Below are 57,671 nucleotides of genomic sequence, written 5' to 3'. Positions count from 1 at the left end.
TTTCTCGAGCTGTGTCGCTGCTCCAAACTCTGGAGTCATAACATATAAAGATACGTTTGAGTGTTCTATAATTTCGGTATCTGATTGTCCGATTCCTGAAGTTTCTAATATGATAAGGTCAAATTCTGCAGCTTTTAAAACTTCAACTGCTTCATTTACATATTTTGATAATGCTAAGTTAGATTGACGTGTTGCCAAACTACGCATATATACTCTAGAATTATTGATAGCATTCATTCTAATACGATCACCTAAAAGCGCACCACCTGTTTTTCGTTTTGATGGATCTACGGAAACGATACCGACTGTTTTTTCAGGAAAGTCAATTAAAAATCGACGAACTAATTCATCTACCAAACTAGATTTCCCAGAACCTCCAGTTCCTGTAATTCCTAGAACTGGTGTTTTAGAGTCTTTATTTTTGTTATGTATTTTTTCTAAAGTTGCTTTGGCTACTTCTGGGAAATTTTCCGCAGAAGATATCACACGTGCTATTGCTTTTGGATTTTTCTTCGGAAGGTTATCAATTTCACCATTTAAGGTTTCACCAATTGCAAAATCTGATTTTTCTACCAAGTCATTAATCATTCCTTGGAGTCCCATTTCTCTTCCGTCGTCTGGCGAATAAATTCTGGCAATGCCATAATCCATAAGTTCTTTGATTTCCGAAGGTAAAATGACACCTCCTCCTCCACCGAAGATTTTAATGTGATCTGCACCTTTTTCTTTGAGCAAATCGTACATGTATTTAAAATACTCGTTGTGACCACCTTGGTAAGACGTTAAGCAAATAGCATTAACATCTTCTTGAATTGCTGTATTTACAACTTCCTCAACACTACGATCATGTCCTAAATGAATCACCTCAACACCAGTGGCTTGGATGATACGACGCATGATATTTATGGATGCATCGTGACCATCAAAAAGGGATGCTGCTGTTACTATTCTAACTTTATACTTTGGCTTATATGGTGCGACTTGCTTCATTCGTAAAATTATGAGATTATATCGATACAAATTTACGGATTATTCAAAAAAAATAAGGGTTTACATTAAAATATCTAAAAGTTAAATTTTAAAAGGTGTCGTGTTGTATTTAGGTTAACTTGCTCAACACAATTTGAATTATTGATATGAAACGAGCGTGTTCATAATTTTATCACCTAAGGGAATTATTAATAGCGAACAGCATGTGACCATTGAAAAACGATAACTATAAACACATGAAAAAAATCATCATACAAATCCATTGCAAAGATCAATCTGGTATTATTGCAGCTGTCACAAATTTTATTTCTGATAATAAAGGAAACATTGTTTATATAGATCAACATGTTGATAGAGAACAAGATATTTTTTTCATGCGTATAGAAAGTGAGTTTACTACTTTTGAGATGGATGCGTTTACATCAAATTTCAAAACTGTTTTAGTAGATAAATTTCAAATGAAATGGCGAATTTATAACGCTGAGGATAAGCCAAAAATGGCCATATTTGTGTCTAAGTACGATCATTGTTTGTATGATATTTTAGGTCGATATAGATCTGGGGAATTACATTGTGATTTACCTTTTATTATAAGTAACCATCTAGACTTAAAGCCAATTGCTGATAATTTTAATGTTCCTTTTTATCATATACCTGTAACAAAAGACACAAAAGCAGATGCAGAACAACAACAACTTCAGCTTTTAAAGGACCATAATATCGATTTTATTGTTTTGGCAAGATACATGCAGATTGTTTCTGGTAAGTTGATTGATCTCTACAATAACAAGATTATAAATATTCATCATTCATTTTTACCAGCTTTCATTGGAGCAAAACCTTATCATTCTGCTTTAAAAAGAGGTGTTAAGATTATTGGCGCAACGAGTCATTATATTACTGAAGAATTAGATGCAGGACCAATTATTGAACAAGATGTTGCTCGAGTATCACATACCTACTCTATTAAAGATCTTATTACTAAAGGTCGAGATTTAGAGAAAATTGTTTTGGCTACAGCAATTAAGCATCATATTAATCGTAAAGTGATGGTCTATAACAATAAGACTGTTATATTTTATTAATACATATTCTTTATCTTATATATAAGGTAGACAGATTATTAAATTCCACATTCTAGCTAGATACTTTTGCTGAAAAAATTAAGATTTTCTTAACATTGTGTTAAAATTTTTATTAAATTTATAATCCGCACAAATTCCTCAACTTCCCAAACAGCTAAATTTCAATTACTTAGAAAATTTATTTATAAGTCTGTGACTTATCAATAAATGCTGTGTCTAATAAATTACTGCTACATGAGTAACAGTTTTAAATATTTATCTATAACCATTTAATTACCCTTTTATGAAAAAACAACTATTATTATTCTTATGCTTAATGATTGCAAGCGTAAGTTACGTTCAGGCTCAAGGATTGCCAGAAAATCCTGCACCAGGAAAATGTTATGTAAAATGTATTACTAAAGATGAGTTTACTCAAGTAGAAGAAACTTTACAAGTATATCCTTCTTACACAACTTTACAAGTAGTTCCTGCAACTTACAAAACTGTAGAAGAAACTGTTTTAGTAAAAGAAGCTACTGAGAAGTACACTTATACTCCTGCTACTTACGAAACTGTTGAAGTTTCTTATTTAAGTAAAGAAGCTGGAAATAGCTTACAAGTTGTTCCTGCTTCATTTGGAAGAGATTCTAGAACTTTTGAAACGTATCCTGCAACTCAAGGTTGGGAGTACAAAGTATTAGATGATTGTCCTTCTGTAAACAAGGAAGACTGTGTGGCTGCTTGTTTTGTTGAGTATCCTGCAACATCTAGAGATGTAGCTATTACTACTTTAGCATCTGATGCAAGTACAACTAGCTCACCAACTCCAGAGAGAAATTCGACTTACAAGAAGAGAGTTATAAAAACTCCTGCTCGTATGGATAAAATTGAAATTCCTGCTGAGTACAAAACTATTACACGTCAAGTTGTTGATCAACCAGCTACAACAAGAAGTAACTCTATTGCTGCTCGTTCTGAAACAGTAACTAGAACTATTTTAGCTAAAAAAGGTGGTATCACTTCATGGGAAGAAGTAGAATGTGAATTATTAAATCCTAACGTAATTCCAATTTTTTACGAAACTGCTAGTGCTCGTTTAACTGCAGCATCTAAAAGAACTATTGATGAAACGTTATTACCTATCTTAAATGATAAGCCTGTAAGTATTGAGATTATGGCTCATACAGATGCAAGAGGAAATGATGATTACAACATGTCTTTATCACAACAACGTGCTAACTCTGTAGTAAACTACTTAGTTTCTAAAGGAATTTCTAGAAGTAGATTATCTGCTAAAGGATACGGAGAAACTAGATTAAAAAACAGATGTGCTAATGGTGTTGATTGTTCAGATGGAGAACACAGAACTAACAGACGTACAGAATTTAGAGTTCTAAATAACTAATATTTTATATCAAATAAAAGTTATATTTAAATAAAAAAAAGACACCTTATTAAGGTGTCTTTTTGCATTTTATATCATTTTAAAATACGACTTTAAGTACTTATTATTAAGTTTAATTAAATCTTATAAAGAGACTGTCAATTTATACTAAACCATTTACTAATAGACTTAATTATACTTATATCTATGTCTTACGATTATTTCTACATTAATAGAGAGGGAGATTTGACACTAGAAATATTTAAAAATACTTGGTACTTATTATTTTATATAGAGCATCACATTAGAATGTCATAACAACTCCATTAAGGTGTCTTTTTTCGTATTGTGTATATTTTAAAACTACCAGGTTCTTTGGTTGCATTAATACCATAGGTATCTAACATATTTGATTGCATCAAATTATAAAACCTATGATGAATTTGCCAATCATGTAATTCTTCATCTGGCTCACCACCTTTGGTAACTACAGGAAGGTTTAAAACCGAAGCCAATTGATACATCACATCTTTAAAAGCTACATTATCTGCTTGTATTTGAGAATCGTCAATTAGATACTCAGCAGTATTTATTCCCCAATCAATTTGATTGGTATCCCAATAATTAATATTAGAAATATCAATCATAAGTACATCGCCTTTACTTTGTGTATGAAATAAATCTAATTTTAATTCATCTAAAATTTGGAACGTTGCATTAGTCCCTTTTTTAATATAGACTTCATAAGTTTTATTAAGATTAGATTCTAATTTCACTTGACTTAACAAAATATTATATTCTCTAGCAATAATATTTTTTAGAAACCCTTTATAATGAATATATCCATTAATACTATTTCTAACTAAAGTTTCATAAGTTTCACCCTTGAGCTGTTTCATTTCAAAATCTGCAGACGGAATATAATCTGCCTCAAAAACTTCCTGTTTTATTTTTTGAACCTTAAACACCTTATTTACGTCTTTAGTTCTTGTGTTCTGCTTTAAGTATTTAACTAAGTCAGCTTTTTTAAAATCGGTTGGACTCCCTTTCCATAAAACCGTACCATTGGCGTTGATTAAAAGCCCATAAGGAAGAACTCTAGTATTATTAGCTCTAAATGTTTCTCCTTTATAATCAATGGATACTGCCAAATCTGTAGGATTCTTTTTAAGAAACTTTTTGACGATATCTGGATTTTCTTCGGAAAGCGAAATGACATAAAAATTGTCTGGATATTGTTTTTGCAGCACACCTAAATATTCTGAAGCATAAACACAAGGTCCACACCAAGTAGCCCAAAAATCAACAAAAAATAATGAAGCTTCAGTATCTGTTGCTGTTTTTGAAGTTTGTATTGTTTCAGAAAATCTAATTTGTGAGCTTCCAACAAATGGAAAACTAACACAAAGTAAAATTATGAGGGATGCTTTTATGTTCATTCTTTACAAGGTATATTATTCTACTTATTAACAACTATTGTGCTAAAATAGTATTTTATACTAATTATTTACTAAAATGTCATATTTCAATATAAGAAAGTTATAATTTTACACCATTAACCATATTTATTTTTTTTAAAAGAACACTTATTATGTACAAGAAATTATTAGTATTATTTACAATTTTTAGTTTAACTGCCTGTGCAGAATTACAAGATGTCGTTAACAGCCTACCACAAGGAAGTGCTGGAGGCGTATTAAGCAACGCAGATATTGCTTCTGGTTTACGTGAAGCATTAGAATTAGGTATTGACAAACAAGTGACTAAACTCACTCAAACAGATGGGTTCTTTAAAAATGATTTGGTAAAAATATTATTACCAGAAGAATTGCAAAAAGTAGATAAAGGATTAAGAGATATAGGATTAAGTAACTTAGCAGATGAAGGCCTAAAAGTACTTAATAGAGCAGCAGAAGATGCTGTTGGAGAAGCAACACCAATCTTTGTTAATGCTGTAAAAGATATAACTTTTGATGATGCAAAAAACATATTATTAGGAAACAATGATGCAGCAACACAATATCTTACAACTAAAACACAAACTGAATTGTACAATAAATTTCAACCAGTAATTAGTAATTCATTTGCAAAAGTTGGTGCAGATCAAATTTGGGAAAACCTCATCAACAAGTATAATGCAATCCCATTTACTAATAATGTAAACCCAAATCTTACAGATTATGTAACTGGAGAAGCGCTAAAAGGAGTTTATACAATGATTGCAGTTGAAGAAAACGAAATTAGAAGTAAAGTGTCTTCTAGGTCCACAGATCTATTAAAAAAAGTATTTGCATTACAAGATTAAGTAAGCCTTAATAATATGCTAATACTTACATAACATATAATGTGTAAAAACTACTGATATTTGCATAGTTAGTTTAAAATACACTTCATTTTTCACAATGAATTAGTTAGTTAAAAATCGACTTAAATCTTAAGTCGATTTTTTTTATGAACTTTTTTAAAAATTATAGTGCTGAATTACAATAAATTATATAAATTTAATAGCTTAGAAATTACATCTAATGAAATCCACGGAAAAAGTTATTGAAAACCAAAACTTGCTTTTTAAGCGATATAAAATGTTGGTTGAACAAGCTTATAATTTTCGTCAAACAGATTCAGCACTTAGTGATATTTCAGAATATAAAGCTATCAAATTACTTCACAAACTCAATAAACTCAAATACCTTAATAGAGACTTGAGTATGATACAGCAAAATTAATTTTACAATTATTTAACCTTTAACGCACGTCTAAAAGCATATTTCACACGTATATATACTTTAAAGACAAGTCGTTATGAATTCACATTTTTGCAAAGTTGGGAAGGTTAGACCAAACCCAAGTAAAATAACCAATTTAAAAGATCTAGAACACAAGTATTCAAATTTTATTGAAGAAGCTTATAATGTTGAACAAACTGATAGAAGTTTAAGTGACACCTTATTTCATGAAGCTAAAAAAATAAAACAACACATATTAAATATGAAAAAATACAGTTCTACAGAGTTTGATGCAGCGTTTTAAAATAACCAAATGCATCTTTTAATCTAGATCCATACCAAGAGAAGTATTCTCCATCTACCAAAATCACTTTGCAACTAGGAAATCTTAACTTTAATGACGCTATATGCTCTTCTTTAAAGGGGAAAGGCTCACTAGATAATAATATCACTTCTACATTTTCATCTATTGCTTCTAATTCAATTTCTGGATATCGTTTTAAACTTTTGAAGTGATTTTCAAAATTATTAAGCGCTAACATTTCATTAATAAATGTTTTATTAGCTGCAACCATCCAAGGATTTTTCCAAATAAAATAAACAACTTTGAGTTTTGGTTGGTCATTGATATAGTATTGGAAATCTAAAAGTTCGTTTCTTATATTCTTTATGAGATCTTCCGCTTTTTTTTCTACGGAAAACAATTCCCCATATAACCCAATAAGTTCTAAAGCATCATCCACATTATAAATATCACTAATATGAACTGGAGCAATTTTCTCTAATTCATAAACCATTTCCTTTGTGTTTTCCTCTTTATTACAAAGAATAATATCAGGATTCAAAGCTTTAATCTTATCGAAACTCACTTGTTTTGTTCCTCCAACCACAGTTTTATATTTCCGAAGAAAAGAAGGATGCACACAAAATTTAGTAATACCAACTATTGAAGATTCTAAACCCAAATCGACGAGCAATTCTGTTTGGGAAGGGACTAAGGTGATGATTCTCGTTGGAGTGTTTTCTATTTTTAAAACTCGTTTGAGTTGGTCTTGGTGCGTCATAATTGAGATTGCCACGTCATTCTTCCTCGCAATGACAATTAAGAATTAAGTATACTTTCCATCTGTTCTTGAAGCTCTCTAGCTTTTTGAGCTGCAGCTTCAGCAAAATCGTCATTTTGAGATGCATAAATAATCCCTCTCGATGAATTAATTAATAAACCTACCGAGTCATTCATTCCATATTTACAGACCTCTTGAAGATTTCCACCTTGTGCTCCTACTCCTGGTACTAATAAAAAACTATCAGGTATAATAGTTCTAATTTCTGCTAAATATTCTGCTTTTGTTGCTCCAACAACATACATTAGGTTTTCAGAATTTTTCCAAGACTTAGATGTTTCTAATACTTGTTTGTACAATTCTTTTCCTTCTACAGTTTTCGTCTGAAAATCAAAAGCACCTTCATTAGAAGTCAATGCTAACATAATAGTATGTTTATTCTCAAAAGCTAAAAAAGGCTCTATTGAATCTTTTCCCATATAAGGTGCAACTGTTACACTATCAAAAGCTAAATCTTCAAAAAAAGCTTTAGCGTACATGGTACTTGTATTACCAATATCTCCTCTTTTGGCATCTGCAATAGTAAATTGTTCAGGATACTTTTTATTGAGATACAATATCGTTTTGCTTAACGCTTTCCAGCCTTTAAGACCATAGGCTTCATAAAAAGCAGTATTGGGTTTATAGGCAACACACAAATGATGTGTTGCATCAATGATTGCTTTATTAAATTCAAAGATTGGATCTTCTTCTTTTAATAAATGCTTCGGAATTTTATTTAAATCAACATCCAATCCTATACATAGAAAGGAATTCTTTTTTTTGATTTGTTGTATTAGTTGTTGTGTTGTCATTAACAATATTTTGTAATTCTGCTATACTACGCTGAATATTTTTATTATTAGTGGATTTCGCATCTATATGCGTAATGACAAATAGTTTTATTTGTCTAAAAAAAGCCTCAAAAAGAGGCTCTAAATATTATAAATGTTCGTCACTAGCTTTCAACTTCTCCGTATTTTCTGCTAGCATCAGTTCGTCAAGGATTTTTTGAATATCACCATTCATGATGTTTTGTAAATCATAAAGTGTTAATCCAATTCTATGATCTGTAACTCGTCCTTGAGAATAGTTATAAGTTCTAATTTTAGCACTTCTATCTCCAGAACTTACCATAGAACCACGTTTTTCGGCATCTTCAGCATTCTTTTTTGCTAATTCCATCTCATATAAACGAGAACGTAATACTTTAAAGGCTTTCTCTTTATTTTTATGTTGCGATTTTTGATCTTGACATTGTGCTACTAAACCAGTTGGCTCATGTGTTAAACGAACTGCAGAATACGTTGTATTTACAGATTGTCCTCCAGGACCAGACGAACAGAAAAAATCAACTCGTACTTCTTTTGGATCAATTTCTATATCAAATTCTTCGGCTTCTGGAAACACCATACATGTGGCTGCACTGGTATGAACACGACCTTGAGTTTCGGTTTGTGGCACACGTTGCACACGATGTACTCCTGCTTCAAATTTTAAAGTTCCATATACATCATCACCAGATACTTCAAATTGGATTTCTTTAAATCCGCCATTTGTACCTTCACTGTAATCTACAGTATCCACTTTCCAGCCTCGACCTTCACAATACTTGGTGTACATTCTAAACAAATCTCCAGCAAAAATACTAGCTTCGTCTCCACCTGTTCCTGCACGCAATTCTACAACTGCATTTTTAGAATCTTCCGGATCTTTAGGGATTAACAAAACTCTAATTTCGTCATCTAATTTAGGAATCCCTTCTTTAGCCTCATCATATTGCATCTTAGCCATTTCTAGCATTTCAGGATCACTACTATTTGAAATAATCTCTTCGGCTTCCTTCAAATTTTCTGTAAGCTCTATATATTGTTCACGTTTATCCATTAATAAGCGTAAATCTTTATACTCTTTATTAAGGGCAACGTAGCGCTTTTGGTCTGTTATAATATCTGGCTGAATGATTAAATCACTCACCTCATCAAAGCGTTGTTTTACTATTTGTAATTTCTCTAACATCTATCTTCTAAAAATTGTGATTCAAAAATACGATAATTTATGGATTTTAAGTAGCGAATAATTTCTTACTATCTCGAAAAATATAATCTAATACTTTGACGTTAATGTCTTATGCGAAAGCAAGTCTTATCCATACTAAACTATTATAAATCTATGGCGTTTTGGTCATTTATTGTTACGCTTACGATAACAGTAATCAATCCAGAACTAATTGTCATGCTCTCTACAAAACTATTTTTAATCTTTGTTTTATGGTTTATGATAAGTGATAGAAAGGTAAGACAGCGCTTGCGTTTTTATAAAATACGTGGTGTTTCTAATATTAAATTCTTTACAGTAATTTTTTTAATAGATTGTACCATTACAAGTGCCTTTTTAATTTTAATAAAAGGATTTATTTAAATTAAAAATCTACAATAACACCAACACCTAAAAGTTGTTTCCATTGTACTTTTGCTCCGCGTTCTTCAAATTCATCATCGACATTTGTTGCTACCAAGGTTTTGATATTGTCATCATATCTTAAATGAGATCCTAAAGTTGCTTTTACATATTGATTTACAGTAAAATCAAAAACAATTTCCCAATCCACATCTACATTTCCAAATTGATGAAGATAATCTGTGTAAAGACTCAAGCGCTGTCTTACATTGATATTCTCATAAACGACTGTTTCATAAGTATTAGTAAATAAAATCCCCATTTCTGTGCGCACACGCTCACCACTTTTAATCATATTTCCTTCGTCATCAAAAACAGCAGGTTCCACTCCAAATGATCCTGCATTAGAAAGCTCTTCATCTAATACAAATGTGGCTTTAAAGGTTAAAGGTGAAAAATAAACTGAAAACTTATTTAAGTTTTTACCATACTCTACTCCTCCTCCTAAAAACGTATAACCTGGAGCCATAAATCTTGAAATAGGATTATCTCTATTGGGATAATTATAACCGTTAGATAATTGCGTTTTAAAATTATAACGTCCAGAAAAATACCAATTTGTGACTGTATCTTGTCTAAATCCTATAGTAGAAATGAGTTCTAGCTCATCTTCAGTTTTTCTAAGTTTTTGATTTTCTTGCTTATTGATACCATAACGTAAACGAGCAGAATTTTTCCATTTATAATAGAGATCATTATAATTATATTCTGATAATACATTTAATAAAGCCGAAATGGAGTTACTACCTCCAGCATTCCAATTCACAAAAGTGACTTCACTTATATCAAGTCCTGCCTTATTGCTTTGATGCCATTTGTAAAAAGGTTTTACAGTCGAAACAGAATCTGTTTGAGCGGTTAAAAATTGAATTGAAAGCACAAGTAGGATGCAAGCAGTTCTTTTCATCTAAAAATTTTTTATTATAAATTGGTAAGAAATTAATATTCAAATACTCCAAATTCACTTTTAATGGTCAACTTCTTTTCTTCGGAAGGATTGACATGACCAATAATTTTGGCATCTACATTAAACGATTTTGAAATCTCGATAATATCATCCGCAATTTCTGGTGACACGTATAATTCCATACGATGCCCACAATTAAATACTTGATACATTTCTTTCCAATCGGTTTTTGATTGCTCTTGAATTAGTTTGAATAACGGTGGAATATCAAACATATTATCTTTAACAATATGTAAGTGATCTATAAAATGAAGAATCTTAGTTTGTGCTCCTCCAGAACAATGTACCATGCCATGTAAATTTTCCGAAGAAAACCGAGAGAGTATTGCTTTTATTATTGGTGCATACGTTCTTGTTGGTGACAATACGAGTTTGCCAGCATTAATTGGAGAATTAGCAACAGCATCTGTTAATTTGGTTTGCCCAGAATAGACTAAGTCTTCGGGAACTGAGGCATCAAAACTTTCAGGATATTTTTCAGCTAAATAGTTATGAAACACATCATGACGTGCTGATGTTAATCCGTTACTTCCCATTCCGCCATTATACTCAGTTTCATAAGTGGCTTGACCAAAACTCTCCAATCCAACAATAACATCTCCAGCTTTTATATTAGCATTATCAATAACATCGCTACGTTTCATACGAGCTGTTACTGTTGAATCTACTATAATAGTACGTACTAAATCACCAACATCTGCAGTTTCTCCTCCTGTGGAATGAATGGTAACTCCAAAGGATTTTAAATCTTGGATTAATTCTTCTGTTCCGTTTATAATTGCTGAAAGTACATCTCCTGTAATTAGATTTTTGTTACGACCAATTGTAGATGATAACATGATATTATCTGTTGCTCCAACACATAATAAATCGTCAATATTCATGATGAGTGCATCTTGTGCAATCCCTTTCCAAACTGAAATATCTCCAGTTTCTTTCCAATACATATATGCTAATGAGCTTTTTGTACCTGCTCCATCTGCATGCATGATTAAGCAATACTCCTCATCATTTGTTAAATAATCTGGAACAATTTTACAGAATGCTTTAGGGAATAATCCTTTGTCTATGTTTTTTATAGCATTATGCACATCTTCTTTAGAAGCAGAAACACCTCTTTGTGCATAGCGTTTACTAATATCTTGGCTCATAGGTTTGTGTTGAGCCACAAAAATAAGAATAGTTAAAACAATTTAAGTCTATTTTCATCATCAGTTATTGAATTTGTTTCAATCTCTGTTGCATGCGCTTCTACACGTTTTGCTTTAACGTCTGCTCCTCCAAAATAAAAATTAACTCCAAACGCTAATCTAAAATAGGTATCATCAGATGCTCCAGCTTCTAATCCATCTAACGTATCACTTGATACATAGTTATAATCTGTATAAAGTTTTAATGCAAATTGATTAGTAACAATACATTCTAAACCTACTCCTCCTTGAATTTTAGGAGCAGTATCTTTAAAATGATTTGAAGCGTTATAACCAGCTCCAATAAATACAATTGGTGAAAATCTTTGGTGTGGTAATAATAGTAACTCAACATTTAAATCAAAAGACATAAAGCCTTCATTATATTGATCAATATATGCTAGATTAAATTTATGATATCCAAAGTCTAAGGCTAAATGCGGAGTTAAGTGTCTCTTATATCCAAAATGACTATAAATTTCAAATTGAGGATCCGCAAAATCACCATTAATAACAGAAGTCCCTAAGGCTACATCAAAAGCATTGGTTCCTCTTAAATCGTAAAATTCTGTTTTAAATTCAGGAATATCAATTTGTTCTTGCGCAATGGATTGAAATCCTATTAAATTAATCACAATGATTAGTAAACTAAAACATCTATGTTGTGCTATCATCAAATTTTGTTTTGGTTAAATTATATCAATAACAAAATAGATTTATGTTTAAGAGATTAGGGCTATGTCTATATTAAAATAAGCATTAAAGGGCTGGCAATATAAAAAATTAATTACCAATGGATTATCTTTTCTATAAAATTAATGTTTTAAAATAAAAAAAAGACAAACAAGTTTTTAAAAACTTATTTGTCTTTTGTTGACATTGATTACAATGTCAAACGTGTTCGTTTAACCTTGTAGAATCAATTAAGATTCAGCATGAAATCTCGCTTCGGTTTTAACGATATTTTCTTGTGTTAAATCATCTTTAACATCGTTAGAGTCGTCTTGAGAAAACAATAAGGTTGCAAACATTAGTGCAGCAACACTTAATAGTAACTTCTTCATTTTATTACAAAAATTGATTAATAGCAAGACAAAGTTAATCAATAATTGTAGTGTCTACGTACCTTTAACTATATTTTCGTTTAGTTGATATAATAATTCGGTGAAATACATTCGAAGGTAAAATAGCTACGTAGAAGTACGTATTTACAAACATTATAGTTACGTTTAAATAACATTTAAATGGGATGAACGGTATAATACGCTTAGGTAGTGATTCAATTATTAACTATTTGATTCTACCAATCCAGTTAGAATCGATAATGGAAGATTGTTGCTTTTTAGTCATTTCCTTTTCTTTCTTCTTCTTTTTAGAAACTCGTGTTGAATTAGTTCCATTTCCGAAGTAAAATTGAAGACCTACAGTCGCATTATAATACAACCCATCTGCCTCTTGAAGTAATTGTGAACCATTTTGCTCGTCGTATATATAATTAGCTTCTAGAGTTGCTACAATACCAAACCAATTGTTAATTAAGAAATCTAGACCAAGACCTCCTTGTGCTTTATAGTTTTTATCTTCAAAATCGTTTGAGATTAATATACCAGGTCCTGCGAATAAATATGGTGTGAATTTATTATTTGGAAAAAGATACCATTCTATATTTAGATCTCCAGAGAGAAATCCAATCTCATCAAAATCATAATTCTCAACATCAAACTTTTTTAGATTACCACTTATAACAAATTTTGGAGTTATAAATCGCTTGAGTTGAAACTCTAGAAAATTTTCAAAATCTGGTGTATTGAAATCACCATTTAAAAGCGCACTTCCAGCTCCAAATGAGATCGCATTTTTAGATCGTAATGAAGTCGTTAATAATGAGTCTGAAGCAGGTTTCTCTCCAATATCTAGTAATTCTTGAGCAGATAATTTTACTGTAAACAGTAGAATTAAGACATAGATAAAGTAGTTAATATGTGTAGTTTTAATCATATTCACATTGTTTAGCTTAAATACTTATGCATTTAAACATTAATTAGGGGCTATCAATACAATGGACTATTAATCAAACACTAACCTTGATAAAGTATAAAAATCATACTTTATCAAGACTAATGTCTAACAAATAACTATAAAAAATTAACAAAAAATGTATATTATCGACTACGCGTTGAGAATACTTGTTAAACTGTATGGGAGAGATTATTTTGTAAATAAAAGCTCTCTGTATTTGGTGAGTGGCCATAACTCATCATCCACTAACAATTCTAGTTTATCACAATGGTATCGTATATCTTCAAAAAGTGGTTTTACTTCATTACAATATACATCTGCTTTCTTTTCTAAGTTTTCAATACTATTGGCTTTTTTACGCACATCTGTCATTTTAGTTACATTAGAATTTATACCTTCTATATGACTAGAAATTTGTTCAATAAGATTGAGTTGTTCTTTTGCTAATTTTTTAAACGAAGCTCCATAAATTTCTTTAAGCCCTTTAACATTTTCAATAAGTATATTTTGATATCTAACTGCTGTTGGAACAACATGATTTCTAGCGATATCTCCTAAAACTCGTCCTTCTATTTGTATTCTTAAGGTATACTCTTCTACCTCAATTTCATAACGTGCTTCAGACTCTACTTTATTCATTACACCTAACTCTTCAAAAAGAGCAATTGCCTTTTTAGACACTTTTGCTTTTAAAGCCTCAGGTGTTGTTTTATTATTACTCAAACCTCGTTTCTTAGCTTCTTTTTCCCAAGCTTCTCCATATCCATTTCCTTCAAATAGAATATGTTTAGATGCTTTAATATATTCTCTTAGTACATTAAAAATAGCATCATCTTTTTTCATTGATTTTTTATCAATAAGACCTTCAACCTCTTCTCTAAAATCAATAAGTTGTTTAGCTACTATGGTATTTAAAACAGTCATAGGATTAGCACAATTAGCTGTAGAACCCACTGCTCTAAATTCAAATTTATTTCCTGTAAATGCAAAAGGAGATGTACGGTTTCTATCTGTATTATCTAATAGCACATCTGGAATTTTACCAACCACATTAAGTTTTAAATCTGTTTTCTCTTGAGGTGACAACTTACCATTTGTCACATTCTCTAACTCATTTAACACTTTGGTTAATTGTGCACCAATAAATACTGAAATAATTGCAGGAGGTGCTTCATTAGCTCCTAAACGATGATCATTACTTGCAGATGCTATTGCTGCTCTCAATAGCTCCTCATTCTCATGTACCGCTTTTATAGTATTGATAAAAAATGTCAAAAACTGAAGATTACTCATTGGAGTTTTTCCTGGACTTAACAAATTAATACCAGTATTAGTACTTAAACTCCAGTTGTTATGTTTTCCAGACCCATTGACACCTGCAAATGGTTTTTCGTGAAATAACACTTTAAAATTATGACGTGCAGCAATTTTATCCATAACATCCATTAATAAAGAGTTATGGTCTACAGCTAAATTAGCTTCTTCATAAATTGGTGCTAGTTCAAATTGGTTTGGTGCTACTTCATTATGTCTTGTTTTAACTGGTATACCAAGTAACATACATTCAGTTTCTAGATCTCTCATATAGGCCATTGCACGATTAGGAATCGTACCAAAATAATGATCATCTAATTGCTGACCTTTAGCTGGTGAGTGACCTAAAAGTGTGCGACCAGTCAATACGATATCTGGTCTTGACATTGCCAAACCATTATCTATTAAAAAGTATTCTTGTTCCCAACCGAGTGAAGCATTTACCTTTTTAACATTCTTGTCAAAATATTTACAAACTGCAACTGCTGCAGAATCTACCGCTTGAAGCGCTCTTAATAAAGGTGTTTTGTAATCTAAAGCTTCTCCAGTATACGACACAAATACGGTTGGTATGCATAACGTTGTACCGTAGATAAAAGCAGGAGATGTTGGATCCCAAGCCGTATATCCACGAGCTTCAAAAGTGTTTCTAATTCCGCCATTTGGAAAACTAGACGCATCAGGCTCTTGTTGAACAAGTTGTCCGCCTCCAAATTTCTCAATAGCCAAACCATTACCTATAGTTTCAAAAAAGGCATCATGCTTTTCGGCAGTTGCACCTGTTAAAGGTTGAAACCAATGTGTATAATGTGTTGCTCCTTTTGAAATTGCCCATTCTTTCATTCCTGTAGAAATATGATCGGCTACAGTTCTATCTATTTTAGAACCTTTTTCGACTGCATCCATCACACTTACAAAAGCTTCTTTGGTTAAGTATTGACGCATCGTTGATTCATTAAAAACGTTGGCTCCAAATATTTCTGATCGTCTTACTTTTTCTTCTATATGTAAAGGTTTGTGTAAATGCACTTGTTTAAGTGCGTGAAATCTTAGTGTTGACATATTGATTATGATTTTATCATTATATTAGGGCGAATTTAATGAATATTTAATTTTTATACACATTTGCCCTAAAAAAAATAGGGTGTTGACAATTATTTACAACTCAACAACTAAAACACCCCTTTTTATTTTGACATAAACTTAAAAAATTCAATATTTGTACTTTAAAATTTAAAAAAATACACAGCATGAGCAAATCAAAGTTAGAGTATATCTGGTTAGATGGTTACAAACCAACTCAAAACATGAGAAGTAAAACTAAAGTTGAAAATGACTTTAGTGGAAAATTAGAAGATTGTCCAATTTGGTCTTTTGATGGTTCTTCAACAAGACAAGCCTCTGGTGGATCTTCTGATTGCTTATTGAAGCCAGTTGCTATTTATCCAGATCCTGCAAGAAAAAACGGTTACTTAGTAATGACAGAAGTTTTAAATGCAGATGGTACGCCTCACGTATCTAACGGTAGAGCAACTATTGATGATGATGATAACGATTTCTGGTTTGGTTTTGAGCAAGAATACTTTATAATGGATACAAAAACACAATTACCTTTGGGTTTCCCTATTGGTGGTTATCCTGCTCCACAAGGAATGTATTACTGTTCTGTTGGTGGATTACATACACATGGTAGAGATTTAGTTGAAGAACATGCAGACCTTTGTATTGCTGCTGGTTTAAACTTTGAAGGTATTAACCAAGAGGTTGCTTCTGGACAATGGGAATATCAATTATTTGCAAAAGGTGCTAAAATTGCTGGAGACGAAATTTGGGTGTCTAGATACTTATTAGATCGTTTAACAGAGCAATATGGTTACTATATTGAATATCATCCAAAGCCATTAGGAAAAGATATGGACTGGAATGGTTCTGGGATGCACGCTAATTTCTCTAACACTGTTTTAAGAACATGTGGCTCTAAAGAAACTTATGAGAAAATATGTGAAGCGTTTAGACCAGTTGTAAAAGAACACATCGCTGTTTATGGTGAGTTTAATGATCAACGTTTAACAGGTGAGCACGAAACAGCATCTATTCATGACTTTAGTTATGGAGTTTCAGATAGAGGCGCTTCTATTCGTATTCCAATTATTACTGTTGAGAAAGGTTGGAAAGGATGGTTAGAAGATCGTCGTCCAGCATCAAATGGTGATCCATATAAAATTGCAGGTCGTATTATTAAAACTGTAAAATCTGCTAATATTAGCTAGATTACTACATATAATTTTGTTCATAAAAGCACCTTCTTATTCATTTAAGTGGGTGTTTTTTTTATTCGGAAATATTAAAACTAGCACATTTCCGTAGGAAAAATAAAATGTCAATTAAGATTTGAAAGCAAGAAAAATGAATGCTCCATAAGCAACTACCAAAAGCAATCCTTTGTATCTTGAGATGTTAAATTTCTTCGGAATAAGTATCAAAGGAATAAGCACAGCTGCAAAAGCCAACATCCAAAAGATATCCTTATCTAAAATGGCAGCATCTGTTACTGGTATTGTTTTGATCATTGATGTTAATCCAAGAACAGAAGCAATATTAAAAATATTTGAGCCTATTAAATTACCAAGTGATAACGCCTTCTCCTTTTTAACTGCTGCAATTACAGATGCTGCTAATTCTGGCACACTGGTACCTATAGCAATAACTGTTGCTGCAATTACCGCATCACTTACACCTAACTTTACAGCTAATTCTTTTGCACCATCTACCAACCAAACCGATCCAAAATAAAGCGCTAATGCACCTATTAGTAACCACATTATAATTTTAAAATTTGATACGACAGCCAGACTTTCATCAACGTCTTCAACTTCAACATCCTTTTTTGCAGACCTAATTAAAACCACTAAAAAGACAATTAGACCAAGAAATAAAATACCACCTTCAATGGCTGTTAACTGATTGTCATTCCATAGAAAATAATAGAGCGCTAACGAAAACAGCATCATCACTGGCCAATTTAAACTATAAAACGATTTATCTACAGCAATAGAACTTACCAATGCAGTAATCCCTAAAACCAAACCAATATTAGCAATGTTAGAACCAATTACATTATTAATTGCTATGGCTGGAGAACCTGTGAGCGCAGCATTTAAACTTACCAATAACTCAGGAGCAGATGTAGCAAAACTCACTACAGTCATACCAATGACCATTTTAGAGATATTTAATTTAAAAGATAAAGCTACAGATGAACGTACTAAAAACTCACCTCCTACTACCAATAATAACAAACCTAAAATGATCCAAACTAAACTCATAAGTTTTAAATTATTTGCGCTTTTATGTTAAAGCATAATTATTTTAATCCTGCGAAGATACTATAAATTAGATTTTATTAATCAATAAAATTCACGTCTGTAAAAAATCTGAAAACTTAATTTTTAGTTAAATAACTAGACAAGCAGTTGTATAACTATAAAAATAGTTATAGGTTTGTATTGTCAAATGGTTTCCCATTTTCATAGGAACGAAAATATATTTTCGATGCAAAAACTCACAAATAAAGAAGAAGAAATTATGCACATTTTATGGAAGCTAGAAAAAGCTTTTGTTAAAGATGTACTTGCAGAAATCCAGGAAGACAAACCACATTACAATACCCTTTCTACCATCATAAGAAATTTAGAAGAAAAAGGCTTTGTTAGTTACAATGCCTATGGTAAAACACATCAATACTTCCCTATTGTAGATAAAGAAGCATATAAAGAGCGATTTATGAACACAGCAATTGAAAACTATTTCAACAACTCTTACAAAAACGTTGTTTCTTTCTTCGCAAAAGAAGAAAAAATTAGTGTTGATGAGTTAAAAGAAATTATTGCTTTAATCGAACAAAAAAAATAATTATGGACTATATTTTAAAAGCTTCTGCTGTTCTCTTTATATTTTATGTTTGCTATCAATTATTATTACAAAAAGAGACATTTTTTCAAGCCAATCGCTGGTTTTTGCTAACAGGTTTGGTTGTTGCCTGCATTATTCCGTTGGTTGTTATTCCGGTTTATATAGAGTACACTGTTACAAATACCAACAACTTTGTTATCAATTATGACAGCCTTGCTCCTTCTCAAATTATTGCAGAAGAGCCATTTGATTACACACAACTAATTATCTGGATTTATCTTGCAGGAATTTTATTTTTCTTCGGAAAGTTGATTGTTGATTTTCTTTCGCTTCGGAAAGTGTTAAACTCAAGTATAAGCAAACCGTTAGGCTATTATAAACTATTAGAAACGAACAGAAATATCACACCTTTTTCATTTTTTAATCGCATTGTTTACAACCCGAAACAATTTAAAAAAGAAGAACTCCAACATATTATCAATCACGAAAAAGTGCACACACAACAATGGCATTCTATAGATACAATTATGTCGCAATTGGCTTGTATTTTATTTTGGTTTAATCCAATTGTATGGTTGTATAAAAATGCATTACAGCAAAATTTAGAATTTATAGCAGATCAAAAAGCACAGCATGTTTCGCTTTGCGAGAAAAGTTATCAAACCGTATTATTAAAAACAAGCGTTAAAAATCATCAATTAGCAATCACTAATAATTTTTACACATCATTAATCAAAAAACGAATCGTTATGTTACACAAATCAAAATCGAGTAAAATGAATCAATTAAAAATGGTCTTCGTAATTCCGCTTTTAGCCTTCTTCATGATGAGTTTTAATACTAAAGACGTCTATATTGAAATTCCATTAGAAGAAACTCCAACAATGGAAGTTTATCAAACCGAAGATATTGAGCAAATATTCACTAAAGATATGAGTGATGATGACTTAGTTCTAATCAAAAAGAAATTAGAAAATCAAGGCGTGACCTTTAACTATTCTGGAGTAAAACGTGATAAAAAAGGAGACATTACAGCCATTAAAACCGAATTTGAGTATAATGGAAATAGTGGTACATACAACGTTAACTCAGACAAAGCTATGGAACCATTTATCTTTAGAAGTAATGATGGTACATTTGGTGTTGGCACTTTCACAGACAAAAATCCTAAAATATATACCACACATAACGGTCAAACCAAAATTCAATCAACTGGGAATTCACACCAATACGTTATTGAAGATTTAGAAAATGACACCATTATCATAAAGAAAAATAGTAATCGTTTAATAAAAGATAGAGATACCATTTTTATCAACAAAAATTCTAAAAAACAATCTTGGATAAGTAAAGATGGTAAAAAAACAAACATCAATGCTTCGGAAAATGGTAATACTTTTATTTTCACTTCAACATCTGACGAACCGTTATTTGTAGTTAATGGCAAAGTCGTTGAAAAATCATTATTTGAAGATGTAGATTCAGATAAAATAGAATCTGTTAATGTTCTTAAAGGTGATGTAGCAATTGAAAGATTTGGAAAACGTGGTAAAAACGGAGTTGTTTTATTAAGAACAAAAGGGTCTCCTCTATGGGTAGTTAGAGACACTAAAGTAGAAACTTATGAAATTAAAGAACTCAACGACTCAATTACTACTCATAACTTTAGTGAGAGAGGTCGCATTAACAATGATAATATCACCTATGAGTTTAATTCAACCAATAAAGATAATCCTCTTTATATCGTAAACGGAAAAGAATTTTCTCCAAAAGATTTCAAAAATCTTAATGTTAATAGTTTTGAATCCATGCATATTTTAAAAGACGATAACGCTATTGAACTTTATGGTGAAAAGGGTAAGAATGGTGTTATTATTATTAAAACCAAAACATATGCTTTCGTAAATGGAAGTGATAAAGCTGTTGTAGTAGAAGTTGAAGATAATAATCCTTGGAAAATAAAAACAGCAGTAAGCACTGTTTTTTATGACCAAAGTGACATATCAACTATTGAGTTTATAATTTCAAAAAACTCAACAGATGCTTTTTTAGAAAAACAAAAAAGAGAGTTATTAAAACATGGAATCGAAGCAAAGTTCTCAAAAGTAAAACGTAACAAAGCTGGAGAAATCACAAGTATTAAAATTTCTTTAGATGACAATGATGGTAGAAAGTCTAGTGCATCATGGAAAGAAAAGGATCAAGCAATACCAGATATTGTAATGGGAAAATCTAAATCTGCACTTTTTGTGAGAGCGATAGGTAATTAATTCTTCGGAAATTTTCTATAAAAACAAACCCTTCAGAATATTAAAAATCTGAAGGGTTTACTTTTTTAAACAATCTTAAAGCTATTTAATTAACCACAAGCTTCTTTACGGTTTGCTTGTCTTCCGAAGAAATAGTTAACAAATACATTCCGCTTGGGAGATTTAAATCTATTGTTGTTTCTGCGTTATAATTGAAGGATTTAAGCAATTTACCTTCTATAGAAAACACTTGTAAATCTGCTTGAGCATTGAGTCCTTTAATTGTAATCGTATTTGTTGTTGGGTTTGGATATACTTTTATTTGGTTTTCATCAAAGTCTGTAACACTCAGTTCTTGATCCCATATTTGACCAACATTCGTTCCCCAAATATACTCTACTAAATCTGGTTGATCAATAAACGGATTTCTATTAAATTGCCAAGTGTAAACCACATTATTTCGATTCATTTCAAAATCATCTGGTGGATCATTTCTATGCCAATCCAATAAAGTTGCTAAATCTCCTAGTTCTCCAGGACCATTTTCTGGATACCCATTAATTACTGATAACCCATTATATCTAATTTCCATATACAAAACGCTTCTTGCGACATCGCCATAAAAACTTCCTGCAGTTCCTGCTGGACCTTCATAACCTCCTAGTACAGGATCTCCATAATGTTTATTATTACGTGTACTGTTTTCTATGGCATCTGCAGATCGTAGCGCATGAGCATCAGAATTACCATGACGCAATGAATCTGCTTTTGTTGTCCAGAAAACATCTCTACCATCTGCAATTTCATCTTCTTCTATATCAAAAAAGCCTCCTCTAGATCTTGGGTAGGTGTGTTCTCTGTTCCATTTCTCAAAATTATCTGAACTTGATTGTACATCTAATTTTGAACGCCCAATTTCTTTATATACTAACCAAACCTGATTACTATGTAATGGGTTTTCATCTGCTTCCACCAAAATATCTAACACATCTGCATAGGTTTGAGCTCTTACGATTGTAGGATCTGCTATTATGTCTTGTAAGGCTTGACGTAAATCATCATCTGCTAAGCCATCAAGTGAATTGTAATAGCTATTAGGTTGTGTACTTGTTACATTTCCGAAGGTAGGATTCAAAGGTGTACCAAAACCTGCCATTGTAAAATCGTTATCTACAATACGAATTCTCAAGTTATTATTGAGTGCTAGATATTCTGGTGGTAAGCTTTCAAAACGAATTCTTGTCACCTCATCACCTTCATCCTCTGCATCATCAACCAATGTAATCGTCGTAGTTGCCGTTGATTGATTTAATGGGATTGTGATAGAGGTGTTTCCGATAAAATCTGCAGTGTTGAATCCGAAATTATCGAGTAATATATTAAAGTTGAGTTCTTCTGTAACAGGAGTTTCTGAGGTAAAAGTGATATCAAACGCATCAAACTCGTTGTACTGTTCTTGTGCAATGGTCATGGTAATTCCATTGAGCACAATTCCGCTTCCATCATTTAAAGCTCTTGGAGTTGGTGTTGTTGAGGTATAGGTCACAATGCCTTCAGTATCTACAAAACGTTGAATAGAATTTAAGTTATTTCCTGGTCCTTCATTAATCTGTTCAATATCTGCAAATCGAGGATCTTGATTAAAAATCGCAATCATATCATCATCATCTGCATCTGAGGTGTCATATAGTAACACATCTACTAAATTATCAATCGTAGCGACAGTTTCTTCTGGAAAATCAAAATAACTTCCTTGATATATTGCGACAGCATCTGCCCCATTTTGAATGACATTATCTGCAATTATGTATTGAGGCACAGGACTTACTCCATTACTACCAATGAGAAATAAACCATTAATATCTGTTGTAAAACCATCAAGATCAACGGTAAAATAACTCGAGTTATTACCAGACGTAGAACCATTAAAGAAAACCACAACATAACCATCCAAAGGAAAATTTGGTGTTTCAGATAGGATTTCTAAAAATTCATGTCTATCAATATTGTTACCTTCAAAGGTTGTATCACAATCTAATTCATTGATAACAATTTGTCCAAAAGAAAACTGGGTTACATATAGAGATAATACAAGGAGTAATATTTTTTTCATAGTGCGTGTTTTACACAAATGTAATCAACTCTAAATTCTATTTGTAATTATAGCTTTAAGAAGTTATTAACTTTAACACAAAGAAGCTGATTTCTCTCCCAAAAAGACAGTTTAAAATTTTAAAAACTAAGAACACTAAATGATGAAACTATCAATATTTGACGAATTTATGATAAAAACGCCCTTGGTTTAAATAAAAAGGGCAAAAAACACCCTTGAAATATTACAAACACAAACCATAATATATATTTTTAATTACAATTAATAACTTATACGAAACAAGTCACATGATTATCGAAACACAAATCATCTTTTTAATTATAATATTATATTCAATTTCACAGATTTTATTATAAACGTTTGGAGAATGCCTTTCTAAGTATATATATTGAAAACTCAATCAAATACATAATCAATTATTAACCCTTAAAACCTAGAAATTATGATAACACTTACTAAACTAATTATCGATATTCTTTTTTCGATAAGCTAAATCCAAAACATGACTGTAAAACTTAGTCTAGAATAAGTTTTACTTCATTTTTAAAAGTTCTATCTATTTAATAATCTTTAATTTTGCACTTAGTTAGTGATTTACTAATCTTAGGTGTATGAAACAGAATTTTTTTAAGGCATTAGCCAAACTCAACAAAATACTCTTACCAAGTTTTTCTAAACAACAGTTAGACCTCAGTAAAGCCACAAAATTTCAACTAGCCATTATTGGTTGGAGGGTTTATGTGACGTCTCGTGCTTTGGGATAAACACGTATAATTTCTTCATATTTTATACTTTCTATAACAAGTTGAATTTTTTCAACATTTTTCCTTTGTGTTTCTTTTAAAAAGAAATATATTTGCACCCACAAAAATCGGCCTCGTGGCGCAACTGAATAGCGCACTTGATTACGGCTCAAGAGGTTACTGGTTTGAATCCAGTCGAGGTCACGAAAAAATAGTTAAATTAGAAAAAACGCCAAGTTTACTTGAGCGTTTTTTTTATTTGACTATTTTCAAAATAGAGCTTTGTTTGGTCAAACGGAATAAACCTTGTTAACTCAAGGCTCATTTAAAGATATCTAATTTAATAAAATACAAATTCACTTTAATATACAAACAGTGTTCATTAATTCAAAAATCTAAATTCATATTTTTGAACCCAATTTAAAACCCTAATTATGCAATCTATTCTAGATCCATGGCCTTGGTATATATCTGGTCCATTAATCGCCATTATTATGTTTACCCTTATTTACTTCGGAAAAACATTTGGCATGTCCTCAAACCTTAGAACACTTTGTACGATTGGAGGTGCAGGAAAAAGAGTGAAATTCTTTGATTTTGACTGGAGAACACAACGTTGGAATCTAACTGTAGTTGCTGGAGCCTTTATTGGAGGTTTTATAGCACATTTCTATCTATCTACTCCTACCAACATGGATTTAAATCCTGAAACCGTTAAAACACTTAGCACACTAGGTTTTCAAGATGCAGGAAAATCATTACTACCTACAGAATTATATAGTTGGGATGCTGTTTTTAGTTTTAAAGGATTAGCCATTTTAATAATTGGTGGATTTCTTGTTGGCTTTGGAACACGATATGCTGGAGGATGTACATCTGGACACGCCATCACTGGATTAAGCAGTTTGCAACTACCATCACTTATTGCTGTTATTGGTTTCTTTTTAGGAGGCCTTATTATGATTCATTTACTATTCCCTCTAATTTTTGGTTAATATGAAATATTTAAAATTTTTGTTCGTGGGAATTATCTTCGGAATCGTACTCGTAAAATCTGAAGCTGTCTCATGGTATCGTATCTATGAAATGTTCAAATTTGAATCCTTCCATATGTATGGTATTATTGGTACTGCTGTCATTACCGGAATTATTTTACTCTTAATTAGTAAAAAATATAAAAATATAAATGGCGGACTCATGACAGTCCCTAAAAAAGACAAAGGGTTTACACGTTATATTATTGGTGGAACCATTTTTGGATTAGGTTGGGCTTTATCTGGAGCATGTCCAGGACCTATGTACGTTTTAATAGGTACAGGAGCATTTTCTGTAATTATTGTAATTTTAGCTGCACTTTTAGGAACCTATGTGTATGGTGTATTAAAAGATAAATTACCACATTAATTGACGCTTTTATTTGAACGACTGTATAAAAACGAATACTTCGTATCTTTAACACTCAAAATGCTTTTAACATAAATACCTCCTTAGTTTGGAGAAATAAACATTTCACTATGAAAATAGAACAATTATATACAAGCTGTTTAGCACAAGGTGCATATTATATAGAATCTAATGGTGAAGTAGCAATCATTGATCCGCTACGTGAAACACAATCATATATTGATAAAGCAGCTAAGGATAATGCTAAAATCAAGTATATTTTTGAAACACATTTTCATGCAGATTTTGTATCAGGACATGTTGATTTAGCTAAAAAAACTGGCGCAACAATCATTTATGGTCCAGGTGCGGAAACTTCTTATGAGATTCATTCAGCAAAAGACAATGAAGAATTCAAAATAGGAAGTATAACTATTAAAGCATTACACACACCTGGTCACACTTTAGAATCTACAACCTATTTATTAATTGATGAAAACGGTAAAAATCATGCCATTTTTTCTGGTGATACTTTATTTTTAGGTGATGTTGGGCGACCAGATTTGGCTATAAAATCTGATTTAACAAAAGAAGACTTAGCAGGAATGCTATTTGATTCTCTTCGGAATAAAATTATGCCTCTTGCAGACGATGTTATCGTTTATCCAGCTCATGGTGCTGGTTCTGCCTGCGGAAAAAACCTAAGTAAAGAAACCGTAGGAACAATTGGCAATCAAAAGAAAACTAATTACGCTTTAAGATCAGATATGACCAAAGCAGAATTTGTAAAAGAAGTATTGGATGGTATTGCTCCACCTCCTCAATATTTTGCCAAAAACGCCATGCTTAATAAAACAGGATATGACTCTTTTGATACCGTTTTAAAAACTGGAAACATTGCTTTATCTCCTGAAGATTTTGAAGCTATGGCAAATCACGAAGAGGCTTTAGTACTTGACGTAAGAACTCAAAGTGATTTTATTAAAAGCCATATTCCGAATTCTATATTTATTGGTTTAAATGGTGGATTTGCACCTTGGGTTGGCGCTTTAATTAAAGACATCAAGCAACCAATACTCTTAGTAGTTCCAGAAGGCAAAAGTCAAGAAGCAGTGACACGTTTGTCTCGTGTTGGTTATGACAATACTTTAGGATATTTAGAAGGTGGTGTTAAGGCTTGGATTTCCGCAGGAAAAGACATTGATACCTTAGAATCGATATCTGCAGATGAATTTGCAAACCGAGTTAAAAATGGAGACATTAACATCTTAGACGTAAGAAATAATGGTGAATACACTAGTTCTCACTTAGAAGACGCTCAACATTTTGCATTAGATTTAATTAATGAGCAAATGAATGACGTTACTAAAGATAAAACGTATCATATTCATTGTGCAGGTGGTTATAGAAGTGTGATTGCAGCTTCCATTTTAAAAGCTAGAGGATTCCATAATCTTGTAGATATTGCTGGTGGTTTTGGAGCTATTAAAAACACAGATTTACCAACGACAGATTTTGTTTGTCCGTCAACACTTTAACCATAAATTTTAAATAATCTCAGCACTCAATCCTGCTTCTAAAAGCATTGAGCATCGAGGTTCTAACTCTTTATATTCGCCAGTTTTAACTGTACATTGTCCTTTATAGTGCACTATAATTGAACATTGTTCTGCCTGTTCTGGTGTGTGGTCGCATGCATAGATTAAGGTATCTATAACATGATCAAATGTATTAACATCATCATTATATACAACAATCTCATTTAGAGGTTGCTCTAATGTATCAACTAGATGTTCTTCTTTTGCTTTTTCTTTGGTACTCATTATTTGGTGCATAGCAATGTATTTAATGAGGTTGGTCTTTAATAATTGTAAATTTAAAAAAATCTCTTCAATAAAAAAAGACTTCTGCTCATAGAACAAAAGTCTTTCAAAATTATTGTAATACTTCTATTAATACTTCATATTTAATGCATTATTAGCAGTTTTGTATAAAAAAATAACATATCTAGTTGCATGGTCCTATCAAAGTCCAACCACTATTTGTGCGCTCATAAAGGTTACCAAAATAAGTAACACGTTGACCAACACTATAACTTGTTCCACTTTGCCATTCAGAAACACCATCACAAATACTACCTGAACTAGCTGGATACATAGAATTCAAAGCAGTAATATCATTGCTATTAAAATTACCGCTTACACTTGTAGAAAAACAAGCTTGCATTACTGAGCTTAAATCTCTTCCTGTTGGAGTTCCAGATATATGTACTGCTCCATCAGCTCCTGTACCTTCATTACCTTGGCTAGATGCAGGGCAACTTAAACGATCAAACCAGTCTGAATGTCTAAATCCTATAGAGTGACCAATCTCATGAGTAATTACATGTTCATTTACATTAGTTGAGAATTGCTCTATACCATAAATCTGAACAAACTTATTTGGCTGTCCACTTGAGTTTGGAAAACCGGCAACTCCTCCATTACCTGAATTATTGATAGAGTTATCATACACCACCATATCTGCTGCTTCATAATTAGTACCAAACGACAAATTAAAGTCTAGTGTCATATTACTAATGTTATTATAATTAGCAACTGCCCTAGTTAAAGCAGTTTGTGCTTTACTTGATAATGCTTGGCTGCCTCCTGTGTAACCCAAGATATTAATAGATTGATTGTTACCAGTTACCAAATTAAACGTTCTATATTGACGATCTAATCCTGAACCAATACCTATTAACGCGTTTAGCTCGTCTCTAGTAAAAGTGATGTCACTACCAATATAAATTCGTTCTTCTATAGTTCCATCTGGTAAGTGAAAATCTCCTATAGAAACTAATCCTACATCAATATCTAAGGTATATATTGCATTTAATAAATCAGTATCATTGACTAAGGTTCTATTTTCTATGTTGTTCATATTGATAATGATATCCTCATTCAAATTAGAAACATCATCTGTCACACTTTCTTTTTGACAAGATTGAATACAAAACATTAGGCATAGACCAGCTAAGGTCAAAAATTTAAAATTTTTCATTTTTGAGTAAATTAAGTTAATATTTAATAAGCGAGTAAGTAGGGGAAGCCTAAATTAAAATAGAATATTTTCTTACAATTATTTCAATTTAAACCATGATAATTATCATTTCAAAGATATACATTATAAAAACAAAAAAATTACGGGAAAATCGTAATTTTAGTAATGTTTTAATTTTTTATGTTAAAATATTGAGTAATTCGTCGGATAAATAAATTTTTATTGAACTATTCTTATTTTTTAAATTTTAAAGCTACCCAGTTATTTCGTTCTAAAGTATCTACGAGAACTAAATTATGTTTTTCACATTCTGCTTTAATCACTGGAATATCATCACTATAAAAACCGCTTAAGAATAGCATTCCATTTTTATTTAATGTATCGATATAGGTTTCCATATCATTAAGTAGAATATTTCTATTTATGTTGGCAATAACAATATCATAGTGTTTACCAGGCAATAAACTCGCATCACCTTCTAATACTGTAATGTGCTTGCAATTATTTCTTTCAACATTTTCTAAACTATTGAGGTAACACCAATTGTCATAATCGATAGCATCTAAAGGTTTTGCGCCTTTCATTTCAGCAAGAATTGCTAAAACTCCTGTACCACAACCCATATCTAAAACCGATTTACCTTCAAAATCAGTCTTCAAAATATGTTGAATCATCATATGCGTCGTTTCGTGATGACCTGTACCAAAACTCATTTTTGGTTCTATAATAATATCAAACTCAGTATCTGGTTTGTCATGAAATGGTGCACGAACTGAGCATTTATCATCAACAATTATTGGATTAAAATTCTTCTCCCATTCTTGATTCCAGTTGGTCTGCTCTATTTCTTCCGAAGAAAAAGAAATTTCAAATTCATCTGATTTTAGTATCTGGATATCATCAAGTATAGTGTCGTACCACTCCTCTTTTTGAATGTAGGCTGTGACACCTTCTTCGGTCTCTACGAAACTTTCAAATCCTGCGTAGCCTAATTCGGCAATTAAGATTTCTACTGCTGGCTGAAGAGGTTTTGCTTTAAAATAGTAACCTAAGTATATTGTATTTGACATGCTTCTTGTTTAGGTTACAAAGTTACATGTAAAAAATGAAATTAATGTTTAACAATTTTTAATACTGACGTGTTTTCATTGTTTACTTTAACCTCAACCAAATATATTCCTTTGGACAAATTAAACTCTAATTCAATTATTCTTGAATTGGTATAATTCTTAGAAAGGATGTTTTGCCCAAGTACATTATGAATTTTAATCTGGGTTGTTTCATGAAAACTTCCTAAATCAATTGTAAGACTATTGATTACTGGGTTTGGATAAGCTTTAATAGTATTTTCTAAATCATTCTCAATAACACTTAGTGTGTAAGGCTCATTCGCATCAAATATAAAAGCTGCTCCTGCACCTACTAATTCATTTTCTTCGTTTTCATCATAACCATCTTCATAAGCTCCAACTATAGCAAAATCACCACTTATTGCTACAGTATACCCAAAATATTCACTTGTTTGGTTAAAAGCATCATAGATAAAAGCTGTTTCATTCCATACACCATCTTGGTTTTCAAAAATATAGGCTGCACCATTATCTCCTGGACTTCCTATATCGTTTAAATGACTACCAATAATAATATAATTATCATCCATATCTACATCTCTGCCAAAATGGTCGTCAGCAGCACCATTTGTCGCAGTAAGTTTTTGCGAGTGATTCCAAGTACCATTAGTCTGCTTTTCAAAAACATAAGCAGCACCAGCAGCATTTCCTTTTTCATCCTCATAATCTGCACCAACAACTAAATAATTTCCATCAATAGTAACAGTTCTTCCAAAAGTGTCGCCTGCTTCTCTATCAGAATTTACTATTTTCTGTATTTCATTCCAGATACCACTTCCATCTCGTTCAAAAATATATGCAGAACCAGCACTAGACAGAAAGTTAGAACCATTATCATCTTCGTCATCTCCAACAGAACCTACAACAATGTAATTACCGTCTACTGCAAGTCCCGTTTGCCCAAAATAATCAAATGCAGTTCTATCTGAAGCCACAATTTTTTGGACTTCACTCCAAGTACCACTTCCATCACGTTCAAATACATAGACAGCTCCAGCATCATCTTGAAAATTATTACCTGATGCATCATAATCATGCCTAACTGGGCTTACAATAGCGTAATTGCCATTTAAATCTACTGCGTAACCAAATTGATTAATATACTCTCTGTCTGAAGCCACTATTTTCTGAACAAAATTCCAATTATTATTCGTGTCTTTTTCATAGATGTAAGCTGCACCAGCTGCTTGAATATAGCTACTATTGGCTGCATTATAACTTTGTCCTATGGCGCCAACTATAAGATAATTTCCATGAATTGCCACAGAATAACCAAACTGATCATTTTGACGCTTATCTGGAGCTGTTAAATTTTGATGTTCTATCCAATTACCATTAACATCTTTCTTATAGACATAGGCAGATCCCATATTACTTGTGGTGACATCATCCCAGTGTGCACCTATAACAGCATAATCTCCACTCATTGTCACTGCATATCCAAAGTAATCTGCTTGTTCTCTATCGGCTGGTACAATTTTTTGTATTTGTCCCCAACCTTGGGCGTTTAAAATAATTGAAAATAATAATAAAACACTTGAAAGTAAAACTCGCCTCATAACTCCATAATTAACTGATTAATAAAGAAGTAAAACTAACCACGAAACAATATAGAGACGTGCTATTTTATGTGATTATGAAAAAATAAGACTAATTAATATGTTTTTGTTTGAATTGTGAAGGTGTTTCTCCTGTGATTTTTTTAAAAGAAGAGTTAAATGCAGATTTAGAATTAAATCCAGCTTCTAGACCTATAGCAACTAAGGTATATTTTGAAAAATCTTCGTCTTTCAAATAGCTTTTTGCTTCTTCGACACGCAAGGCATTGATATAATCTTTAAAACTGATACCTAATTCTGTATTTATAATTTTTGACAAATGACCTTGACTTAGCTCTAATGCTTCAGCAGTTTTATCTAGTGTTAATGAAGAATCTAAAAACCGTTTTTCATCTTCTAGAAACTGTTTTAAACGTTCAATAATAATGTGTTTTGTTTTGCTTTCTTGTTTAACAGAACTCTCTGTTTTTCTGTTTTTACGGATGCTTTTTCGTTCTTGAACAATTCCATATTTATAAACACCAATGTGTCCTAACCAATAAATAATTAATGTTAGTAAAATCCAAACAGGATAATAAGATATATCTTCAAATAATTGCATATCTGTTACAACCAAAGTAACATTCAATATGGTCAATATCAAAAATAGAAACAACGTTATTTTTAACCAATTTAATTCTAACCTAATATAATTTTGTAGAAATTCTGTGTGTAAGTTTTTATAGTTTTTAATCTTAAAAAACAGAACAATTAATATACAAATACTAAACAATCCAGTTACTAACTCTGCATAATATGCTGAGTAATACCTTAAACTGCCAGTTAAATAATCTATGTCTTTGGATGTGGACTCAACTCTTATAAGAACTTTATAAAGTAGACTAACTAAAAAATGAAGTCCAAAAAGAGACCAAAGCCATTTTGCTTTTCTATTGATCTTCTTCTCTGGAAACAGAAAACTTACAACATAGAAATATAATAGAACAGGTGTGAGCTCAACCCAAGGAAAGTAATAATTTCTATAAAATTCATCATAGTTTATCAAACCAATATCTACAAGATAATATTGTAGATTATTTAATGAATAGGTAACTATTATGGTTACTAAAAAATACACGCTTATATGCCTATACTTTTTAGACAACAATACAATTGCTCCAAATATAAGACCTTGGATAACTCCAGCTAAAATGACGCTATTGTATATATTGAAATTCAAATACTTCTATTTAGAGAAGCAAAAGGTAAGAATTTTTGAAATGTGATTATAATAACTGTTTCTCAAGAGCAATTTTAATTATTCCAACACTGTTTTTCGCACCCAGTTTACTCATGATGTTCATGCGATGAGCTTCAACAGTTTTCGGACTAATAAATAATTTTTCTGAAATCTCTTGAGTTGTTAACTCTTCAGATATTGCTTGTAACACTTCCATTTCACGACGTGTTAATTTAGGTTGTAGCGCACTGTATTCTTTTCTACCAAGAGATTGATTTAATATTTTTTTCTCAATATCTTTTTGCAAATACCTTTCCCCTTTTGAAACCGTTTCTATGGCTTGAAGTAATTCTTCTTTATGAGCATTTTTAAGTAAATAGCCAAACGCACCATTATCTAGAATACGTTTTACAAACGACACATCTTCATGGTTTGTTAAGGCAATAACACGAATATTTGGAAACGATTTTGTTATGGTTTTAGTGAGTACAATACCATTAATATCTGGCAGATTTATATCTAAGAATAAAATATCAGGTTGTGCTATTTCAAAAGCTTGCAAAGTGTCTTTCCCAGTCTCGTGAATTGAGATAACACTAATGTGTTTTTCATCTTTTAAAAGTGATTCTATCCCTTTTAAAACTACATAATGATCGTCTGTTATTGAAATCTTAATCATGATTATATTTAGATAAATCGATGAGAACATTTATAGATGTACCACTTTCCGAAGATACAAAATCAATTTCTCCATTTAAGAATGCAACTCTACTTTTTATGTTCGAAATCCCAATACCATTGGAGTTCATATCAGTTGTATCAAAACCAATACCATCATCATCAACCGCTAATTGAAGCGTGTTATTTCTAAAACTTAATTGTACATTAATCTCAGATGATTTAGCATGTTTTATACTATTTGTGACTAATTCTTGTGTAATTCTGAAAATATTAACTTCCATCAATTTTGATATATTTAGGTCGTCACCCAGATAATGAAACCTTATTTGTGGCTTGTGTATATTATTCATATGGATACAATAATCTGAAATTGCAGATTCCAAATCAAAGTTTTCAAGAGCAGGTGGCACTAAATTATGAGAAATCGCTCTCACCTGTTCACAAGATTTATCTATCATTACAACTGCCTCTTTAATCGTTTTATTATTTAATTCTAATAGCGTATTGAGTTTGTGCTTAATAGCAGAAAGATCGCCATTAACACCATCGTGCAACTCTTTTGCAATTCTAAGTCGTTCCTTCTCTTCTCCTTCTATCAAAGATTCTAAAGAATGTATTTGTGCTTTATTTTTAATCACCAATAATTCTTGATCTTTCCGCTTTTGACGTTGCTTATAAACAAGCCAAGTCGCTATAGAAATTAGTAGTAATATAAAAGCGAGACTTAAAGCGTAATTAAACTGCATATTCTTTTTTTGAAGTTCATTTTTTTGAGTTTCTAACTGTAATTTCTGTTTACTGATTTCACTGTCTTTTTTCTTTGCTTCAAACTGCTTTTGTAGCAAGTTTATGGTTTTTACGTTTTCAGAGTTAAATAATGAATCCTTTATTATTGTATATTTTTCATGAAAATTATACGCTTTTTTATAATTTCCTGTAAGGCTATATGTTTCTGATAACCCTAGATAAGCATCTTTTAAATAAGGTGATTCTTTAAACTCTTGCGCTAGTTCTAAAGAGGTTTGAAACGCTTTTATAGCACCATTATAATCGGATTTTTTTTGATAATATTTACCAAGATCTCTTTGAATAGGAATTAATTCTCTTTGGTAATTTTTAGCTTCAAAAAGCTGTTTTGCTTCATTGAGATAATTATATGCTAAATCTAATTCTGAATTTAAATAGACGTTACCTAAAGTAGATAAAACAAGTGCTATTTGATAGTCTTCATTAGAGGTTTTAGCAACAGCTAATGCTTTATCTAAATGGGATATACCAGCAAGCGTATCTTTTTTAAGAATATACATTTTACCAATATTTTTATGAGCATTACCAATATCTCGAAGTGCTTTTTTAGTTTCAAAAATTGTTAAAGCACCAGAGAAATTAGCAATGGCTTCGTCTGGTTTTTCCATTTCTCCATAAATATTTCCAATACTATTAAGTGTTGACGCAATAGCTAGAGAATCTTTTTTATTCTGAAAAATATTGAGAATGGTCGTGTACGTCTTTAAACTATTTTCATAATCACCTAAGCGTCGATGTATAACGCCAACTTGAAAAAGTGAATACGCAATTAATGTCGAATCGTTTTTGAAATAAGCAATATTTCTATCTAAATGGTCTAGCGCTTTTTCATAATTGCCTTCTATACGTTCTAATAATCCAAATTGAAAGTGTGATTTTGCTTCAGAATCTTTAAACCCAGATACTTTAGCATAATGTAATGCGCTATCTGCATAAACTCGAGTTAACTCCAAATCATTTAAACGTTGTAAAGCGTAGAATGAAGCATTATAAAATTTCTGAGCTCTCAAACTATCAGATAATTTTACGACTTCAACACGTATACTATCTTGAAATTTTATTGACGCATTATCCTGAAACGCGAATAACACATTAGAAATCAAAATGATAAATACAAAAACACAACTACGATATTTCATTTAATAAATTATAATTTAAAGATACAAAATGAATTACTGTTTAATAATTTGCTGTATTAGCTTTCTATTATTGATTTCAATAATTACAATATAAATAGAACTTGTTAAGTCTGAAATATCAATAGCATTGGTATTATTTTGAGATGTGATGCGTTTTACTAATCTTCCATTTAAATCAAAAATCGAAAGTGTAGCAAAATTTGATTGTTCAGAATAATCAATCTTTAAAATATCTTTTACTGGATTTGGATACAATTTTACACCATCAAAAGTTTGTCCTTCTATACTCAATACTTCTGGTTTTGCTGAAATATTAAAACTCACTATACCTGTTTGAGAGGATAACTTTCCGACTTTTAAGAAGTAGTCATTTCCGCCTATTAAATTCGTAAAAAACCCATCATTATTTAAACATTGAATCTCTGTAGTTCCGCAGGAATCATATAAAGCATAATACCCATTTACAGATGCTGTTAAATGATCAATTTCAACATCATTATCGTTTGGCATTGTAAAACGATACCAAACATCTTGAATTGTAAAAGTTTCATTAGATGGCTCACATGTTGAAACTTCGCTATTGGTTGCTGCAGCATTATTAGTTGAATACGTCGCATAATCTACAGTTGGAACAGTTATATTTTGAGGTGTAGCACAATCATCATTAAATAGATTCTCAAACGCTTGAATATTAAGATTACTTAAATTAGCAGTGTTTGGTAATTGAGAAACCCTAAGCTTATAGCTGTTGTTTAATCCTAAATTAAAATAAATACCATTACCATTTATACAATCTAATTCATTACCAGAGCATGCGTCGTATAACGTCGTTCTAAAATTAAAACCAACACCAGAAATTTGAATATTCCCTGTTACAGGCATTACAAAATCATACCAAAGATCCAAGTTATTGTCGTCAATAGTATCGCAAGACGAATCTAGCGTTTCTGTTGCTCTACGAGTATCTACTTGATATGAGAGTGAATTATCAGTTACAATTGTAATCGTTTCGCTAGTTTCACATTCATCATTTACTGCTATAGGAAATGCTTGAAATCTTGGTGATTTATTAGCCAGACTTGTAGATGATATTCTTAAAAGATAATTAGTATTTTCAATTAAACCCGAAACAAATTGCAATCCTGATTGGCATGATAACTCTGTACCATCACAAGCATCGTAAACTGTTACACTGTCTGTACCTGTAAGTTGTTCGATTTTTAGGTTACCAGTTACAGGCATTACAAAATCAAACCATAGATCATAATTATTATTACTTGCATCTTCACACGATGCATCTAAACTTTCTGTAGCTGTTCTTAAATCTGCTGTATATGTATTTGTATTAGCTGTTTCAACGAGTATCGTTTCCGAAGCATCACATTCATCATTTGGAGCATACTCAAAAGCTTGAATTCTAAAATTAATTGGTCCAACATTAGATTCTCTATCTGCTATTCTAAAAACATAAGTTGTTCCAGCTATCAAGTTTGTAAAAAAACCTCTATCGTTTACACAACCTAATTCTACTCCTCCACAGGTATCAAAAAACGAATAGGTTTGATGTTGAAATTGTTGCGCTTCTTTTATTTCAATATGTCCATTGACAGGCATTACAAACTCATACCAAAGATCTAAATTGTCATTTTCAGGATTATCACAGGAAGCATCTATACTTTCAGTAGCAGTTCTAGAATCTGTTGAATACTGTATATAATTTGAAGTTACTACAGTAATAGTCTCTCTATTATCACATTCATCATTTGCTGCTGTCTCAAAAGCTTGAACTGTAAATGATGACGAACCATTAAATTGGTATGAGGTTCTTAAAAGATAAGTATTTCCATTTACTAGATTACCAAAAGACGTATCATCATTACTACAATCTAGTTCTGCTCCTCCGCAGGTACTATAAAGTGTAAAATGATTTAAGCTAGATGCAGCGTTGATAAATACATTGCCATCAACAGGCATTACAAATTGATACCATAAGTCTTTATTATCTAAAGTTGCAGTATTACACGATGCATCTAAACTCTCGGTAGCCTCTGTAAAATTAGCAGCAATTGAAAGTGGTGCTCCAGTAGATACTACAATAACCTCTGCGTTTGCACATTCATTATTTGTAGGTATTTGTGCAAATACTGAAGTTGCACATAAAAAAAAGAGTAATTTTAAAGATTTCATAAGCATCGATTTTAATTAATAATTAACTGACTGCAAGCTAATTACAATTAAAACCAAATACATAAGGGCATTCTCTAAGTTTGAAAACTTAGGGAATACCCTTAGAAAAATTTATGTATCGATTACTTCTAAAATGCGTTTACAATCGTATAAAAATCTTCAGCTTTAAGTGCTGCTCCTCCAATTAATCCACCATCAACATCTGGCTTACCAAAAATCTCTTTAGCGTTGGCAGGTTTTACACTACCACCATAAAGAATGGTCATATCATCTGCAACAACGTTACCATATTTACTTTCTAAAGTTTTTCTAATAAATGCGTGCATGTCTTGCGCTTGCTCTGGACTTGCAGTTTCTCCTGTACCAATTGCCCAAACAGGCTCATAGGCTAAAACGATATTTTTAAATGCTGAAGCTTCTAAATGAAATAAAGCATTCTTAATTTGAGATTCCACAACTTGCTCCTCTTTTCCTGCTTTGCGATCTGCTAATTCTTCTCCAAAACAGAAAATTATACGCATATCATGAGCTAAAGCTGCATCTACTTTTTTTGCTAAAGACTCGTCTGTTTCATTGTAATAAGCGCGACGCTCACTATGTCCTAAAATAACGGTTTGAATACCAACGCTTTTTAGCATACTTGCACTAACCTCTCCAGTATATGCTCCATTTTCTGCAAAGTGCATGTTTTGAGCAACAACTTCAATATCGTCTTGTCTAGTAGCTTCAAAAGTATGCCATAAATTAGTAAATGAAGGCGCAATCATCACTTCTGCATCAGAAGTTTTAGTTTGTTTTTTTAATTCTGAAATTAATGTTTCAGTTTGTGCTAAATCATTATTCATTTTCCAGTTACCTGCTACAATATGTTTTCTCATGTGTGTTGTGTGTTACGTTTCCGAATAAACTTAAATTATATTATAAATGTTCTTTAATTTTTGGATCACTTGCTTTTATAGCTCTAAATAATTTGATATTACTTTCTGCATCTATGACCATATATCTAGGTACCCAATCTAAATCTACAAAATCACTAAAAGCCCCTTTCCAACCTGAAGGCATAAAATAATGCTCTCCAATCATATCATACTTTTTAATGCTATTTTTCCAGCTCGTTTGCGTTTTATCCATAGATAAAAACACATAAGTTACGTCTTTGTATTGGTCTTGTAATGCTTTTAAGTCTGGTAAACCTACAATACAATCCCTACACCAACTAGCCCAAATGTCTATTAAAACTGTTTTGCCTTTACTGGCTTCTAATATCTTCTGAAATGTAACAGACTCGTTTTCTAGATCTATAAAAGTAGTATTAAGTGCTTCTTGAGAAAACTGTGTTGGCTCAGGTTGTGCTTCGCAACTTGTGATGCAAAGGCAAATGAATGCAATATATATTATTTTTTTAATCATTATCTAAATTTCATTTTTGACTATTAACCCTTCCGTCTTTCAATTTAAAAAAATTGAAATCCACCTTCCCTAAAATAGAGAAGGAATTTTTCCTCTGTTTTACTCTAACTTCACTTTAGGATCGAGCCAACCATAAATGACATCTACAAAGATATTAATGATAATAAACAAAACCGCAATTATTAGTACAGATCCCATAATTACTGGCAAATCTAGTGTATTTAATGCGTTTACGATTTCTTTCCCTAATCCGTTCCAGCCAAAAATATACTCTACAAATACAGCACCTGCTAACATAGATGCAAACCAACCTGATATTGCTGTAACCACTGGATTTAATGCGTTTTTTATAGCGTGCTTTTTTATAATCTGAAATTCGCTAAGCCCTTTTGCTCTCGCTGTTCTAATATAATCTTGATTGAATACTTCTAACAATGAATTTCGCATCAACTGAATGACAACTGCCAAGGGACGAATTCCTAAAACAATAGCAGGAAGTATTAAATTCTTCCACTGAATATTAACTTTTTCTCCAAAATCATCGAGTTCGTACAAGCTACCTGTCATTTCTAAATTGGTATATTTATGTAATACAAAACCAAAAAACCATGCGAAAAGTATGGCACTAAAAAATGAAGGCACACTCATTCCTAAAGTACTAAAAATTTGAATGGTTTTATCAACCCAAGTGTCTTTATAAAGCGCAGATAGGATTCCGAAGAAAATACCAAGAACAATAGCAATGACAATTGCTGAGACTGCTAAAACTGCTGTATTAGGCAATGTTTCTCCTATCACTTGAGAGACCTTTTTACCTTGCTTAGTAAAGGATTCTCTTAAATAAGGAAACTTAATTACGGTTGTTACATTTCCGAAGGAAAACACATTGGTTGCCGAATATTTACCGTCTTTCAAAAATGTATAATCCTCCTGTTTTTTAGAGTGAAATGAGATTGGTGACAAATCATTTAAATAATACAAATACTGGGTTGAAATGGGTTTATCAAATCCGTATTTTGCTTTTACTGCTGCGATTTGCTCACTGTCTTCATTTTGCCCAAGCATCATTTGTGCAGGATCTCCAGGTAAAATATTGAATAAATAAAATATAACCGTTATAACTCCTAAAAGGGTTAGTAAGGCGTAAAAGGTTTTATTTAGGATGTATCTTATCAGTTTATTGTTCTTTGTTGAGTTGTTTGGTGTAGAGTTGTACCTACTGTACTTTGTTTACCCTTATATTATTTAACACTGTAAACTGTGTATGTGACTGAAAACTAGTTTTTAAACTCCAAATCATCAACATCATTCCAGTGTACTTTTTGAGTCACGGTTCCTTTTTCTAAAACAACAATTCCTGGATTTGATCTCACAACCGTTTTTAATACTTTTTCATCACAGAGATAAAAATCAAAATCTAAATTATAAGTATTTTTCACTTCTTTTTTCTTGTCTTCTCCAGAGGCTGTTAAACCAATAACTGTGTACCCTTTTTTCTGAGCTTCGTCTGCCATGGCTTTAAGAGCTTTCATCCCGTTAGGATCAGATTTCTCTAAACTGTAAGACACAATCATGACTAATTTTTCAACTTCTAAAAATTGTTGCGTTAAATCTTCATCTTCAGATTCTATAGTGAAATCTTGAATTTTAGGCTCATCACCTTCTTTAATGACGATAGTTTCAACACCAACAATTTCATCGTATTTTTCTGGTCCACGACCTCTATCTGTAATGGTTTGCTCTTTTCCGTCTAACTTATATGTCCAAATATAATCGGTTACAGCTTTTTGAGCATCTGCAGGTAACGTCATATTCTCTTGAAAGTTATCGCCTATTTTATAAGCTCTAAAATCTTTTAATGGTAAATTTTCTAAGCAATAATAAGTGAATCCTAAACAAATGACATAAGCAGCTAACAATGATAACCAATCGCCTTTAGTGTTGTTTTTTATAAGATAAACAACTGCATATAATACAATTGAAAATAGAACTGTAAACCACCAACCGATGACTAAAACTCCAAACGCGAAGATGAGAACTAAAGATGTTATCATGTAAAACCAATCTTCGGTCTTCGTATTTTTTTGGATTTTATTTTTAAAAGCAAAAATGAATAATGGGATTGTAAAAATCAACAAAAAGAGATCTTTATAAAAGGACTCTTTAGGTGCTAATTTTAAAGCATCACCAAAGCAACCACAATCTGTTACACAATTTTGCGTGAACTCTTGTCCTAATCTTCCTGCAGTTTCTTGAGCTACTAAGCAACTAGATGTGTACCAAGTAAGCCATGTAAAAAACAGCATCATTAACAAAATTAATGTTGATGACAGTTTACTCTTTAATCCAAAAATAACTGCGACACCTAATACAATTTCAACGACACAAATACTGACTGCGATTAATAATGAATATGGAATTAAAAATTCTAGATTTAAAACATCTTGAGCAAAATAATCATTCAGTTTATATGAAAAACCTATGGTATCATTACATTTAATTAAACCAGAAACGATAAATAAACTTCCAACAATAAGTCTTGAAATGGTGATAAATATTTTCATGTGTACTATGGTGATTTAAGAAACTATTATTTATTTATTTATTATCTAAATGAATCAAAGCAAATACCGAATAATTAATCATATCCTGATAATTGGCATCAATACCTTCACTTACTAATGTTTTTCCTGCGTTATCTTCAATTTGTTTTACGCGTAATAATTTTTGCAAAATCAAATCGGTTAAACTACTCACACGCATCTCTCTCCAAGCTTCTCCATAATCATGGTTCTTGTCCATCATGAGTTGTTTTGTAAATGCAATTTTATCATCATACAACTCAATCGCTTCTTCTAAAGATAAATCTGGTTGTTCTACCACACCTTTCTCTAATTGTATTAAAGCCATTGTACAATAATTGATAATCCCAATAAACTCGCTAACTTCGCCTTCATCAACTTTACGTTCGTTGTTTTGTTGTAAACCTCTAATGCGTTGTGCTTTAATAAAAATTTGATCGGTTAGTGATGGTAGTCTTAGAATTCGCCAAGCGCTTCCGTAGTCTTTCATTTTATTTATAAAAAGACTTCGGCATGTTGAAATTACACCATCATATTGTTTTGAAGTATCTTGCATTTAAAACATTTAAATTTCCGTAAATTTCGCATAAATTAATCAGATTTGAAAACTTTAACCATACTATATAGCTTTGAGTAAAACCATTAACTGTAACAGTCAATTAATAGACCTCTCACAACCTAAAGTTATGGGAATTCTAAACGTCACACCAGATTCTTTTTACGATGGTGGTAACTACACTAATAAAACGGCTATCATGAGTCAGGTAAAAACCATGATAGATCAAGGCGCTTCCTTTATTGATGTTGGTGGTTACAGTTCTAGACCAAATGCAGATGATGTTTCCGTAGAAGAAGAATTAAAACGAGTTATTCCAATTATTGAATTGATTGGTAACGAGTTTCCAGAAACGCTCATTTCCGTAGATACATTTAGAAGTCAAGTCGCAGAGCAAGCTATTGAAGCTGGTGCTTGTATGATTAATGATATTTCTGCTGGACATTTGGACGACAATATGCTTAAAACGGTTGCCAAATTAAAAGTTCCTTACATAATGATGCACATGAAAGGCACTCCAAAAACGATGAAAACCCTTACCAATTATGATGATTTGGTTAAGGATATTCTCTTTTATTTTTCTGAACGTATTGCAGAAGCTAGAGATTTAGGTATCGTTGATATAATTATTGATCCTGGTTTTGGATTTGCAAAAACGGTTGAGCAAAATTTCGAGCTACTCAACAAATTTGAGCTTTTAAAAATGACCGATTTACCTATTCTCGCCGGATTGTCTAGAAAATCTATGATTTACAAAACTTTGAATAGTTCTCAAGAAGAAGCGCTAAACGGAACCACAATTCTCAACACAATAGCCTTGCAAAAAGGTGCAACTATTTTGAGAGTTCATGACGTTAAAGAAGCAATGGAATGTATTAAACTAACCCAACAACTTCACTAATGAATTAAAAATGAAACACTTATATCTACTACTAATTTTTATCCTTCTTTTTTCCTGCGGAAATGAGCGTGTTCTACAACTCCCTGAAATTGAAAATGCAAAAATCACCGAAATACGCGATGTGTCTCACGCCTATTTATTTTATGATGAGACCAAAGAAGATAGCGTTGAAATCAATCGAAAAAACCTGATTATCACCACAAATTGGTTAGTTAATGTTGATAAACGATTGACACTTGCTCAAGCTATTCCGAAGATAAAATTCTTACAAGACAAAAAGCGAAATGCAGAACTTCATAAAAATGAAGATGCAAAGAATTACTTTACTTGTAATGATACGAGTATAAAGAATTTAGGTTTTTTGGAGTTTACGGATGTGTACTATGTAGACGAAATCGATTCGTATAATTTAGATAATTCCCTAAAAGATAATGTAAAAACAATCATAGTTCATTTCTATTCAATTGACAAAATAATTATTGATGATAACTTCAAGAACGAAAGTGAAATAAAATTAATAAACACAATTTCTGCTCTTGGAGCTAAGCTTGATGAATTGAAAAATGAAAATGGAAATATTGAAATATGTTTAATGTTTAACCCAAAACTTACTTTTCAAGACTACATTACAGTTAAATCTCAAATTTTAAAATTAGAATCAGAAGATTTTGCAATCGACAAAAATGAAATTGTTATTGATTATGACTAATTCATATATTAACCAATAATTATTACATTTACAGAAACACACTAACCATTGGAAAAATTCAAATTTTGGGATTTTGGAATTATAGACTTTATCGACGTTTTTCTCGTCGCTATTCTACTTTACTATGTCTATAAATTGGTTAAAGGCACAGTTGCTGTCAATATTTTTATTGGAATTATCATTATCTATCTCGTTTGGAGAGTGACTGAATTTCTAGACATGTACATGCTGCATCGCATCTTTGATGGTTTTATTAAAGTTGGGATTATTGCACTTATTGTTGTGTTTCAACCCGAAATACGAAAGTTTTTATTAATGGTTGGGTCTACCAATTTAAGTGGTAGTGGTAAGTTTTTCAAGAAAATGAAATTCTTAAAAACCGAAGTAGAAACAGAAACCGATATCAATGCTATTGTAAATGCCTGTGATAAAATGTCACAATCAAAAACTGGTGCGCTCATTGTTATAGAGCGCAATAATAATCTTGACTTTTTGACCAATACTGGTGATGCCATGAATATTAAAGTGACGCAACCCATTATTGAAAGTATTTTTTTTAAAAACAGTCCGTTGCATGATGGTGCCATTATTATAGAGAATAATGTAGTAAAAGCAACACGTGTTATTTTACCGGTTAGTAGTGAGCAAAATATTCCACAACGTTTTGGTTTGCGTCATCGTGCTGCAGTAGGTATTACTGAAAAGACTGATGCTGTTGCAATTGCAGTTAGTGAAGAAACTGGTCAAATCTCATACATAAAAAATGGAGAGTTTGTGATGTTTGAAACCATACAAGATTTAACTGCCCTATTATATAACGACCTCACGTAAATGAATTGTAAAAACTGTGAAATAGCTTTAAAAGACACCATAAACTTTTGTCCTAATTGTGGTGCAAAAGTTGTAAGAAAACGTCTTACAATGAAAAATCTTTGGCAAGATATCAGTTTACAATTCATAAATATTGATAATAAATTTCTCAAAACATTTACTCACCTTTTTACACAACCAGAAAACGTCATTAGTGGTTTTATTGATGGAACTCGTAAAAAGTATATTAATGTTATTCAATACTTTGCTATTTCTTTAACGCTTGTTGGGATTCAAGTATTTTTAATGAATACTTTTTTTAGTGATGATTTGGCTCATGCTATGGATTTTATGAAACCTTTTGAAAAAGCTACAGGAGGTAAAAACAATCCATTTAATTCTAGCTTAGGAAATCTTGAAGAAATTAATAACTACCAAAGTATTATATACATCTGTACGGTACCTTTATATACTTTAGCAACATGGTTATCTTACAAAATAATTAAACCTGTAAAACGATATAACTTCACAGAGCATTTAGTTTTAAACCTTTACTATAATGCGCAAGTCATTATAATTACTGCTGTATTGAGCATTCTTTTTTTATGTTTTGGCTTTAATTATTTACTAATTTCTGGTGTTGTATCATTTCTTGTCTTTATATATCTATTCTATGTTTTAAAGCGTGTTTTTAATGTTTCCTTTTTAGAAGCTTTTGCTCATTTTTTACTAGTTATGAGTATGTTTATTGCTATTTCCTTGACCTTAGGAGTCTTAATTGGACTAGTAGCTTTAGGATTTACAATTGCTACCAAAGCTTAATATTTTTATGTGATGAACTGTAAAAACTGTAACAATCAATTACCAACTGAAAGTGAATTTTGCAATATTTGTGGAGGAAAAGTTATTAGAAACCGACTCACATTCAAAAATATTTTTGAGCATATTAGTGAAACATTTTTCAATTATGACAATAAGCTTCTAAGAACATGTATTGATTTGTTTAGAAAGCCAGAATTAGTAATTGATGGCTATATAGAAGGTATTAGAAAAAGATATGTTAATCCAATTAGTTTCTTTGGAATTTCACTAACACTTAGTGGATTATCTATTTTCATTATAAAAAAATACTACTTAGAATATCTCGATTTTTCAAATCTATTTAAAGGTGAATACTTAAACAACCCAATGTCTCAGCAAATGATGCAAAACTCATCAAGCACTTCATTTGAGTATGGTTCTTTAATTTTATCAGCAATGATTCCTTTAATGGCACTTGTTTCTGTGATTGTATTCTATGATAAACGTTATAATTTCACCGAACATATCATCGTTTATTTATATAGTATGTCTGCACTCACAATTGTATCAATTTTTGCAGGACAAATTATACTACTAATAGCTCCTACATATTATTTATTGTTTGCTATGTTACTATACTTAGCACTGTTCATATATCATTGCTATGCGTTCAAACGTATTTTTAAACTGAGTGTTGGAGATTTAATATTAAAAATATTAATATTTGTTATTGTCTTTTTTGTGTTTTATATAATATTCGGAATCATAATGGCAGTCATCATGTATTTAAATGGAGATTTTGACCAAATGTTTCAAGCAAAAGAAGCTGCAAAAGAAATTACTTCCCTATGGCATTAACTTGCCTCAGCTTTTAAAAACTGAACCTCATACAAATTACGATAATACCCATTTTCAACTTTTAGAAGTTCGTTGTGCGTTCCCTTTTCTACAATTTTACCAGCATCCATAACGATAATCTGATCTGCTTGTTGGATGGTTGCTAAGCGATGCGCAATAACTATAGAAGTACGACCTTTAGTAATTTTATCTGTTGCATCTTGTATCAATTGCTCTGAGTAAGAATCCACAGAAGACGTCGCTTCATCTAACACCAAAATACTAGGGTTAGTCACATAAGCTCTTAAAAATGAAATTAATTGTCGTTGACCAGAAGACAACATCGCACCACGTTCTTTTACATTATAATGATAGCCGTTTGGCAAACTAGAAATAAAATCATGAATCCCAATATCTTTTGCTGCTTGTATTACTTTTTCTTCGGAAATCGTCTCGTCTTTAAGCGTGATATTATTCAAAATAGTATCTGCAAATAAGAACACATCTTGCAATACTACTGCTATTTGAGAACGTAGTGATTTTAAAGTCAAGCTTTTTATATCAATTCCGTCAATACAAATCGTACCATTATTAATATCATAAAACCTGTTTAACAAATTGATAATGGTGGACTTACCGGCACCTGTAGAACCAACAATAGCAATTGTTTGTCCTGCTTTAACCTCTAATGAAATTCCTTGAAGCACTTCTTCATCTTGCACATAAGAAAACCACACATCCTTAAATGAAATATCGCCTTTAAATTCTGTGGCTATCGCAGTACCAGAATCATCTATTTGTGACGTTGTATCCAAAACTCTAAACACACGATCTGCAGCAACCATTCCCATTTGGAGCGTATTAAACTTGTTAGCTATCTGGTTTAAAGGTCTAAATAACATTGGCACGAACATGATAAAAGCGAATAATTCACCTTCGGTAGCTGTACCACTATAGACAACGCTTAATCCTCCAACCCAAATAATGGTTCCTAAAGTTATAGAAGATAATAAATCTGCAATTGGAAAAAACACAGAGTTATACCAAACTGTTTTTAACCAACCTCTTTTATGACGTTCATTAATAGCTTTAAATTTCTTAAACTCAGTATCTTCTCTAGTGAAAAGTTGAAGAATTTTCATTCCTGTTACACGTTCTTGCACAAAAGAATTAAGGTTGGACACTTCATTTCGTACTTCCTCAAAAGCACGTTTCATATATTTCTGAAAAATCTTAGTAGCGAATAAAACAATTGGCATCGTCACGAATGCAATGAGACTTAACTTCCAATTCATATAAAACATCATGCCACCAACAACGAGCATTTTGAGCAAATCACTAAAAATCATGAATAACCCTTCTCCAAAAATAGCTGCAATTCGTTCCATATCTGTCACTGTTCTCGTAATCAAAACACCTACAGATGAATTATCATAATACTTCATTCTAAAACTAAGTACATGATTATATAATTTCACTCTAATATCCTTAACTATAGATTGCCCAAGCCAATTTGCGTAGTAGATAAAAAACAACTGACTAACAACTTCAAGTATTAACAAAACAAGCATCAAGATGATATAAAACAAGAAACCGTTATATTGTTTTAGAGCCACATGCTCATCAATTGCTTTTTGCAACACCAAAGGTCTCAAAGCTCCAAAAACGGCAAGTCCAACAACACAAACTAATGAGACAATAAACACAGACCTGTAGGGCTTTATGTATTGAAGCAATCGCTTAAACAATGTTATATCAAAGACTTTAGTTTTTTTGTTTTCCATGTATTAATTAGTGATTTTTATAGTGTCTGGATACTCAACATTTACAAGATACAATCCATGAGCAGGAACCGAAAACCCAGCCTCTCCTCTATCTTTAGATTCTAAAATATCATGCAATTTTTCAACTTCCAATTTACCTAATCCAATATTAATTAAGGTTCCCACGATAGCTCTTACCATATTTCTTAAAAACCGATCAGCTTGTATTGTGAAAATTAATTCGTCTTTTTCAACAGTCCAAAACGCTTGCATGAGTTTACAATTATACGTTTTTACGTCTGTATTCACTTTAGAGAAGCATTGAAAATTATTATACTGCAATAGAATTTCACAAGCTTTATTCATCAAATCTACATCTAATGATTTCTGCAAAGCATATGCATAATCATAGTTAAACACGTTTTTACTCGTAGAAATCCTATAATTATAAGTTCTACTCACAGCATGAAAACGTGCATGAACATCATCTTTGACTTCAAAAACAGTTGTAATTGCTATATCCTTAGGAAGAAAAGAATTCAGTTTAAAAATAATATTATTTGGTAATTGATCATCAAAATCAAAATGTGCAAACATCTGTGACGCATGAACTCCAGTATCTGTTCTACCAGCTCCCATTGCAGAAATTTTTTGTTTTAATAGTGTTGATAAAGCATTTTCTAAAACCTCTTGTACAGAAATGGCGTCTGGTTGATTTTGCCAACCATGATATGCTTTTCCGTTATATGATAATTCGATAAAAAAACGCAATAGAAATGTTACTTTTGTGAACAAGCAAAGATAATTAGATTTGATGGTTATCAACTTACATTAACACAATTAAAAGTTTTTCTTCGGAAATTTTAATGAATAAGAACTCTAGATATTAATAAAAAAGATTTCCGTTTCTACGGAAAGTGAACATGACAAAAATCTTACTCCTTTCTGACACACATAGCTACATAGATGAAGCCATATTAAAACATGTTAAAAAAGCTGACGAAGTGTGGCATGCTGGAGATATTGGAGATTTAGAAGTAACCGATAAAATAAAAGCTCTTAAACCCTTACGAGCAGTTTACGGCAATATTGATGATGCTAAAGCGCGATTAGAATTTCCAGAAAACAATCGTTTTATGTGTGAAGATGTTGATGTTTTTATGACTCATATTGGAGGTTATCCTCCAAAATATAATATGAGAACTCGTGATTTGATTAAAGAAAATCCGCCTCGTATTTTTATCTGCGGACATTCGCACATATTAAAAGTGATGCCAGATAAACGCTATAATTTAATTCATATGAATCCTGGAGCAGTAGGCAAACATGGATTTCACAATGTGAGAACAATGCTTCGCTTTACAATAGATGGTACTAAAATTGAAAATCTTGAAGTTATAGAATTTCCGAAGCGCTATTAATTAAGTTTTATCGCGATAGTTATCGGGAACGAAGAAAAAAAATATAATAAAAAAATGAGATCCCGTTGCAAAAAAAAACGGGATTAGTTCAACCAGCATTATTGAATGCGCTTCCAGTTTTTCAATAATGGGTTTCAATAAAAAAACCCAAGATCTTCACCTTGGGTTTACGCACTAAGATAATAGGGTTTATCGTAATCTATCAACAGATTTTACGAGATCTTCATCCTTTTTTATGGCTTTATTGGCCAAGACCAATAATACGATAGATAAAATAGGTATGAATATCCCAACACCTTTCTCTGAAATGTGACTCTCTCCAGGTGGTATTAGTAATTGATACACAAAAAATCCTAATAAAATAAAGTTTAATATGATATTGAGTCGTCCCAAAACAAATTGAAACTTCCTATTTTTAAAACTAAAAATCGAAATTAAAGATAATAAAGCAGAACCCAAAAATAAACCTAAATATAAATAGTCATCTTTTGCAAAAACAGGAACTTCCTCACTGTTTGTCCATAAGTGAAATACAAATATCAAGCCTGCAGACACTGCTGCAGATAATAAAAGGTATATTGTTTGTATGCGTTGTATCATTTATAATTATCTATAACGAAGCACAAAATTACTAGTTTCTTTTTAAAAGTAGTATTAAATTCTAAAAATAAAATTGTATTATTGCAATAACAATGTGCTATACACAGAGTAGCAGTTGTTTAAATCTTCAGATTTTTTTCAAATTTTTCCCATTATTATATTTTTTCAGAAAAAGAAAAGTAAGAAATTAATCCATTTCAAAGAATAAACTTAATTAGTATACATATACATGTTCGAAATTTCCGAATTAAAAGCAAAGAAGCTTCCTGAACTTCAGGAATTAGCCCAAAAATTAAACGTACCAAAATTCCGTTCGTTAAAAAAATTAGATCTCGTTTACCAAATATTAGATCTACAAGCAGCCAATCCTGATGTTGTAAAGAAAGAAGTTGTTACTCCTGTTAGTACTCCTGCTCCAAAAGCAGAAGACAAGAAACCAGTTCAACCTCGTAAACCTAGAGCTCGTGTTGAGAAAAAGAAAGATGTGAGTCCTACTCCTACTCAACAAAAGATGGAATTAGATGAGAAAAAGGATGACAACTCTTCTAAAGATCAAATCAAAGGAAAAGAATCTAAACCTCACACTAATGAGAAAAAAGATTCTAATACTGATAATCAAAGCAACGATAAACGATCTAACGAGAATAAACCTAACCCTCGTCAAAAAGACGAAAACAAGCCTAATCCTCGCCAAAAAGAAGATAAGAAACCTAATCCTCGTCAAAAGGATGACAAGAAACCAAATCCTCGTCAAAAGGATGGTAATAGACCAAATCCTCGTCACAAAGATGGTAACGTACATAAAAATAATGGTAACAAAGATAGTCGTAACCGTTACAGAGAACCTGACTTTGAATTTGATGCTATCATAGAAAGTGAAGGTGTTTTAGATGTTATGCAAGATGGTTATGGTTTTTTAAGATCATCTGATTATAATTATTTATCGTCACCAGATGATATATATGTATCACAATCTCAAATTAGATTATTTGGATTAAAAGTTGGAGATACTGTTTTAGGAAATGTTCGTCCGCCAAAAGAAGGTGAAAAATATTTCCCTTTAATAAAAGTGAATAAAATAAATGGTCAAAATCCTAATGTTGTTAGAGATCGTGTTGCTTTTGAACACCTAACACCATTGTTTCCACAAGAGAAATTTAATATTGCTGAAAAACAAGCAACTATTTCTACTCGTATAATGGATTTGTTCGCACCAATTGGTAAAGGACAACGTGGTATGATTGTATCACAACCTAAAACTGGTAAAACGATGTTATTAAAGGATGTTGCAAATGCAATTGCAGCTAATCATCCTGAAGTTTATCAAATGATTTTATTAATTGATGAGCGTCCTGAAGAAGTTACAGACATGCAACGTAATGTACGTGGTGAAGTTATTGCTTCTACATTTGATAAAGAAGCTCATGAACACGTAAAGATTGCTAATATCGTTTTAGAAAAAGCAAAACGCTTGGTAGAATGCGGACATGATGTGGTTATTTTATTGGATTCTATAACACGTTTAGCAAGAGCATATAACTCTGTACAACCAGCATCTGGAAAGATTCTTTCTGGAGGTGTTGATGCAAATGCTCTACACAAACCAAAACGTTTCTTTGGAGCTGCACGTAATATTGAAAATGGAGGATCTCTTACCATTATCGCTACAGCATTAACTGAAACAGGTTCTAAAATGGATGAAGTAATATTCGAAGAATTTAAAGGAACTGGTAACATGGAATTACAATTAGATCGTAAGATTTCTAATCGTCGTATTTTCCCTGCTATTGATTTAACATCTTCAAGCACGCGTCGTGATGACATATTATTAGATGCGACAACGATTCAAAGAATGTGGGTTATGCGTAAATATCTTGCAGATATGAATCCTGTAGAAGCTATGGAGTTTATTAATGACAGATTTAAACAAACAAGAAATAATGAAGAGTTTTTAGTATCTATGAACGGATAATTAAACTCATTAATACATATTAAAAAAGCCTTGATTGAATCAAGGCTTTTTTTGTATGTTTTTGATAATGATGTTTACTTTAAATCTAAAATAGTGTCCATACTACTTTTAAACAAAGCAATAGACATAATTAATAGGCCATTAGAAGGGCTTTGTATTCTTGTAAGTCAGATATGTTACCTTTATTATTAAGATTTCCTGCAAGTGCTAATAAATACTTAAGGCTTTCTACAGGAGAAGCATCTTCTGTATTTTCAAAATCATCATCACCTTCTTCTAACGGTTCATCGTCAAGAATAGGGATAAGAAATGATTGGTGCTCTTCTATATGCTCATAAGTATATCTAAGTACTTTTACTAATAATGGTACTTTTTGCTCTATTGCATAGCCTCTTAATTCTTTGATATCGTTGATTAATGAATCTGTATTAATTCCTGTTTCATCAAGATTTTTAAGAATTTTCTCAATAAGTTGAATTGCTTTTGTGTTTTCCAAAGTGGATGATTATTTGAGTAGTTAATTATATAATTGCAAATTTATATCTTTTTAAATCAAGTACAATTCAATTTAAAACTTTATTCTAATTAATTTAAGTCATTAATTTTGATTCATAAAAAAAGCCTCTCGTTAGAGAAGCTTTTCTTTATGTGTTTTAAAAACTGAATAAGCTTAGCTTAAAGAAGCTACAAACTTAGTCAAGTTTGATTTGATATTAGCTGCTTTGTTATCGTGGATAACGTTGTTCTTAGCTAATTTATCAACCATTGAAATAACTACAGGCAAGTACTCACTTGCTTCTTTAGCTTTCTCCATATCACGCAATCTCTTGATAGCACCACGAGTTGTTTTGTGTTGGTATCTGTTACGTAAACGTTTTGCTTCGTTACTTCTAATTCTCTTTAATGCTGACTTATGATTTGCCATTGTTTTTTCTTTCTTGTTAAAAAATTGTAGCCCGTAGGGGAATCGAACCCCTCTTACATGGATGAAAACCATGCGTCCTAGCCGATAGACGAACGGGCCATTTTAGTTATTTCAGTAGCAATTTAATAAATTAAAGTGCTTTTCAAATGAACATGCAATTACTCATTGCGGATGCAAAAATACAACTATTTTTAAATGTTGCAATACCTAGGCAAAGTTTTTTGAAAAAAATTTAATATGCCTTAGCAAATAATACTCTATTTGTTGATGGTTTACCAGTGTAAACGCAGTGTCCTGCTACTTTTTCAACATCCATAGGAATACATCTAATTGTTGCTTTTGTAAGCTCTTTTATTTTTTGTTCAGTTTCTGCTGTACCATCCCAATGTGCAGAAATAAACCCTGTTTTATTCTCTAAAACTGTTTTAAATGACTCAAAATCATCAACTTCTGTGATATGAGTATCTCTGTAATTAAGTGCTTTGGCAAATAATTCATCTTGAATTGTTTTTAACAATGAATTAACTGTAGCAACTAAATTAGACATTTCAACAACTTCTTTTGTCAAAGTATCACGTCTTGCCAATTCAACTGTTTGATTATCTAAATCTCTTTGTCCAATGGCTATTCTTAATGGCACACCTTGTAATTCATGCTGAGCAAACTTAGCTCCTGGCCTATGTGTTGTTCTCGCATCAAGTTTACATGAAACACCAAGTGTTTTTAATTCTTTTATAATGCTATTAGCCTTCTCAGTAATAACTTCTAATTGTTCGTCTGTTTTGTATATTGGAACTATAACAACTTGCGATGGTGCTAAATTTGGTGGTAATACTAAACCTTTATCATCACTATGCGTCATTATCAATGCTCCCATCAATCTCGTAGAAACTCCCCAAGAAGTTGCCCATACATAATCGAGTTTACCTTCGTTGTTTGTAAACTTAACATCAAAAGCTTTAGCAAAATTTTGACCTAGAAAGTGAGAGGTTCCAGCTTGAAGTGCTTTTCCATCTTGCATTAATGCTTCTATACAATACGTATCAATAGCTCCTGCAAAACGCTCACTTTCAGTTTTAACACCTTTTATAACTGGTATTGCCATAAAGTTTTCAGCAAATTCGGCATATACATCATTCATTTGTTCTGCTTCTGCAACAGCTTCTACTTTTGTTGCATGCGCTGTATGTCCCTCTTGCCATAAAAATTCCGCAGTACGTAAAAATAAACGAGTTCTCATTTCCCAACGAACCACATTAGCCCATTGGTTAATTAATATTGGTAAATCTCTATAACTTTGTATCCAACCTTTATATGTATTCCAAATAATGGCTTCACTTGTAGGTCTAACAATGAGTTCTTCTTCTAATTTTGCATCAGGATCTACTCTAAGTTTCCCTGGATTATCAGGATCATTCTGTAATCTATAATGTGTAACAATAGCACATTCTTTTGCAAAGCCTTCAGCATTTTTTTCTTCTGCTTCAAACAAGCTTTTAGGAACAAAAAGTGGGAAATATGCGTTTTGGTGACCTGTTTCTTTAAACATTCGATCTAATTCTGCCTGCATTTTCTCCCAAATTGCGTATCCATATGGCTTTATGACCATACAACCTCTAACAGCAGAATTCTCTGCTAAATCAGCCTTTACAACTAATTCGTTATACCATTTTGAATAGTCTTCTGCTCTACTTGTAAGATTTTTACTCATTTTCAGTGTTTTGGCACAAAATTTGTGATTATGTTAAAAAAAGAAATAGTTCAGCAAAACTAACTATTTTTGTAATGTTCAACAATAAAAATCAATAGATATGCAATTAAACAATTACATACAGACCAAAATTCCATTTTTTGTTGCACTAAGCCTAACGTTCTTGTTAGCTTCTTGTGGTTCATACCAATATGTTGGTTATGATAATGATGGTATATACAGCGATAACCAAGAAGTTGTATACGAAGAAGCAAGAACTATTCCTGCCGAAGACCAAAGTGTCTATAAAGACTATTTTACAGAAAAATCTTTACAGTACAGCGACATACCAGATGATGGTAGTGCTATATTTACGGATATAGATTCATATGAAGGTAATTATAATAACGAACCTATTGAAGACATTCAAACAGGTTATGCTGGTTGGGGACAAGAAAGTTCTGATGTCACTATAAATGTTTATAATTCAGGATGGAATTCACCATATTGGGGAAATGGATTCGGTTATGGATGGTATAGACCTTGGGGATTAAATAATTGGGCTTGGAACAATCCTTATGGGTATAATTGGGGTTGGAATAATTGGGGCTGGAATTCAGGATTTGGATTCGGTTATGGATATGGTTATGGATATGGATATGGTTATGGTTGGAATAACAATTTTTGGTGTCCTCCATACTATAGAAACTACTATAATAGAGGAAACAGTTATGCATATGTATCTGGTAGAAGAGGTGTTACAACATCAAATCTAAATAGGAACAGTAATTACTCTAGACGAAGTGTATCAAGAAGTACGTCGTCATCAATTAGAAATAATTCTATTGTACGACCTAGAAGTACAAATTCTTCTATAAGACCAAGAACATCAACACCAAGAACTAATAACTCAAGTGTTAGGCCAAGAAACTCTACACCTAGAACTAATAACTCAAGTGTAAGACCAAGAAATTCTACACCTAGGGCTAACAACTCAAGTGTAAGACCTAGAAATTCTACACCTAGAAGTTCAAATTCTTCTGTAAGACCGAGAAGAAGTTCTAGTTCATCATCTTCTACACCAAGAGCATCAACATCAAGAAGAAGTAGCAGTAGCTCTTCATCTGTTAGAAGTTCTAGTAGCAGTTCTAGCAGATCTTCAGGATCATCTAGTTCTTCTAGAGGGAGTTCTGGACGTAGAGGAAACTAAGGTTTATTAAATTATTAATTTCGTAAAATTTCAATATGAAAAAATTAACTATACTAGTCATAGGTGTACTATCTATGTCTAATATTATGGCTCAAGATATATCTGATGCACTCAGATATTCTCAAGATGAAATTCAGGGATCCGCTCGTTTTAGAGCACTAAGTGGTGCTTTTGGAGCCTTAGGAGGAGACATGTCTGCAGTAAGTGTAAATCCTGCAGGTTCAGCTGTATTTACCAGAAGTCATGCTTCATTATCACTGTCTAGCTTAAGTATCAACAATGATGTATCCTACTTTAATGGTAGAAGTACATCTTCAGATTCAAAAATAGATTTACACCAAGCAGGTGCAGCATTTGTATTTCAAAACACAGATGATTCTTCCTCTTGGAAAAAATTTGTTCTAAGTGTTGCCTATGATAAGACAGCTAATTATGATGATCAATGGTATGCATCTGGAACAAATACAAATTCGATAGACAATTATTTTCTATCCTATGCACAAGGTCTTAGACTAGTTAATATTTCTGCATTTCCTGGTGAATCCTATTCTGAAGCTTATTCTGAAATTGGATCATTTTATGGCTATGGAAACCAACAAGCTTTCTTAGGCTATGAATCTTATATTTTAGAACCAGGAAGTAATACAGATGATAATACTGTTTACACGTCCAATATAGCATCTGGAACATTCAATCAAGCATATGATTATATAGCTACAGGTTATAACGGAAAGTTTAGCTTTAATGCAGCTGCCCAATATGAAGATAAATTATATTTAGGAATAAACTTAAACACTCACTTCATTAATTATGAAAGATCTACATATTTGAATGAATCTAATTCAAATGATGGTTCTCTAGTAACAAATGTAGGTTTTGCGAACAATCTCTTAACTACAGGTAATGGATTTTCATTTCAATTGGGAGCAATTTTAAAATTAACTAATGAGCTTAGAGCTGGTCTTACTTATAATTCTCCAACATGGTATACAATAACAGAAGAAACTACTCAAGGCATTTCAACATTTGCTACAGATGATGAAGGTTCTTTTAGCACTAACATTCCGTTAAATATTATAAATATTTTTCCTGATTACAATCTTCAATCTCCTGGAAAAATCACTGGAAGTTTAGCTTATGTTTTTGGAGAACAAGGTTTAATAAGTTTTGATTATTCTAGAAGAGATCATACTAAAACTAAATTTAAGCCAACTTCTGACGCCTATTTTGCATCTCAAAATAGTACAATGAATTCACTATTCACAACGGCAAATACATATAGAGTTGGTGGAGAATATAAAATTAAACAAATTAGCCTTAGAGGTGGATATAGATTAGAAGAAAGCCCTTATAAAGACGATTCTTTTTATGGTGACTTAACTGGCTATTCTCTTGGTTTTGGCTATAATTTTGGTAATACAAAATTAGATTTAACCTATGATCATGCTCAAAGAACTACAAATAATCAATTGTATTCTGTAGGTCTAATAGATGCTGCAATATTAGATACTAACAACTCTAATATTACATTATCATTAGGTTTTAATTTATAAGACAATACAATCATTTTCTTCGGAAAAGTGCTTGACTCAGGTTTAGCACTTTTTTTTATTTTCAATCCTTAATAATATAGATTTAAACTCAATTTACTAGAAGTCAATATAAACCCAAACAGAATAACCAAAACTGTAAAATCACTATCTAAACTATGAACTATTAGATAAACAGTTTCACGTTATTAACCCATAAATAATCCTAACTAACACTTATTTACTACTATTTCAGCTTAAAATTTAAGGTTAACTTTCTAGTTTTACATGAACACTATTCTAACCATATTTATAGATACTCTAGAATAAATTTAATCCTTTAAATACAAAAAGGCTACGTCAATGACGTAACCTTTTATTATTTATGATATTTATATTCCCTTTATCTCTTCAGGGTAAAATGGGCTTTAAATTCTTTACGGTCACCTGTATTAGGCTCATTGTACTCTACTACAAACCAATAGTCGCTTGATGGCAGTTGGTTACCATTGTAGGTACCATTCCAGCCTGCTCCTGTTGGACTGAGTTGTTTGAGTAACTTTCCGTATCT

55 protein-coding genes and 2 tRNA genes (1 of these 57 running past the window's edge) are annotated in these 57,671 nt (G+C 31.7%); 23 read left to right on the top strand and 34 right to left on the bottom strand.

Features of this window, described 5'->3' with window-relative positions; all coding sequences use genetic code 11:
* Nucleotides 1-990, bottom strand: partial view of a methylmalonyl-CoA mutase family protein gene (locus WNY78_RS16765; RefSeq protein WP_342874372.1) — the 5' portion only. The gene continues 2,427 nt to the left of window position 1, outside the view; 990 of the gene's 3,417 nt are visible here — the first part of the coding sequence; the start codon lies at nt 988-990; its stop codon lies off the left edge, out of view.
* 236 nt (nt 991-1,226) lie between these two features.
* Between WNY78_RS16765 and purU the strand changes: the two genes are divergently transcribed.
* A complete protein-coding gene (gene purU, locus WNY78_RS16760) occupies nt 1,227-2,075 on the top strand; it encodes a formyltetrahydrofolate deformylase (protein WP_342874371.1) in 849 nt (282 codons plus the stop codon).
* Between the two features lie 283 nt (nt 2,076-2,358).
* Nucleotides 2,359-3,462 (top strand): OmpA family protein, encoded by a 1,104-nt coding sequence (locus WNY78_RS16755; protein ID WP_342874370.1) that lies wholly within the window; start codon nt 2,359-2,361, stop codon nt 3,460-3,462.
* A gap of 305 nt (nt 3,463-3,767) precedes the next feature.
* Here the strand turns inward: WNY78_RS16755 and WNY78_RS16750 are convergent, their stop codons facing one another.
* On the bottom strand, nt 3,768-4,880 hold the full coding sequence (locus tag WNY78_RS16750; RefSeq protein WP_342874369.1) for a TlpA disulfide reductase family protein: 1,113 nt from the start codon (nt 4,878-4,880) through the stop codon (nt 3,768-3,770).
* A 152-nt stretch (nt 4,881-5,032) separates the two neighbouring features.
* On the opposite strand from WNY78_RS16750, the gene WNY78_RS16745 reads away from it, so the two are divergent.
* From WNY78_RS16745 to WNY78_RS16735, 3 genes are all read left to right on the top strand, one after another.
* Nucleotides 5,033-5,746 (top strand): DUF4197 domain-containing protein, encoded by a 714-nt coding sequence (locus WNY78_RS16745; RefSeq protein WP_342874368.1) that lies wholly within the window; start codon nt 5,033-5,035, stop codon nt 5,744-5,746.
* Between the two features lie 220 nt (nt 5,747-5,966).
* Nucleotides 5,967-6,167, top strand: a complete 201-nt coding sequence (locus tag WNY78_RS16740) for a Lacal_2735 family protein (RefSeq protein ID WP_342874367.1) — start codon at nt 5,967-5,969, stop codon at nt 6,165-6,167.
* A gap of 76 nt (nt 6,168-6,243) precedes the next feature.
* Entirely contained in the window at nt 6,244-6,471 is a 228-nt protein-coding gene (locus WNY78_RS16735) for a Lacal_2735 family protein (RefSeq protein WP_342874366.1), read from the top strand.
* Here the strand turns inward: WNY78_RS16735 and WNY78_RS16730 are convergent.
* From WNY78_RS16730 to prfA, 3 genes are all read right to left on the bottom strand, one after another.
* The gene (locus tag WNY78_RS16730; RefSeq protein WP_342874365.1) at nt 6,446-7,231 is read right to left on the bottom strand and encodes a helical backbone metal receptor; all 786 of its coding nucleotides are present in this window, start codon (nt 7,229-7,231) and stop codon (nt 6,446-6,448) included. The genes WNY78_RS16735 and WNY78_RS16730 overlap by 26 nt on opposite strands.
* A gap of 38 nt (nt 7,232-7,269) precedes the next feature.
* Nucleotides 7,270-8,085: an orotidine-5'-phosphate decarboxylase gene (gene pyrF, locus WNY78_RS16725; RefSeq protein WP_342874364.1), complete on the bottom strand. Its 816-nt coding sequence runs from the start codon at nt 8,083-8,085 to the stop codon at nt 7,270-7,272.
* Nucleotides 8,086-8,212: 127 nt separating this feature from the next.
* On the bottom strand, nt 8,213-9,289 hold the full coding sequence (prfA, locus tag WNY78_RS16720; RefSeq protein ID WP_342874363.1) for a peptide chain release factor 1: 1,077 nt from the start codon (nt 9,287-9,289) through the stop codon (nt 8,213-8,215).
* Nucleotides 9,290-9,400: 111 nt separating this feature from the next.
* Here prfA and WNY78_RS16715 point away from each other — a divergent pair, with 111 nt between their 5' ends.
* Nucleotides 9,401-9,691 (top strand): hypothetical protein, encoded by a 291-nt coding sequence (locus tag WNY78_RS16715; RefSeq protein WP_342874362.1) that lies wholly within the window; start codon nt 9,401-9,403, stop codon nt 9,689-9,691.
* Nucleotide 9,692: 1 nt separating this feature from the next.
* On the opposite strand, the gene WNY78_RS16710 is transcribed toward WNY78_RS16715, so the two are convergent.
* The 6 genes from WNY78_RS16710 to WNY78_RS16685 all read right to left on the bottom strand — a co-directional run bounded on the left by WNY78_RS16710 (nt 9,693) and on the right by WNY78_RS16685 (nt 16,282).
* Nucleotides 9,693-10,637 (bottom strand): DUF3078 domain-containing protein, encoded by a 945-nt coding sequence (locus tag WNY78_RS16710; protein WP_342874361.1) that lies wholly within the window; start codon nt 10,635-10,637, stop codon nt 9,693-9,695.
* A gap of 32 nt (nt 10,638-10,669) precedes the next feature.
* Nucleotides 10,670-11,848, bottom strand: a complete 1,179-nt coding sequence (locus tag WNY78_RS16705; RefSeq protein WP_342874360.1) for an AIR synthase related protein — start codon at nt 11,846-11,848, stop codon at nt 10,670-10,672.
* 32 nt (nt 11,849-11,880) lie between these two features.
* Nucleotides 11,881-12,561 carry a Curli production assembly/transport component CsgG gene (locus tag WNY78_RS16700; protein WP_342874359.1) on the bottom strand — a complete coding sequence of 227 codons (681 nt, stop codon included), beginning with the start codon at nt 12,559-12,561 and terminating at the stop codon, nt 11,881-11,883.
* Nucleotides 12,562-12,810: 249 nt separating this feature from the next.
* Nucleotides 12,811-12,951, bottom strand: coding sequence for a hypothetical protein (locus WNY78_RS16695; protein ID WP_342874358.1), 141 nt, complete (start codon nt 12,949-12,951; stop codon nt 12,811-12,813).
* 226 nt (nt 12,952-13,177) lie between these two features.
* Nucleotides 13,178-13,885, bottom strand: a complete 708-nt coding sequence (locus WNY78_RS16690; protein ID WP_342874357.1) for a hypothetical protein — start codon at nt 13,883-13,885, stop codon at nt 13,178-13,180.
* A gap of 210 nt (nt 13,886-14,095) precedes the next feature.
* The gene (locus WNY78_RS16685) at nt 14,096-16,282 is read right to left on the bottom strand and encodes a glutamine synthetase III (RefSeq protein ID WP_342874356.1); all 2,187 of its coding nucleotides are present in this window, start codon (nt 16,280-16,282) and stop codon (nt 14,096-14,098) included.
* A gap of 188 nt (nt 16,283-16,470) precedes the next feature.
* Here WNY78_RS16685 and WNY78_RS16680 point away from each other — a divergent pair, with 188 nt between their 5' ends.
* The gene (locus tag WNY78_RS16680) at nt 16,471-17,490 is read left to right on the top strand and encodes a glutamine synthetase beta-grasp domain-containing protein (protein WP_342874355.1); all 1,020 of its coding nucleotides are present in this window, start codon (nt 16,471-16,473) and stop codon (nt 17,488-17,490) included.
* A gap of 114 nt (nt 17,491-17,604) precedes the next feature.
* On the opposite strand, the gene WNY78_RS16675 is transcribed toward WNY78_RS16680, so the two are convergent.
* Nucleotides 17,605-18,546, bottom strand: a complete 942-nt coding sequence (locus WNY78_RS16675; RefSeq protein WP_342874354.1) for a calcium/sodium antiporter — start codon at nt 18,544-18,546, stop codon at nt 17,605-17,607.
* Between the two features lie 226 nt (nt 18,547-18,772).
* On the opposite strand from WNY78_RS16675, the gene WNY78_RS16670 reads away from it, so the two are divergent.
* Together WNY78_RS16670 and WNY78_RS16665 are read left to right on the top strand one after the other, a co-directional pair.
* Complete coding sequence (locus tag WNY78_RS16670; protein WP_342874353.1) at nt 18,773-19,132, top strand: BlaI/MecI/CopY family transcriptional regulator; 360 nt, start codon at nt 18,773-18,775, stop codon at nt 19,130-19,132.
* 2 nt (nt 19,133-19,134) lie between these two features.
* Nucleotides 19,135-21,402, top strand: coding sequence for a M56 family metallopeptidase (locus tag WNY78_RS16665; RefSeq protein ID WP_342874352.1), 2,268 nt, complete (start codon nt 19,135-19,137; stop codon nt 21,400-21,402).
* Between the two features lie 85 nt (nt 21,403-21,487).
* Here WNY78_RS16665 and WNY78_RS16660 read toward each other — a convergent pair whose 3' ends face one another.
* The gene (locus WNY78_RS16660; RefSeq protein WP_342874351.1) at nt 21,488-23,494 is read right to left on the bottom strand and encodes an endonuclease; all 2,007 of its coding nucleotides are present in this window, start codon (nt 23,492-23,494) and stop codon (nt 21,488-21,490) included.
* A gap of 611 nt (nt 23,495-24,105) precedes the next feature.
* Here WNY78_RS16660 and WNY78_RS16655 point away from each other — a divergent pair.
* From WNY78_RS16655 to WNY78_RS16635, 5 genes are all read left to right on the top strand, one after another.
* Nucleotides 24,106-24,258, top strand: coding sequence for an SsrA-binding protein (locus WNY78_RS16655; RefSeq protein ID WP_321227533.1), 153 nt, complete (start codon nt 24,106-24,108; stop codon nt 24,256-24,258).
* Between the two features lie 109 nt (nt 24,259-24,367).
* A tRNA-Arg gene (locus WNY78_RS16650) sits at nt 24,368-24,441 on the top strand.
* A gap of 230 nt (nt 24,442-24,671) precedes the next feature.
* Complete coding sequence (locus WNY78_RS16645; RefSeq protein WP_342874350.1) at nt 24,672-25,232, top strand: YeeE/YedE thiosulfate transporter family protein; 561 nt, start codon at nt 24,672-24,674, stop codon at nt 25,230-25,232.
* 1 nt (nt 25,233) lies between these two features.
* On the top strand, nt 25,234-25,641 hold the full coding sequence (locus WNY78_RS16640) for a DUF6691 family protein (protein ID WP_342874349.1): 408 nt from the start codon (nt 25,234-25,236) through the stop codon (nt 25,639-25,641).
* Between the two features lie 110 nt (nt 25,642-25,751).
* Nucleotides 25,752-27,158 (top strand): MBL fold metallo-hydrolase, encoded by a 1,407-nt coding sequence (locus WNY78_RS16635; RefSeq protein WP_342874348.1) that lies wholly within the window; start codon nt 25,752-25,754, stop codon nt 27,156-27,158.
* Between the two features lie 9 nt (nt 27,159-27,167).
* On the opposite strand, the gene WNY78_RS16630 is transcribed toward WNY78_RS16635, so the two are convergent.
* The 13 genes from WNY78_RS16630 to WNY78_RS16570 form a co-directional block, all read right to left on the bottom strand.
* Nucleotides 27,168-27,443 carry an ATP-dependent Clp protease adaptor ClpS gene (locus WNY78_RS16630; protein WP_342874347.1) on the bottom strand — a complete coding sequence of 92 codons (276 nt, stop codon included), beginning with the start codon at nt 27,441-27,443 and terminating at the stop codon, nt 27,168-27,170.
* 184 nt (nt 27,444-27,627) lie between these two features.
* Entirely contained in the window at nt 27,628-28,662 is a 1,035-nt protein-coding gene (locus WNY78_RS16625; protein ID WP_342874346.1) for a M57 family metalloprotease, read from the bottom strand.
* A 233-nt stretch (nt 28,663-28,895) separates the two neighbouring features.
* On the bottom strand, nt 28,896-29,732 hold the full coding sequence (gene prmA / locus WNY78_RS16620) for a 50S ribosomal protein L11 methyltransferase (protein WP_342874345.1): 837 nt from the start codon (nt 29,730-29,732) through the stop codon (nt 28,896-28,898).
* A gap of 41 nt (nt 29,733-29,773) precedes the next feature.
* Nucleotides 29,774-31,351 (bottom strand): T9SS type A sorting domain-containing protein, encoded by a 1,578-nt coding sequence (locus WNY78_RS16615; RefSeq protein WP_342874344.1) that lies wholly within the window; start codon nt 31,349-31,351, stop codon nt 29,774-29,776.
* Between the two features lie 91 nt (nt 31,352-31,442).
* Nucleotides 31,443-32,570 carry an AraC family transcriptional regulator gene (locus WNY78_RS16610; protein ID WP_342874343.1) on the bottom strand — a complete coding sequence of 376 codons (1,128 nt, stop codon included), beginning with the start codon at nt 32,568-32,570 and terminating at the stop codon, nt 31,443-31,445.
* Nucleotides 32,571-32,616: 46 nt separating this feature from the next.
* Nucleotides 32,617-33,249 carry a response regulator transcription factor gene (locus tag WNY78_RS16605; protein ID WP_342874342.1) on the bottom strand — a complete coding sequence of 211 codons (633 nt, stop codon included), beginning with the start codon at nt 33,247-33,249 and terminating at the stop codon, nt 32,617-32,619.
* The gene (locus tag WNY78_RS16600) at nt 33,242-35,197 is read right to left on the bottom strand and encodes a tetratricopeptide repeat protein (protein WP_342874341.1); all 1,956 of its coding nucleotides are present in this window, start codon (nt 35,195-35,197) and stop codon (nt 33,242-33,244) included. The genes WNY78_RS16605 and WNY78_RS16600 overlap by 8 nt, the downstream gene beginning before the upstream one ends.
* 33 nt (nt 35,198-35,230) lie before the next feature.
* Nucleotides 35,231-37,384, bottom strand: a complete 2,154-nt coding sequence (locus WNY78_RS16595; protein ID WP_342874340.1) for a T9SS type A sorting domain-containing protein — start codon at nt 37,382-37,384, stop codon at nt 35,231-35,233.
* 128 nt (nt 37,385-37,512) lie between these two features.
* Nucleotides 37,513-38,262 (bottom strand): triose-phosphate isomerase, encoded by a 750-nt coding sequence (gene tpiA, locus WNY78_RS16590; protein WP_342874339.1) that lies wholly within the window; start codon nt 38,260-38,262, stop codon nt 37,513-37,515.
* Between the two features lie 40 nt (nt 38,263-38,302).
* On the bottom strand, nt 38,303-38,794 hold the full coding sequence (locus tag WNY78_RS16585) for a TlpA disulfide reductase family protein (RefSeq protein WP_342874338.1): 492 nt from the start codon (nt 38,792-38,794) through the stop codon (nt 38,303-38,305).
* A 99-nt stretch (nt 38,795-38,893) separates the two neighbouring features.
* Nucleotides 38,894-39,970, bottom strand: a complete 1,077-nt coding sequence (locus tag WNY78_RS16580; protein ID WP_342874447.1) for an ABC transporter permease — start codon at nt 39,968-39,970, stop codon at nt 38,894-38,896.
* Between the two features lie 101 nt (nt 39,971-40,071).
* Nucleotides 40,072-41,358, bottom strand: coding sequence for a DoxX family protein (locus WNY78_RS16575; RefSeq protein WP_342874337.1), 1,287 nt, complete (start codon nt 41,356-41,358; stop codon nt 40,072-40,074).
* Between the two features lie 34 nt (nt 41,359-41,392).
* Nucleotides 41,393-41,932, bottom strand: coding sequence for a DUF1599 domain-containing protein (locus WNY78_RS16570; RefSeq protein WP_342874336.1), 540 nt, complete (start codon nt 41,930-41,932; stop codon nt 41,393-41,395).
* Between the two features lie 130 nt (nt 41,933-42,062).
* Between WNY78_RS16570 and folP the strand changes: the two genes are divergently transcribed.
* Genes folP through WNY78_RS16545 form a run of 5 tightly spaced genes read left to right on the top strand, consistent with a single transcriptional unit; the run spans nt 42,063 to nt 46,011 of the window.
* A complete protein-coding gene (gene folP, locus WNY78_RS16565) occupies nt 42,063-42,833 on the top strand; it encodes a dihydropteroate synthase (RefSeq protein ID WP_342874446.1) in 771 nt (256 codons plus the stop codon).
* A gap of 10 nt (nt 42,834-42,843) precedes the next feature.
* Nucleotides 42,844-43,542 carry a hypothetical protein gene (locus WNY78_RS16560; protein WP_342874335.1) on the top strand — a complete coding sequence of 233 codons (699 nt, stop codon included), beginning with the start codon at nt 42,844-42,846 and terminating at the stop codon, nt 43,540-43,542.
* Nucleotides 43,543-43,590: 48 nt separating this feature from the next.
* Entirely contained in the window at nt 43,591-44,373 is a 783-nt protein-coding gene (gene cdaA, locus WNY78_RS16555; RefSeq protein ID WP_342874334.1) for a diadenylate cyclase CdaA, read from the top strand.
* Nucleotides 44,374-45,174: a DUF3667 domain-containing protein gene (locus tag WNY78_RS16550; protein ID WP_342874333.1), complete on the top strand. Its 801-nt coding sequence runs from the start codon at nt 44,374-44,376 to the stop codon at nt 45,172-45,174.
* A 12-nt stretch (nt 45,175-45,186) separates the two neighbouring features.
* Entirely contained in the window at nt 45,187-46,011 is an 825-nt protein-coding gene (locus WNY78_RS16545) for a DUF3667 domain-containing protein (protein WP_342874332.1), read from the top strand.
* Here the strand turns inward: WNY78_RS16545 and WNY78_RS16540 are convergent.
* The gene (locus WNY78_RS16540) at nt 46,008-47,774 is read right to left on the bottom strand and encodes an ABC transporter ATP-binding protein (RefSeq protein ID WP_342874331.1); all 1,767 of its coding nucleotides are present in this window, start codon (nt 47,772-47,774) and stop codon (nt 46,008-46,010) included. The two genes, WNY78_RS16545 and WNY78_RS16540, sit on opposite strands and share 4 nt — an antisense overlap.
* 3 nt (nt 47,775-47,777) lie before the next feature.
* Nucleotides 47,778-48,524 carry a tRNA pseudouridine(38-40) synthase TruA gene (truA, locus tag WNY78_RS16535; protein ID WP_342874445.1) on the bottom strand — a complete coding sequence of 249 codons (747 nt, stop codon included), beginning with the start codon at nt 48,522-48,524 and terminating at the stop codon, nt 47,778-47,780.
* 152 nt (nt 48,525-48,676) lie between these two features.
* Here truA and WNY78_RS16530 point away from each other — a divergent pair, with 152 nt between their 5' ends.
* Entirely contained in the window at nt 48,677-49,174 is a 498-nt protein-coding gene (locus WNY78_RS16530; RefSeq protein WP_342874330.1) for a metallophosphoesterase family protein, read from the top strand.
* A gap of 189 nt (nt 49,175-49,363) precedes the next feature.
* Here the strand turns inward: WNY78_RS16530 and WNY78_RS16525 are convergent, their stop codons facing one another.
* Complete coding sequence (locus WNY78_RS16525; RefSeq protein WP_342874329.1) at nt 49,364-49,774, bottom strand: DUF4293 domain-containing protein; 411 nt, start codon at nt 49,772-49,774, stop codon at nt 49,364-49,366.
* 229 nt (nt 49,775-50,003) lie between these two features.
* Here WNY78_RS16525 and rho point away from each other — a divergent pair, with 229 nt between their 5' ends.
* Complete coding sequence (gene rho / locus WNY78_RS16520; RefSeq protein ID WP_342874328.1) at nt 50,004-51,746, top strand: transcription termination factor Rho; 1,743 nt, start codon at nt 50,004-50,006, stop codon at nt 51,744-51,746.
* 130 nt (nt 51,747-51,876) lie between these two features.
* Here rho and WNY78_RS16515 read toward each other — a convergent pair whose 3' ends face one another.
* The 4 genes from WNY78_RS16515 to proS form a co-directional block, all read right to left on the bottom strand.
* The gene (locus tag WNY78_RS16515) at nt 51,877-52,242 is read right to left on the bottom strand and encodes a hypothetical protein (RefSeq protein ID WP_342874327.1); all 366 of its coding nucleotides are present in this window, start codon (nt 52,240-52,242) and stop codon (nt 51,877-51,879) included.
* A gap of 174 nt (nt 52,243-52,416) precedes the next feature.
* Nucleotides 52,417-52,671, bottom strand: coding sequence for a 30S ribosomal protein S20 (rpsT, locus tag WNY78_RS16510; RefSeq protein WP_342874326.1), 255 nt, complete (start codon nt 52,669-52,671; stop codon nt 52,417-52,419).
* A 27-nt stretch (nt 52,672-52,698) separates the two neighbouring features.
* Nucleotides 52,699-52,770: transfer RNA gene (locus tag WNY78_RS16505), tRNA-Glu, on the bottom strand.
* 133 nt (nt 52,771-52,903) lie between these two features.
* Nucleotides 52,904-54,382: a proline--tRNA ligase gene (proS, locus tag WNY78_RS16500; protein ID WP_342874325.1), complete on the bottom strand. Its 1,479-nt coding sequence runs from the start codon at nt 54,380-54,382 to the stop codon at nt 52,904-52,906.
* 100 nt (nt 54,383-54,482) lie between these two features.
* Between proS and WNY78_RS16495 the strand changes: the two genes are divergently transcribed.
* The gene (locus WNY78_RS16495) at nt 54,483-55,571 is read left to right on the top strand and encodes a hypothetical protein (RefSeq protein WP_342874324.1); all 1,089 of its coding nucleotides are present in this window, start codon (nt 54,483-54,485) and stop codon (nt 55,569-55,571) included.
* A gap of 35 nt (nt 55,572-55,606) precedes the next feature.
* Nucleotides 55,607-57,124 (top strand): transporter, encoded by a 1,518-nt coding sequence (locus tag WNY78_RS16490; RefSeq protein ID WP_342874323.1) that lies wholly within the window; start codon nt 55,607-55,609, stop codon nt 57,122-57,124.
* Between the two features lie 379 nt (nt 57,125-57,503).
* On the opposite strand, the gene WNY78_RS16485 is transcribed toward WNY78_RS16490, so the two are convergent.
* Nucleotides 57,504-57,671 (bottom strand): T9SS type B sorting domain-containing protein (locus tag WNY78_RS16485; RefSeq protein WP_342874444.1); only part of this gene is annotated, 168 nt, incomplete at its 5' end.

It is taken from the genome of Psychroserpens sp. AS72 (assembly GCF_038900375.1).
Taxonomy (GTDB): domain Bacteria; phylum Bacteroidota; class Bacteroidia; order Flavobacteriales; family Flavobacteriaceae; genus Psychroserpens.
The sequence above is the reverse complement of the archived record's forward strand: the minus strand, read 5'-3'. Positions and strand labels throughout refer to the sequence as shown.

Bases quoted from the DNA above. Each gene is read 5' to 3' on its own strand.
- purU (WP_342874371.1), top strand. From the start codon at position 1,227: ATGAAAAAAATCATCATACAAATCCATTGCAAAGATCAATCTGGTATT.
- WNY78_RS16755 (WP_342874370.1), top strand. From the start codon at position 2,359: ATGAAAAAACAACTATTATTATTCTTATGCTTAATGATTGCAAGCGTA.
- WNY78_RS16750 (WP_342874369.1), bottom strand. From the start codon at position 4,880: ATGAACATAAAAGCATCCCTCATAATTTTACTTTGTGTTAGTTTTCCA.
- WNY78_RS16745 (WP_342874368.1), top strand. From the start codon at position 5,033: ATGTACAAGAAATTATTAGTATTATTTACAATTTTTAGTTTAACTGCC.
- WNY78_RS16740 (WP_342874367.1), top strand. From the start codon at position 5,967: ATGAAATCCACGGAAAAAGTTATTGAAAACCAAAACTTGCTTTTTAAG.
- WNY78_RS16735 (WP_342874366.1), top strand. From the start codon at position 6,244: ATGAATTCACATTTTTGCAAAGTTGGGAAGGTTAGACCAAACCCAAGT.
- WNY78_RS16730 (WP_342874365.1), bottom strand. From the start codon at position 7,231: ATGACGCACCAAGACCAACTCAAACGAGTTTTAAAAATAGAAAACACT.
- pyrF (WP_342874364.1), bottom strand. From the start codon at position 8,085: ATGACAACACAACAACTAATACAACAAATCAAAAAAAAGAATTCCTTT.
- prfA (WP_342874363.1), bottom strand. From the start codon at position 9,289: ATGTTAGAGAAATTACAAATAGTAAAACAACGCTTTGATGAGGTGAGT.
- WNY78_RS16715 (WP_342874362.1), top strand. From the start codon at position 9,401: ATGCGAAAGCAAGTCTTATCCATACTAAACTATTATAAATCTATGGCG.
- WNY78_RS16710 (WP_342874361.1), bottom strand. From the start codon at position 10,637: ATGAAAAGAACTGCTTGCATCCTACTTGTGCTTTCAATTCAATTTTTA.
- WNY78_RS16705 (WP_342874360.1), bottom strand. From the start codon at position 11,848: ATGAGCCAAGATATTAGTAAACGCTATGCACAAAGAGGTGTTTCTGCT.
- WNY78_RS16700 (WP_342874359.1), bottom strand. From the start codon at position 12,561: ATGATAGCACAACATAGATGTTTTAGTTTACTAATCATTGTGATTAAT.
- WNY78_RS16695 (WP_342874358.1), bottom strand. From the start codon at position 12,951: ATGAAGAAGTTACTATTAAGTGTTGCTGCACTAATGTTTGCAACCTTA.
- WNY78_RS16690 (WP_342874357.1), bottom strand. From the start codon at position 13,885: ATGATTAAAACTACACATATTAACTACTTTATCTATGTCTTAATTCTA.
- WNY78_RS16685 (WP_342874356.1), bottom strand. From the start codon at position 16,282: ATGTCAACACTAAGATTTCACGCACTTAAACAAGTGCATTTACACAAA.
- WNY78_RS16680 (WP_342874355.1), top strand. From the start codon at position 16,471: ATGAGCAAATCAAAGTTAGAGTATATCTGGTTAGATGGTTACAAACCA.
- WNY78_RS16675 (WP_342874354.1), bottom strand. From the start codon at position 18,546: ATGAGTTTAGTTTGGATCATTTTAGGTTTGTTATTATTGGTAGTAGGA.
- WNY78_RS16670 (WP_342874353.1), top strand. From the start codon at position 18,773: ATGCAAAAACTCACAAATAAAGAAGAAGAAATTATGCACATTTTATGG.
- WNY78_RS16665 (WP_342874352.1), top strand. From the start codon at position 19,135: ATGGACTATATTTTAAAAGCTTCTGCTGTTCTCTTTATATTTTATGTT.
- WNY78_RS16660 (WP_342874351.1), bottom strand. From the start codon at position 23,494: ATGAAAAAAATATTACTCCTTGTATTATCTCTATATGTAACCCAGTTT.
- WNY78_RS16655 (WP_321227533.1), top strand. From the start codon at position 24,106: ATGAAACAGAATTTTTTTAAGGCATTAGCCAAACTCAACAAAATACTC.
- WNY78_RS16645 (WP_342874350.1), top strand. From the start codon at position 24,672: ATGCAATCTATTCTAGATCCATGGCCTTGGTATATATCTGGTCCATTA.
- WNY78_RS16640 (WP_342874349.1), top strand. From the start codon at position 25,234: ATGAAATATTTAAAATTTTTGTTCGTGGGAATTATCTTCGGAATCGTA.
- WNY78_RS16635 (WP_342874348.1), top strand. From the start codon at position 25,752: ATGAAAATAGAACAATTATATACAAGCTGTTTAGCACAAGGTGCATAT.
- WNY78_RS16630 (WP_342874347.1), bottom strand. From the start codon at position 27,443: ATGAGTACCAAAGAAAAAGCAAAAGAAGAACATCTAGTTGATACATTA.
- WNY78_RS16625 (WP_342874346.1), bottom strand. From the start codon at position 28,662: ATGAAAAATTTTAAATTTTTGACCTTAGCTGGTCTATGCCTAATGTTT.
- prmA (WP_342874345.1), bottom strand. From the start codon at position 29,732: ATGTCAAATACAATATACTTAGGTTACTATTTTAAAGCAAAACCTCTT.
- WNY78_RS16615 (WP_342874344.1), bottom strand. From the start codon at position 31,351: ATGAGGCGAGTTTTACTTTCAAGTGTTTTATTATTATTTTCAATTATT.
- WNY78_RS16605 (WP_342874342.1), bottom strand. From the start codon at position 33,249: ATGATTAAGATTTCAATAACAGACGATCATTATGTAGTTTTAAAAGGG.
- WNY78_RS16600 (WP_342874341.1), bottom strand. From the start codon at position 35,197: ATGAAATATCGTAGTTGTGTTTTTGTATTTATCATTTTGATTTCTAAT.
- WNY78_RS16595 (WP_342874340.1), bottom strand. From the start codon at position 37,384: ATGAAATCTTTAAAATTACTCTTTTTTTTATGTGCAACTTCAGTATTT.
- tpiA (WP_342874339.1), bottom strand. From the start codon at position 38,262: ATGAGAAAACATATTGTAGCAGGTAACTGGAAAATGAATAATGATTTA.
- WNY78_RS16585 (WP_342874338.1), bottom strand. From the start codon at position 38,794: ATGATTAAAAAAATAATATATATTGCATTCATTTGCCTTTGCATCACA.
- WNY78_RS16575 (WP_342874337.1), bottom strand. From the start codon at position 41,358: ATGAAAATATTTATCACCATTTCAAGACTTATTGTTGGAAGTTTATTT.
- WNY78_RS16570 (WP_342874336.1), bottom strand. From the start codon at position 41,932: ATGCAAGATACTTCAAAACAATATGATGGTGTAATTTCAACATGCCGA.
- folP (WP_342874446.1), top strand. From the start codon at position 42,063: ATGGGAATTCTAAACGTCACACCAGATTCTTTTTACGATGGTGGTAAC.
- WNY78_RS16560 (WP_342874335.1), top strand. From the start codon at position 42,844: ATGAAACACTTATATCTACTACTAATTTTTATCCTTCTTTTTTCCTGC.
- WNY78_RS16550 (WP_342874333.1), top strand. From the start codon at position 44,374: ATGAATTGTAAAAACTGTGAAATAGCTTTAAAAGACACCATAAACTTT.
- WNY78_RS16545 (WP_342874332.1), top strand. From the start codon at position 45,187: ATGAACTGTAAAAACTGTAACAATCAATTACCAACTGAAAGTGAATTT.
- WNY78_RS16540 (WP_342874331.1), bottom strand. From the start codon at position 47,774: ATGGAAAACAAAAAAACTAAAGTCTTTGATATAACATTGTTTAAGCGA.
- WNY78_RS16530 (WP_342874330.1), top strand. From the start codon at position 48,677: ATGACAAAAATCTTACTCCTTTCTGACACACATAGCTACATAGATGAA.
- WNY78_RS16525 (WP_342874329.1), bottom strand. From the start codon at position 49,774: ATGATACAACGCATACAAACAATATACCTTTTATTATCTGCAGCAGTG.
- rho (WP_342874328.1), top strand. From the start codon at position 50,004: ATGTTCGAAATTTCCGAATTAAAAGCAAAGAAGCTTCCTGAACTTCAG.
- rpsT (WP_342874326.1), bottom strand. From the start codon at position 52,671: ATGGCAAATCATAAGTCAGCATTAAAGAGAATTAGAAGTAACGAAGCA.
- proS (WP_342874325.1), bottom strand. From the start codon at position 54,382: ATGAGTAAAAATCTTACAAGTAGAGCAGAAGACTATTCAAAATGGTAT.
- WNY78_RS16495 (WP_342874324.1), top strand. From the start codon at position 54,483: ATGCAATTAAACAATTACATACAGACCAAAATTCCATTTTTTGTTGCA.
- WNY78_RS16490 (WP_342874323.1), top strand. From the start codon at position 55,607: ATGAAAAAATTAACTATACTAGTCATAGGTGTACTATCTATGTCTAAT.